40 protein-coding genes and 4 pseudogenes (1 of these 44 running past the window's edge) are annotated in these 57,671 nt (G+C 53.8%); 21 read left to right on the forward strand and 23 right to left on the reverse strand.

Annotation, left to right across the window (positions count from 1 at the left end; all coding sequences use genetic code 11):
- Positions 1–254 precede the first annotated feature (254 nt).
- The 3 genes from G7Y39_RS05340 to G7Y39_RS05350 all read left to right on the forward strand — a co-directional run bounded on the left by G7Y39_RS05340 (position 255) and on the right by G7Y39_RS05350 (position 3,299).
- Positions 255–1,043 carry a DUF6261 family protein gene (locus tag G7Y39_RS05340; RefSeq protein ID WP_165155797.1) on the forward strand — a complete coding sequence of 263 codons (789 nt, stop codon included), beginning with the start codon at positions 255–257 and terminating at the stop codon, positions 1,041–1,043.
- A 140-nt stretch (positions 1,044–1,183) separates the two neighbouring features.
- Positions 1,184–2,287 (forward strand): redox-regulated ATPase YchF, encoded by a 1,104-nt coding sequence (gene ychF / locus G7Y39_RS05345; protein ID WP_165155799.1) that lies wholly within the window; start codon positions 1,184–1,186, stop codon positions 2,285–2,287.
- 94 nt (positions 2,288–2,381) lie between these two features.
- Positions 2,382–3,299: a PD40 domain-containing protein gene (locus G7Y39_RS05350; RefSeq protein ID WP_165155801.1), complete on the forward strand. Its 918-nt coding sequence runs from the start codon at positions 2,382–2,384 to the stop codon at positions 3,297–3,299.
- 56 nt (positions 3,300–3,355) lie between these two features.
- Here G7Y39_RS05350 and mutS read toward each other — a convergent pair whose 3' ends face one another.
- Positions 3,356–5,968 (reverse strand): DNA mismatch repair protein MutS, encoded by a 2,613-nt coding sequence (mutS, locus tag G7Y39_RS05355; RefSeq protein WP_165155803.1) that lies wholly within the window; start codon positions 5,966–5,968, stop codon positions 3,356–3,358.
- Between the two features lie 76 nt (positions 5,969–6,044).
- Complete coding sequence (locus G7Y39_RS05360) at positions 6,045–7,322, reverse strand: DNA cytosine methyltransferase (protein WP_165155805.1); 1,278 nt, start codon at positions 7,320–7,322, stop codon at positions 6,045–6,047.
- A 120-nt stretch (positions 7,323–7,442) separates the two neighbouring features.
- Between G7Y39_RS05360 and rbr the strand changes: the two genes are divergently transcribed.
- A complete protein-coding gene (rbr, locus tag G7Y39_RS05365) occupies positions 7,443–8,021 on the forward strand; it encodes a rubrerythrin (protein WP_165155807.1) in 579 nt (192 codons plus the stop codon).
- Between the two features lie 44 nt (positions 8,022–8,065).
- On the opposite strand, the gene nadB is transcribed toward rbr, so the two are convergent.
- From nadB to G7Y39_RS05395, 6 genes are all read right to left on the reverse strand, one after another.
- Entirely contained in the window at positions 8,066–9,637 is a 1,572-nt protein-coding gene (gene nadB, locus G7Y39_RS05370; protein ID WP_165155809.1) for an L-aspartate oxidase, read from the reverse strand.
- A 264-nt stretch (positions 9,638–9,901) separates the two neighbouring features.
- Positions 9,902–10,264 (reverse strand): VOC family protein, encoded by a 363-nt coding sequence (locus G7Y39_RS05375; RefSeq protein ID WP_165155811.1) that lies wholly within the window; start codon positions 10,262–10,264, stop codon positions 9,902–9,904.
- Positions 10,265–10,414: 150 nt separating this feature from the next.
- Positions 10,415–10,846, reverse strand: a complete 432-nt coding sequence (gene ybeY, locus G7Y39_RS05380) for an rRNA maturation RNase YbeY (protein ID WP_165155813.1) — start codon at positions 10,844–10,846, stop codon at positions 10,415–10,417.
- Positions 10,847–10,902: 56 nt separating this feature from the next.
- Positions 10,903–12,132, reverse strand: coding sequence for a nucleoside recognition domain-containing protein (locus G7Y39_RS05385; protein WP_165155815.1), 1,230 nt, complete (start codon positions 12,130–12,132; stop codon positions 10,903–10,905).
- Between the two features lie 295 nt (positions 12,133–12,427).
- Entirely contained in the window at positions 12,428–13,276 is an 849-nt protein-coding gene (locus G7Y39_RS05390) for a helix-turn-helix transcriptional regulator (RefSeq protein WP_165155817.1), read from the reverse strand.
- A gap of 13 nt (positions 13,277–13,289) precedes the next feature.
- Positions 13,290–14,819, reverse strand: a complete 1,530-nt coding sequence (locus G7Y39_RS05395; protein WP_165155819.1) for a glycoside hydrolase family 10 protein — start codon at positions 14,817–14,819, stop codon at positions 13,290–13,292.
- 220 nt (positions 14,820–15,039) lie between these two features.
- Here G7Y39_RS05395 and uvrA point away from each other — a divergent pair, with 220 nt between their 5' ends.
- On the forward strand, positions 15,040–17,823 hold the full coding sequence (gene uvrA, locus G7Y39_RS05400; RefSeq protein WP_165155821.1) for an excinuclease ABC subunit UvrA: 2,784 nt from the start codon (positions 15,040–15,042) through the stop codon (positions 17,821–17,823).
- Between the two features lie 137 nt (positions 17,824–17,960).
- Positions 17,961–19,640 carry a SulP family inorganic anion transporter gene (locus G7Y39_RS05405; protein ID WP_165155824.1) on the forward strand — a complete coding sequence of 560 codons (1,680 nt, stop codon included), beginning with the start codon at positions 17,961–17,963 and terminating at the stop codon, positions 19,638–19,640.
- A 53-nt stretch (positions 19,641–19,693) separates the two neighbouring features.
- On the opposite strand, the gene G7Y39_RS05410 is transcribed toward G7Y39_RS05405, so the two are convergent.
- From G7Y39_RS05410 to G7Y39_RS05420, 3 genes are all read right to left on the reverse strand, one after another.
- On the reverse strand, positions 19,694–21,139 hold the full coding sequence (locus tag G7Y39_RS05410) for a PA14 domain-containing protein (protein ID WP_165155826.1): 1,446 nt from the start codon (positions 21,137–21,139) through the stop codon (positions 19,694–19,696).
- 271 nt (positions 21,140–21,410) lie between these two features.
- Positions 21,411–21,629 (reverse strand): hypothetical protein, encoded by a 219-nt coding sequence (locus G7Y39_RS05415; protein ID WP_165155828.1) that lies wholly within the window; start codon positions 21,627–21,629, stop codon positions 21,411–21,413.
- A gap of 49 nt (positions 21,630–21,678) precedes the next feature.
- The gene (locus G7Y39_RS05420; RefSeq protein ID WP_165155830.1) at positions 21,679–23,499 is read right to left on the reverse strand and encodes a T9SS type A sorting domain-containing protein; all 1,821 of its coding nucleotides are present in this window, start codon (positions 23,497–23,499) and stop codon (positions 21,679–21,681) included.
- Between the two features lie 74 nt (positions 23,500–23,573).
- Here G7Y39_RS05420 and hflX point away from each other — a divergent pair, with 74 nt between their 5' ends.
- Entirely contained in the window at positions 23,574–24,788 is a 1,215-nt protein-coding gene (gene hflX, locus G7Y39_RS05425) for a GTPase HflX (RefSeq protein WP_165155832.1), read from the forward strand.
- A 183-nt stretch (positions 24,789–24,971) separates the two neighbouring features.
- Here the strand turns inward: hflX and G7Y39_RS05430 are convergent, their stop codons facing one another.
- The 7 genes from G7Y39_RS05430 to G7Y39_RS05460 all read right to left on the reverse strand — a co-directional run bounded on the left by G7Y39_RS05430 (position 24,972) and on the right by G7Y39_RS05460 (position 34,280).
- Complete coding sequence (locus G7Y39_RS05430) at positions 24,972–28,469, reverse strand: cell envelope integrity protein TolA (protein WP_165155834.1); 3,498 nt, start codon at positions 28,467–28,469, stop codon at positions 24,972–24,974.
- Positions 28,470–28,476: 7 nt separating this feature from the next.
- Positions 28,477–29,280, reverse strand: coding sequence for a metal ABC transporter permease (locus G7Y39_RS05435; RefSeq protein ID WP_165155836.1), 804 nt, complete (start codon positions 29,278–29,280; stop codon positions 28,477–28,479).
- 16 nt (positions 29,281–29,296) lie between these two features.
- Positions 29,297–29,716: a phospholipase gene (locus G7Y39_RS05440; RefSeq protein WP_165155838.1), complete on the reverse strand. Its 420-nt coding sequence runs from the start codon at positions 29,714–29,716 to the stop codon at positions 29,297–29,299.
- Positions 29,717–29,720: 4 nt separating this feature from the next.
- Positions 29,721–30,980, reverse strand: a complete 1,260-nt coding sequence (locus G7Y39_RS05445) for a 3-phosphoshikimate 1-carboxyvinyltransferase (protein WP_165155840.1) — start codon at positions 30,978–30,980, stop codon at positions 29,721–29,723.
- A gap of 118 nt (positions 30,981–31,098) precedes the next feature.
- Entirely contained in the window at positions 31,099–31,923 is an 825-nt protein-coding gene (locus G7Y39_RS05450; protein WP_165155842.1) for an alpha/beta hydrolase family protein, read from the reverse strand.
- An 80-nt stretch (positions 31,924–32,003) separates the two neighbouring features.
- On the reverse strand, positions 32,004–33,065 hold the full coding sequence (locus G7Y39_RS05455; protein WP_241159966.1) for a CehA/McbA family metallohydrolase: 1,062 nt from the start codon (positions 33,063–33,065) through the stop codon (positions 32,004–32,006).
- 204 nt (positions 33,066–33,269) lie between these two features.
- Positions 33,270–34,280, reverse strand: a complete 1,011-nt coding sequence (locus tag G7Y39_RS05460; protein ID WP_165155844.1) for an aspartate-semialdehyde dehydrogenase — start codon at positions 34,278–34,280, stop codon at positions 33,270–33,272.
- A gap of 153 nt (positions 34,281–34,433) precedes the next feature.
- Here G7Y39_RS05460 and G7Y39_RS05465 point away from each other — a divergent pair, with 153 nt between their 5' ends.
- Entirely contained in the window at positions 34,434–36,542 is a 2,109-nt protein-coding gene (locus G7Y39_RS05465; protein ID WP_165155846.1) for a lamin tail domain-containing protein, read from the forward strand.
- Positions 36,543–36,556: 14 nt separating this feature from the next.
- Here G7Y39_RS05465 and G7Y39_RS05470 read toward each other — a convergent pair whose 3' ends face one another.
- Positions 36,557–37,714, reverse strand: coding sequence for a clostripain-related cysteine peptidase (locus G7Y39_RS05470; protein ID WP_165155848.1), 1,158 nt, complete (start codon positions 37,712–37,714; stop codon positions 36,557–36,559).
- A gap of 276 nt (positions 37,715–37,990) precedes the next feature.
- On the opposite strand from G7Y39_RS05470, the gene G7Y39_RS05475 reads away from it, so the two are divergent.
- The 8 genes and pseudogenes from G7Y39_RS05475 (at position 37,991) to G7Y39_RS05510 (ending at position 48,601) form a co-directional block, all read left to right on the forward strand.
- Complete coding sequence (locus tag G7Y39_RS05475) at positions 37,991–39,199, forward strand: ROK family transcriptional regulator (protein WP_165155850.1); 1,209 nt, start codon at positions 37,991–37,993, stop codon at positions 39,197–39,199.
- A gap of 141 nt (positions 39,200–39,340) precedes the next feature.
- Positions 39,341–40,257 (forward strand): annotated as a pseudogene (locus tag G7Y39_RS05480) (dihydrodipicolinate synthase family protein).
- Between the two features lie 3 nt (positions 40,258–40,260).
- Positions 40,261–41,464: pseudogene (locus tag G7Y39_RS05485) on the forward strand (AGE family epimerase/isomerase).
- Positions 41,465–41,564: 100 nt separating this feature from the next.
- Positions 41,565–42,767: an MFS transporter gene (locus G7Y39_RS05490; RefSeq protein ID WP_165155852.1), complete on the forward strand. Its 1,203-nt coding sequence runs from the start codon at positions 41,565–41,567 to the stop codon at positions 42,765–42,767.
- Positions 42,768–43,034: 267 nt separating this feature from the next.
- Positions 43,035–44,657, forward strand: a complete 1,623-nt coding sequence (locus tag G7Y39_RS05495) for a sialidase family protein (protein ID WP_165155854.1) — start codon at positions 43,035–43,037, stop codon at positions 44,655–44,657.
- Positions 44,658–44,941: 284 nt separating this feature from the next.
- Positions 44,942–45,145, forward strand: a pseudogene (locus tag G7Y39_RS13865) (beta-N-acetylhexosaminidase); the annotation flags it as partial.
- A 177-nt stretch (positions 45,146–45,322) separates the two neighbouring features.
- Positions 45,323–47,398, forward strand: coding sequence for a GDSL-type esterase/lipase family protein (locus tag G7Y39_RS05505; protein WP_165155856.1), 2,076 nt, complete (start codon positions 45,323–45,325; stop codon positions 47,396–47,398).
- A 3-nt stretch (positions 47,399–47,401) separates the two neighbouring features.
- Positions 47,402–48,601, forward strand: a complete 1,200-nt coding sequence (locus G7Y39_RS05510; RefSeq protein WP_165155858.1) for a cyclically-permuted mutarotase family protein — start codon at positions 47,402–47,404, stop codon at positions 48,599–48,601.
- Between the two features lie 14 nt (positions 48,602–48,615).
- Here the strand turns inward: G7Y39_RS05510 and G7Y39_RS05515 are convergent, their stop codons facing one another.
- The 4 genes and pseudogenes from G7Y39_RS05515 to G7Y39_RS05525 form a co-directional block, all read right to left on the reverse strand.
- A complete protein-coding gene (locus G7Y39_RS05515; RefSeq protein ID WP_165155860.1) occupies positions 48,616–49,449 on the reverse strand; it encodes an MBL fold metallo-hydrolase in 834 nt (277 codons plus the stop codon).
- Between the two features lie 42 nt (positions 49,450–49,491).
- Entirely contained in the window at positions 49,492–50,079 is a 588-nt protein-coding gene (locus G7Y39_RS13505; protein WP_241159967.1) for a TIGR00730 family Rossman fold protein, read from the reverse strand.
- Positions 50,080–50,781, reverse strand: a pseudogene (locus G7Y39_RS13640) (DNA alkylation repair protein); the annotation flags it as partial.
- Positions 50,778–51,737: a 2-hydroxyacid dehydrogenase family protein gene (locus G7Y39_RS05525; RefSeq protein ID WP_165155864.1), complete on the reverse strand. Its 960-nt coding sequence runs from the start codon at positions 51,735–51,737 to the stop codon at positions 50,778–50,780. The pseudogene G7Y39_RS13640 and the gene G7Y39_RS05525, both read right to left, overlap by 4 nt.
- 136 nt (positions 51,738–51,873) lie before the next feature.
- Here G7Y39_RS05525 and G7Y39_RS05530 point away from each other — a divergent pair, with 136 nt between their 5' ends.
- From G7Y39_RS05530 to G7Y39_RS05550, 5 genes are all read left to right on the forward strand, one after another.
- On the forward strand, positions 51,874–53,262 hold the full coding sequence (locus tag G7Y39_RS05530; RefSeq protein ID WP_165155866.1) for a S41 family peptidase: 1,389 nt from the start codon (positions 51,874–51,876) through the stop codon (positions 53,260–53,262).
- A 127-nt stretch (positions 53,263–53,389) separates the two neighbouring features.
- Positions 53,390–54,403 carry an AI-2E family transporter gene (locus G7Y39_RS05535; protein ID WP_165155868.1) on the forward strand — a complete coding sequence of 338 codons (1,014 nt, stop codon included), beginning with the start codon at positions 53,390–53,392 and terminating at the stop codon, positions 54,401–54,403.
- A 114-nt stretch (positions 54,404–54,517) separates the two neighbouring features.
- Entirely contained in the window at positions 54,518–55,543 is a 1,026-nt protein-coding gene (gene ruvB, locus G7Y39_RS05540; RefSeq protein ID WP_165155870.1) for a Holliday junction branch migration DNA helicase RuvB, read from the forward strand.
- Positions 55,544–55,554: 11 nt separating this feature from the next.
- A complete protein-coding gene (locus G7Y39_RS05545) occupies positions 55,555–57,015 on the forward strand; it encodes a lipopolysaccharide biosynthesis protein (RefSeq protein WP_165155872.1) in 1,461 nt (486 codons plus the stop codon).
- A 58-nt stretch (positions 57,016–57,073) separates the two neighbouring features.
- Positions 57,074–57,671, forward strand: partial view of a TIGR00341 family protein gene (locus G7Y39_RS05550; RefSeq protein WP_165155877.1) — the 5' portion only. It continues 761 nt past the right edge of the window; the window shows 598 of its 1,359 coding nt (coding positions 1–598); the start codon lies at positions 57,074–57,076; its stop codon lies beyond the right edge, outside the window.

Consider the following 57,671-nt stretch of genomic DNA (forward strand, 5'->3'; position numbering starts at 1 on the left):
CCTCAAGGCGATAGTAGGCTTTGCGTTCACCCTTGCTGTTGGTTTTATAGACTGTTCCTATGTGCATGGGACAAAGGTCGGCATTGTACCGACGACAGCCAAAAGTCTGGGGGTACTACAGAGGGGGTATGGAACCAAAATAACCTGATTTTAACACATAGACACAGCAAAAACCGCATAAAACCATCGAAATTAAAGATTGTTTAACCTTACGAAAGGTCTATTGTGGCAATGTGGGTTAAATCATTATTCGTATGGACAACACGATTGAGAACATCGGTCTATCCCAGCTTCCCAACGGAGCCCATTTCAACTACATGCAAGCCACCATCGAGCGGACGGAGGCCGACAGCGTGGCGAAAGCCAAAGTACCGAACGAGCTGCCCGCCCTCAAGAGCGCCTTCGCCGCCGAGGACGAATGCCTGAACGTATCGCGCAAAGACCCCCTCTCCGACCGGATCGGCGAGGCCGACACGCGGCGCGACAGCTATTACACGGGCTACAAGAACGCCGTGAAAGGCTTCCTGCACCTCCCCGAGGGCGATATGCTCGCGACCGCCCGGACGCTCTGGCAGCATATCGCGGATTATAAGATCGACACGAAAGACCAGCTGGACAAGGAGACCGGTATGCTGACCAACTTCATCGACGACCTGCAGGGCAAGTTCGCCTCGCAAGTGGCGGCCCTCGGGCTGAAACCCTTCGTCGACAACCTGAAGACGGCCAACGAGGAGACCCGCGAGCTGCTCATCCAGCGCGACACCGGCAACTCCTCCAAGACCGTAGGCGCCACCAAGGCCGCGCGGCAGGCCACCGACGAGGCCTACCGCAAGCTCATCGCGAAGATCAACGCCTACGCCACCCTCGACGAGACCGGCGAGCTGCGCCCCTTCGTCGACGCGATGAACGCCCAGATCCTCCGCTACAAGCGCAACGTGCTCGGACATCCCGCCACCCCCCCCGCCACCCCCGCCGAGCCGGGGCAACCCGCCGAGCCGGACCAGCCGACCGAGCCGGGCGACGATTCGCCCGACGAGATCTGACGACGCGGCCCCAACCGCCCCGTCCCACCGCGGGACGGCGGAAATAAAAACATCCCCGTTGAGGGGATGTTTTTTGCTACTGTCCCGTAAAATAAGTACTTTCGCGTCCTGAAGATTACATAAAAAAAGAGATCCTGATTATGGCATTACAATGTGGCATCGTAGGCCTCCCCAACGTAGGGAAGTCTACCCTTTTCAATTGCTTATCCAACGCGAAGGCGCAATCGGCGAACTTCCCGTTCTGTACGATCGAGCCGAACGTAGGCGTGATCACCGTGCCGGACGAGCGGCTGAGCAAACTGGCCGAGATCGAACATCCGCAGCGAGTGATCCCCGCCACCGTAGAGATCGTAGACATCGCCGGGCTGGTGAAAGGCGCCAGCAAAGGCGAGGGGCTGGGCAACAAGTTCCTGGCCAACATCCGCGAGACCGACGCGATCTTGCACGTGTTGCGCTGTTTCGACGACGACAATATCGTACACGTAGACGGGCGCGTAGACCCCGTACGCGACAAGGAGATCATCGACTACGAGCTCCAGATCAAGGACCTGGAGACGATCGACAGCCGCATCGCCAAGGTGCAGAAACAGGCGCAGACCGGAGGCGACAAGCAGGCCAAGGTCGTCTACGAGGTGCTTCGCAAGTACAAGGCGGCGCTGGAGCAGGGGAAAAGCGCGCGCACCGTCTCCCTCGACACGAAAGACGAGGCCAACGCCGCCCGCGACCTCTTCCTGCTGACGAACAAGCCCGTCCTGTACGTCTGCAACGTAGACGAGGCCAGCGCCGCCAGCGGCAACCACTACGTCGAGGCCGTACGCGAGGCGGTCAAGGAGGAAGAGGCCCGGATCCTGGTCGTCGCCGCCAAGATCGAGAGCGAGATCGCCGAGTTCGACACCTACGAGGAGCGCCAGATGTTCCTGCGGGAGATCGGCCTGGAGTCGTCCGGCGTAAGCCGCCTGATCCGATCGGCCTATAGCCTGTTGAACCTGCGAACCTTCCTGACCGCCGGGCCGGACGAATGCCGCGCCTGGACGTTCCGCGAAGGCTGGAAAGCGCCCCAATGCGCCGGCGTCATCCACACCGACTTCGAGAAGGGATTCATCCGCGCCGAGGTCATCAAGTACGACGACTATATCGCCTACGGCTCCGAGGCCGCGGTCAAGGAGGCCGGGAAGATGAGCGTAGAGGGGAAGGAATATGTCGTGCAAGACGGAGACATCATGCATTTCCGCTTCAATGTATAAGCAGTAAGCGAAATAAATCCTATCTTTGAGACCGGCTAAAGTGGCGTAAAGCCCTTTTACCCGGTTTCTTTATATCCTTTAAAATCCAATGTGTATGAAACGTTTTCTCAATTCCGTGCTTTGCGCGTGTATCGCCGCCTGCTGCGCGCAGGCCCAGCGAAGCGGTGTGACCAGCGTGCTGGAAGTGATGGACATCACGACCGGGCGGCGCACCGTCGTCAAAGAATTTCCCTACCGGATCGAGGCGCCCAACTGGACGCCGGACGGCCGTTGGCTCGTATACAACAGCGGCGGGAAGCTCTACAAGCTCTCCCCGGAATCCCCGGGCGAGCCGCGGCAGATCGACAGCGACTACGCGACCCGTTGCAACAACGACCACGTGATCTCCGCGGATGGCCGGCAAATCGCCATCAGCCACGCGACAAGGGAAGACCACCGGTCGCGCGTCTACACCCTGCCTCTCGAGGGAGGCGTCCCGCGGCTGATCACCCCGCTCGGCCCCAGCTACCTCCACGGATGGAGCCCCGACGGGAAACAACTCGCCTATTGCGCCGAGCGAGACGGCAACTTCGACGTCTACGTCATCCCGGCCCGGGGAGGCGAGGAAAAACGCCTCACCACCGCCGAGGGCTTGGACGACGGCCCCGAATACTCGCCGTGCGGGCAATACATCTGGTTCAACTCCGTGCGCACCGGGCTCATGCAGGTCTGGCGCATGAGAGCGGACGGTACCGAGCAAACCCAGATGACCTCTGACGAGACCCGCAACTCCTGGTTCCCCCACATCTCGCCGGACGGCAAGCACATCGTTTTCATCACCTACGCGAAAGGCGACCTGGAGCCCGGCCAGCACCTGGCCAATAAAAACGTGGAGCTGCGCCTCATGCCGGCCGAGGGCGGAGCGCCCAAGACCCTCGTCAAGCTATTCGGCGGGCAAGGTACGATAAACGTGAACTCCTGGGCACCCGACAGCAAGCGCTTCGCTTTCGTCAGCTACCGCCTGGCGGATTGACGCACGTCTCCCCTCCCCCCTTCCGGATCCCCCGTCTCCTCGTCGTGAGAGCCAAGCTATTTCCCCGTGATAATCCGCTTGATCTCGCTCAGTTTGTTCAGGGCTTCCAAGGGGGTGAGGTTATTCACGTCCAGGTGCTTGATCTCGTCCCGTACCCGGCCCAACACCGGGTCGTCCAGCTGGAAGAAACTCAGCTGATACCCCTCGGCGGCGGAGGCGATCGCCTTGACCGGCTTGCCCGCGATGCCCTCCTGGCGATTCTCGGACTCCAACTGCCGCAAGATCTCGCTCGAACGCCTCACGATGCTCTTGGGCATGCCGGCCATCTTCGCCACGTGGATGCCAAAGCTATGCTCGCTCCCCCCGGGGACCAGCTTGCGCAGGAAGATCACCTTATTCCCCACCTCCTTGACCGATACGTTGTAATTCTTGATCCGCTTGAAGCTACGCGCCATCTCGTTCAGCTCGTGGTAATGGGTGGCGAAGAGCGTCTTCGCCCTCGCGTCGGGGCGCTCATGAATATATTCCACGATCGCCCAAGCGATCGATATGCCGTCGTAGGTGCTGGTGCCCCGCCCCAACTCGTCGAAAAGCACCAGGCTCCGGGAGGTCATGTTATTCAATATGTCGGAGGCCTCGTTCATCTCGACCATAAAGGTAGACTCGCCCACCGAGATATTGTCCGAGGCGCCCACGCGGGTAAAAATCTTGTCCACGACGCCGATACGGGCGCTCTCGGCCGGGACGAAGCAACCGATTTGCGCCATGAGCGTGATCAAGGCCGTCTGGCGCAACAGGGCGGACTTGCCGGCCATATTCGGCCCCGTGATAATGATGATCTGCTGTTTCTCGTCGTCCAGGTAGACATCGTTGGCGATATACGGCTCTCCCAAGGGCAGTTGCCTCTCGATCACCGGGTGGCGGCCCCCCTTTATGTCGATCGCGTCGGAATCATCCACGACCGGACGGATATATCGGTTCGCCTCCGCGACCTTGGCGAAAGACAAAAGGCAGTCGATACGCCCGATCAAGCCCGCGTTCATCTGGATGGGCGGGATATACTCCGTCAAGGCCAATACCAGCTCGTTGAAAAGGCGAGTCTCCAGCGCGAGGATCTTTTCCTCCGCCCCCAATATCTTCTCCTCGTATTCCTTCAGCTCCTCGGTGATATAGCGCTCGGCGTTCACCAAGGTCTGCTTCCGGATCCAACTGGCCGGAACCTTGTCCTTATGGGCGTTCCGTACCTCTATGTAATAGCCGAAGACGTTGTTGAAGGCGATCTTCAAGCTCGGGATACCCGTCTGCTCGCTCTCGCGCCGCTGTACCTTCAGCAAATAATCCTTGCCGGAATAGGCGATGGCGCGCAAGTCGTCCAATTCCTCGTTGACTCCCTTCGCGATAATCCCTCCCCGGTTGACCAACGAGGGGGGATCGTCGTGAATCTCTTTCTCGATCCGGTCGCGGATCAAGGCGCAAGCGTTCAACTGCTCCCCGATCCGGCACAAGACAGGCTCCCCGCTCGCCATACAGGCCGCCTTGATCGGCTCGATCGCGCGAAGCGCGACCTTCAGCTGGACCACCTCGCGAGGAGATACGCGGCCGACAGCTACCTTGGAGATGATACGCTCCAAGTCGCCGATCTGCCCCAACCGCGTATCCAGCAACTCCTGGGTCTCCGGCTCGCGGAAGAGATAATCCACGACCGCCTGGCGCTCCTGGATCGGCTTTACATCCTTTAGCGGGAACAGTATCCACCGGCGAAGCATGCGGGAACCCATCGGCGAGATCGTCTTGTCGATCACGTCCAACAGGCTCGTTCCCTCGTCGCTCATCGGATCCACCAGCTCCAGGCTGCGTACCGTAAACTTATCCAGACGGACATATCGATCCTCCTCGATACGGGATAAAGCGGTGATATGGGAAATATGCGTGTGCTGGGTCTGGTCCAGATAATACAGAATCGCCCCGGAGGCGATAATGCCTAATTTCAGGTGTTGTACGCCAAAACCCTTCAAGTTCCTCGTCTCGAAATGCTTCAGCAGGCGATCCTCGGCGGCCGAGGTCGTAAAGATCCAGTCATCCAGCTCAAAGATAAAGAAACGAGGGCCGAAAGCCTCCTCGAAACGCTTCTTGTTTCCCCGCTCGATCAGCACTTCCTTCGGGGAAAAGTTATTGAGTAATTTGTCGATATAATCGATGGAGCCCTCCGCCGCCATGAACTCGCCGGTGGAGATATCCAAGAAGGAGATACCGCATACCTCCTTGGCGAAATGGATAGAGGCCAGGAAATTGTTCTCTTTATGATTCAGTATATTTTCATTGATGGAAACGCCGGGAGTCACCAATTCCGTAATTCCCCGCTTCACCAGTTTCTTCGTCAGCTTCGGGTCTTCCAGCTGGTCGCAGATAGCCACACGCTTACCGGCCCGCACCAACTTCGGCAGATAAGAATCCAAGGCATGATGTGGAAATCCCGCCATCTCGACATGTTGCGCCACGCCATTCGCGCGTTTGGTCTGTACGATACCCAATATCTCCGCGCCCATCACGGCGTCCTCGCCATACATCTCGTAAAAGTCTCCGACCCGGAATAAAAGGATAGCGTCCGGATGTTTCGCTTTTATATCGAAATACTGCTTCATCAAAGGGGTTTCCACAACTTTTGCCACGGTAGTAATCTTTTAAATTTATCCACGCGAAGGTAGCGTTTTAAAAAAATCTCGCCAATAGGCGAAGATTCAATTCCTATCTCTTTTTAAAATACAACGGCCATAAATCCTGTATGCGATTCGCTATGTGATACGCCAATACCGGAGGCACCGCGTTGCCGATCACCTTATAAGCACCCGAGACCGTCAGCTCAAAACGGGTATGCTCCTTCTTGCGCGACACAAAAGGATAATCCGGCGGAAACGTCTGTATCAAGGCACATTCCCGGGGAGTCAGGCGACGTTCCTGTAAACCGGCGTCTAATTCTTCCGTAATAACGCCCCCATGCTCCCGGGATAAACGACGGTATTCTATATTTCCATGATGCTCGGAACGAATCGTAGGGCCAATATGATCCAACGCGATCTCCTTTTGACCTTGACAATGAGCTCCCATATATTTCGCCTGTGAATAATACCGCTGGGATGGATCGTCTGTCCTATCCGGTTCCTCCAATCCTACAAAAACATCCCGACAAACCACCGGCGGCAATAGTCTCTTGTCTTCCACGGTGCAAGCATGTGTCGGGCTCGGATAAGGATCGTAAGCCTCGGGTATCTTCTCCCCTTGAAGCGCTCTTAAGGCCTTAGCCTTTAACGCGGACTTACGTATCCCGATAAAAATCACACGCTCTCTGGACTCCGGAACCCCATAGTTACCCGCATGTAAGACTTGAGGATCCAGAACAATATATCCATCCCCGGCCGCATGGGCGAAGTCTCTCTGAATGATACTTTTCACGTCTCCCAGATTCACCAGCCCCTTCACGTTCTCCGCGATAAACAGCTTGGGCCTCGTAATATCGATCACCTGCTTCATCCAGTAGTAAAGTTTACCCCTCGTCTCTTCCGAGGCCTCATCGTCCTCGCGCAATTTCCCGGTATGATCCTTATTCGACGCAAATCCCAGACGTTTGCCGGAGACACTGAAATCCTGGCAAGGAAACCCCCCCGTGACGACATCTATCCGCTCAGGGAAGACTTTTTTCCCCGCCCGGTGCTCTTTCACCAAGTCTACGATACTCTTTGTGTTATAAACGTTTTTATCGTGGCCGAATCGATCCATATATTGAAGCCAAGCGGTTTGTGCCTCTTTCAATATATCATTCGCGAAGACCGTCCGAAAACGATTCCTCCGTAAACGGACCCAATGCTCATCGATAACCTCTTGAACCCACGTACTTTGAGGAGATATAGATTTACGATGACATATAAAATCCCCCTCAAACCCTAAATCCATGCCCCCGCATCCGGAGAACAGAGACAAGACTCGTAAGCTATCCAACGATTCGATATCCTTTCCACCTCTTTTCATTTTTGGACCTTGTGCTATATACTGTTTTTATCAAAAGAGTCGCAAATCTACAAAAATCACGGGATTTGGTTAAACAATTTAGGAGGATTAGTTGTTGACTGATTAGATAAAATTAGTAGTATGGAAAAAAGTATTAAAGGTACACGTACCGAGCAGAATTTGTTGAAATCATTTGCCGGGGAATCTCAGGCAAGAAGTCGTTACACCTTTTTCGCCAGCGTAGCTAAAAAAGAGGGTTACGAGCAAATCGCGGGGGTTTTTATGGAGACAGCCGAGCAAGAGAAGGAACACGCCAAACGCTTCTTTAAGTTCCTGGAGGGGGGAATGGTTGAGATTACCGCTTCTTATCCCGCGGGCGTAATCGGAACAACCGCCGAGAACTTGGCCGCCGCGGCAGCCGGTGAGAATGAGGAGTGGTCCGAATTGTATCCCGAGTTCGCCAAGATCGCAGAGGAAGAAGGCTTTCCCGCTATCGCTTTGGCTTTCAAAATGATCGCGAAGGTAGAGGCTGAACACGAGAGTCGTTATCGTAAATTGTTGGCTAACGTAGAGGGAGGGAAAGTATTCGAGAAAGATGAAGCCATTTTCTGGCAATGCCGTAACTGCGGCTTTGTGATCGAGAGCAAGGAGGCTCCGGTTAATTGTCCGGCATGCGCTCATCCGCGCGCTTTCTTTGAACCGATGAAACAGAACTATTGATAAGTAGAGAATCGAGAATTGCTATGCCAATTCTCGATTCTCGATTATTTAACCGGTGGATAATCAATCGTATAATGTAATCCTCGGCTCTCTTTCCGCTCCATCGCTTGGCGAGTGATCAAATAGCCTACATTGATCATATTGCGCAACTCGCATAATTCCCGGGATGCCTTGCAACGCTTGAACAGGCTCTCTGTCTCCTCATACAGAATATCCAGACGGTTCCACGCACGGATCAAACGCGTGTTACTGCGAACGATACCTACATACGCCTCCATGATCTGGTTCACCTCTTTCATGCTCTGAGTGATCAATACACGCTCTTCATTGGTGATCGTTCCCTCATCGTTCCATTCCGGTACATCTTGGTTGAACTCATAGCGATCCAAAACGCTTAATGAGTGTTTCGCCGCGGCGTCGGCATATACAACCGCCTCGATCAATGAGTTTGAGGCCAGTCGGTTACCACCGTGCAAGCCGGTACAAGAACACTCTCCGATCGCATATAGGCGACGGATGCTGGATTGCCCATTCAAGTCTACCTTGATACCTCCGCATAGATAATGGGCGGCAGGGGCTACCGGGATGTAATCTTTCGTGATATCGATCCCTAGACTGAGGCATTTCTTATAGATATTGGGGAAATGTTTCTTCGTCTCTTCCGGATCTTTGTGGGTCACATCTAGATAGACATGGTCTTCACCCCGTTGTTTCATCTCGTTATCGATCGCACGGGCTACGATATCGCGAGGAGCCAAGGAAAGACGGGGATCATACTTATGCATGAACTCCTCGCCGCCAAGGTTTCTCAATACGGCTCCATAGCCGCGCATCGCTTCGGTGATGAGGAAAGAGGGACGGTCGCCCGGATGATACAAGGCAGTCGGGTGGAACTGGATGAACTCCATATCCTTTACGGAGCCTTTCGCACGGTAAACCATGGCGATACCGTCTCCGGTAGCTACCAGTGGGTTTGTCGTATTCCGGTAAACAGCCTCGCAACCGCCGGTTGCCATAACGGTTATCTTCGACAAGAAAGTATGTACCTCGCCCGTATCCTCGTTCAATACGTAGGCGCCGAAACACTTGATGCCGGGGGTATGGCGGGTGACGATAATACCCATATGATGCTGGGTGATAATCTCTACCGCATAATGATTCTCGAATACGGTGATGTTGGGATGATCGTTTACCGTTTTTATCAGGCTCGTCTGTATCTCGGCTCCCGTATTGTCGGCATGGTGCAGGATACGAAACTCGGAGTGTCCTCCTTCTTTATGCAGGTCGAACTCTCCGCTTTCTTTTTTATCGAAATTAACTCCCCATCGGATAAGCGCCTCGATCTGGGCAGGAGCCTCACGCACGACTTTCTCCACGGCTGCCCGGTCGCTGATCCGGTCGCCGGCGATCATCGTGTCTTCTATGTGCTTCTCGAAATTATCTACTTTCAAGTTGGTTACGGAAGCGATACCTCCTTGTGCGAAATATGTGTTGGCTTCTTCTTGTCCGGCTTTACAGATAAGTGCTACGCTCTTGCCCTCATTGGCTACCTTCAGCGCGAAGCTCATACCGGCGATTCCCGAGCCTATCACTAAGTAATCGAATCTCTGTACCATAATTGTCTACTGTTTAGGCTCACAAAGTTAGGGATTAACTGATTAGGTTGTTCCTTTTGCGCTTGCTTTTCGTTGAAAATAAATTACCGCACGGGCATCGTGTCTCTTCTTCCGCACGCCGTCGGAGGGAAGGATTTATTCCGGGATACAGTCTTTACGGTAAACAGGCAGGACTACTCGCAGGCGGAAGTGGAAGACCGGGGCATCCTGCATACACGGCAAGAGGCTGCACCTGTTCCGGCACAGCCTCGAGCAAAACCTCCGCTAATCGGCATAAAGCCCTATGCGGTTCCCTTCCGGGTCGGCAAACACGGCAAAAGAGCCTCTGCCCTCCACCTGAATCCGGGTGCGTGGAATCATGACCTTTCCGCCGCACTCTTTCACCCGCCCGAGCGTGGGATCCATATCGTCGCAATGAAAGTAGATCAATACGCCGTCTGCCGACGGTCGGAAACCGGGAGCATGGGAGAGCGCGCCCACCGCCTGCCCGTCTTGTACGAAGCACGCCATTTTCTCGTTACCGCAAGCCGACTGTGCCAGCTCCATGCCGAAGATGGATTGGTAGAAGTCCACCGCCCGGTCGAAATCTGTTGCCGGGATTTCAAAGAATGCAATTAAATTCTTCATCGTTTTTTTCTTTTTTATGGGTTCATACTGTGTCTTGCGCAAAGACACTGCAAATTTACAGGGACGGCGGCGGCCTCGATAGAAGAAAACGGACATCTTTGGGGGCAACTAAAGTTTCCCACCCTCAATAAAGTGGGTGGGAAATAAGTGTCATTCCCGGCATTCCTCCGGAAGTATGGCTAACGCCCTGTTCTCGTTCTCCTCCATGATCTCCCGCTCGCCGGGGCCTTTGTCGTTGATACCGCAAAGGTGTAGGATGCCGTGGATGATGGTACGGTGGAGTTCCTCGTTATAGTCCGTATGGAATGTATCGGCGTTTGTCCGGACCGTATCGAGGCTGATGAACAGGTCGCCCGAGATCTTGTCCCCTACCGTATAATCGAAGGTGATAATATCCGTGTAATAATCATGTTGGAGGTATTGGCGGTTTACCTCTAATATCTTCTCGTCCGAACAGAAGATATAGCTGATATCGCCCGTCTTCTTTCCATAGGCCTCGGCCACTGCCTTGATCCATCCGCTGACCGCTCTTTTCTTGATTGCCGGGAGTTGGATATCCTCGGCGTAATATGCTATTGCCATAAATTGTTGCTCTTGATGATTTGAAAATAGTATTGTCCGATTGGTTATACGGGCTGTTAAAAGAATAGATAAGCCATCGCTATCGCCGCTATCGCTCCGGCCAGATCCGCCAATAAGGCGCACTGTACCGTATAGCGGGTATTACGAATGCCGACGCTGCCGTAATAAAGAGCGACTACATAAAAGGTCGTATCGCAAGAGCCCTGTACGATGGATGACAGGCGGCCTACGAAAGAATCTGCCCCATAGGTATTCATCGCGTCCAACATCATGCCCCTAGCCCCGCTTCCGCTTAGCGGCTTCATGAGGATCGTAGGTAGCGCCCCTACAAACTCCGTATCAAGACCGATCGCTGCTACTCCCATACGAACCCCCTCGGTGATGAAATCCATCGCTCCCGAGGCCCGGAAAATTCCGATACCGACCAAGATCGCCACGAGATAAGGAATAATCGTTATGGCGGTATGGAAACCCTCTTTCGCCCCTTCGATAAAAGCGTCGTACACGTTGATCTTTTTCCGCGTACCGCTGATGATAAACCCGCAGATAATGGTGAAAAGCAGCGTATTGGCGAACAAGGTTGAATACAGGGAAACCTGCTCTTGCTCCATAGAATTGAACAACCAGACCAATCCTCCGATAAATAGTCCCAACCCGCCGAAAAACAATACGAGGTTCCGTTGCAAGACATTAATCTTTTGTCGTACGCAAACCGCCAAGATCGCTACCAAGGTAGACGTGAAAGTAGTCAGCATGATCGGCAGGAATACATCCGACGGATTTGCGGCTCCCATCTGTGCCCGGTACATCATGATGGTGATCGGGATCAAGGTCAGCCCCGAGGCGTTGATGCAAAGAAACATGACCATCGAGTTACTTGCGGACTCTTTCTCTGGATTTAACTCCTGCAATTGTTGCATCGCCCTCAGTCCCATCGGCGTGGCGGCATTATCCAGCCCCAACAAGTTCGCCGACAAGTTCATGAAGATCGATCCCGTCACTGGATGATCTTTCGGAATATCCGGGAATAGCTTACTGAATACCGGGGCGGCCAATCGTGCGAACGCTTGGATCACTCCTCCTTTCTCGCCAATCTTCATAATCCCCAGCCAAAGCGACAAGATCCCGGTAAGTCCCAATGAGATCTCGAACCCCGTCTTAGCCGAGGCGAAAGAAGCGTTGATAATCTCGGTAAAAACAGCGGTATCCCCGCCGATGACCAATTTACCTACGGCCACGAAGAAAGCGATCACGAAGAAAGCGATCCAAATGTAATTTAGTACCATAACAAAAATATATTGGTCGCGAATTTAGGAATTAATTGCCAATTCATCATATTTCATTCTCAAATCCGCAACCATTCAATGAAGCCCTTGTTGTGTCTGAATCAGAGAAGGCGCCGGGGAATATCCGCCTGGGATAGGACGGCTAAGTCACTGGAATCCGTCTTGCGTTCCATTGACTTGGCGCCGTGTCTCAATGGTTTTCGCCTTAATTTCGATTTGCGCGAGATACCGTGGCGTGTCGAAACGCCCCGGCTCGCGGAAGTAGGTGAAATCGTAGCCGTTCTTCTCAAGGTATTCAAGGTTCTTTTAAGGAACGGACAGAGCGGGGAGATTGGCCGAAATTAGCCTTGCAGAAGTGCGAGAAGTTAGAAAGCGACTCGAAGCCATACTTGTGACAAATCTCGGATATGGAAAGCTCGGTCATGATAAGGTCGTTATGAATGTCGTGGCATTTGCGTTTCAGCATCCATTGATAAGCGGGCTCTCCGAACGTGTACTTGAAGATACGGCGGAAAGTGGGTACGCTGTAGCCCCCCAATTGAGCGAAGGTCTCCACGTCTTTCGCCTTTTGGTAGTTCTGCATCACGAAATACTGGAAACTGTGGCTATACCGGTAAATCGGGGCGTAAAAGGCGGCTAGCTCCTTGATGGGATAGTAGCAGTTCAGCAAGTAGACCATCTCCGAGCGTTTGGCTTGCATCAGCCCGGAACATCTTAAATCATCGTTGAGGTAAAGCTTCATCCCCTCGATGAAGAGTTGTATCGGCGGAACCATCGTCATGACGATGGGCTGCTGGCACTCGTTCTCCACGATGGAGATGCCTTTGTTGAAACGGTTGTCGCATATGCTTTGCAGACGCTCGAAGAGATAGATGATACATTCGGCATGGTCGAGTACCTTGCACTCCACTTTCGAGCCGATTACTTGCAATACGAACTGTCCGCCCCGGAACGTAGTATCCGGGTGCTCCTCGCTGTTCAGCCAGATTTCTCCCTTGATCAGGAAGAATACCATGTTCTGCACGCATCTAGTCTGAGGGATCACGTATCCTTTCGGATAAATCCGATACTTGAATATATCCCTCTGGTAGAAGCTACAAGAGGGACAGTCGGTATATTTGGCGCAGCGATGGTCGGTTAACATGCCTTGAGTGTTGCTATAATTTCACTTTCTTTGTTCTGCCTCCGCTCTCGTTATGAAAACGGTCTACGGCGGTCACCACGTAATGATACTTGATCCTACCTTTCTCGTAAGGCATCAGGTAGCCGGTTTCCCGGGTGATAGCCACGATCTTTGAGGGATCGCTCGTGTCTATCGGCTCCTTGTCGTTAAAGCGATAGACGACGAAATAAGAAGCTAGCTCTGGATTCGTGGGGCTTCGCTCCGCTTGCCAATGTAACAAGAAGCCTTTAGGGGTCCATTCGGCCTTTAGCTTGCTTACGTCTTTTGGCGGACGGTTATGCATATGGGTATAGGCCGGGATAAGTGCTGGGTAACGGTGGTAGTTCCGTTTCAGGCTGTCGGCTACGCCCTTGTTATTCCATAGAATCTCGTTGGCGGGCCAGAAACAGTTGCCGCTCACGTGAGGCAAGGTGCGTTCGTAACGCATCTTGCGGGTTAATTGATCTGCTTTCATGGTGCGGGCCACGTCTTGCCCGATATACAGGTGTCCGCTGTTGGCGTTTTTGTCCCACCATTTGACAAGCGTGATGTAATCCGCCGCCGGGTGTCCGATCTCCCAATAGATCTGGGGGATGTTATAATCAATCCAGCCTTGCTGTACCCAATAGGTGATATCGGCGTAGAGGTCGTCGTAGTTTTGTAGGCCGTTGGTATTGCTACCTGATCCGTCCGCGGTACTTCTCTTGTTGCGGTAGATGCCGAAGGGACTGATACCGAAACGTACCCAAGGCTTGGTGAGCAAGATGGTACGTTTCAATTCCCGGATCAAGATATTTACGTTCTCCCGGCGCCAATCGTTCCTTTGTGCCTCGCTATAGCCTTTTCGCAAGCCGTATTTCCGGAAGCTGCTATCATCCGGGAAAGTCATACCCGCTATGGGATAGGGATAGAAATAATCGTCCATATGGATAGCGTCTACGTCGTAACGGCTGACGATATCACGCACCACCCGGCAGATGAACCGACGGCTCTCCGGTAATCCCGGGTCGAAAAGGATTTGTTTGTTATAGGTGACAAACCATTCGGGATGCTTATGATAGATGTGAGAATCGGCGAAACGAGTGTTTCCCGCCGTGCTTGCCCGGTAAGGATTTAACCAAGCGTGAAACTCCATGTTTCGTTTATGGCATTCTTGAACCAAGAAGGCCATCGGGTCGAACTCTCCTGTCGGGGCTAGACCCTGCTCTCCGGTGAAGAAGCGGCTCCACGGCTCAATATCGGATTTGTAGAAAGCATCCGCTTCGGGGCGCACCTGAAAGATGATGGCGTTGATGCCGCATGCTTGCAGGTAATTAAGCTTGCGGATGAAGTCTTTTCTCATCCGGGCGGGAGTCATATCCTTGTATTCGCCTTGAAAAGCAGTCTGTATCCATGCTCCCCTAAACTCTCGCTTGGTCTCTTTACCCGCATTCGTAACCAGACGGGGGGCCTTGCGAACGGTAGAACATGAGGTTATCGCACAAAAGAGAATCGCTATTAAGAAGCGGAAATAGTTAATGTACATGAGCGCCTTGCTGTATTTGTCTATGAAATTTCCAACAAATGTAGAAGATTCCCTGTAAATATGAAATATCTCACCCTTGTTATTTTACTTGGCAGTAGAGACGAGGCACACCCTGTCTGACATTTCCCTCCTCGGGCTTTATCTCCAGTTTTCTTATCTCACGGGCCTATAAATCGAGATTTATATCTAAATTTGCGTTAAAGAAAAAGATAGAGGTAATATGTCTGAGAGCAATTCGATTTTCATCAAGGGGGCGCGTGTCAACAACTTGAAAAATATAGATGTAGAGATTCCAAGGGACAAGCTGGTGGTGATAACCGGGCTGTCGGGGAGTGGAAAATCATCGTTGGCGTTCGATACCCTTTATGCGGAGGGGCAGCGCCGGTATGTAGAGAGTTTATCTGCTTACGCCCGCCAGTTCTTGGGGAGGATGAGTAAGCCGGAATGCGACTATATTAAGGGAATACCGCCCGCCATCGCTATCGAGCAGAAGGTGAATACCCGTAATCCGCGTTCCACGGTCGGTACATCTACCGAGATTTATGAGTATTTACGCTTGTTGTATGCTCGTGTCGGGAAGACGATATCGCCGGTTTCCGGTACCGAGGTGAAAAAACATCAGGTGAGCGATATTATCAAGGAGGTCATGCGATATCCCGAGGGGACTCGTTTTGCCGTATTCGCCCCAGTCGTTTTGCCGGAAGGCCGGGATATGAAGGAACAGCTGGAAATCTTACGGAAAGAAGGATATGCCCGTCTGTCGGTGAATGATACGGTATATCGTATCTCGGAGGTATTGGCGAGCGATGAGTTGCGGTCTTACCCGATCGAGTTGTTGGTAGACCGTCTGACGGTATCGGGCGATAAGACCTTGAAAAGCCGTTTGGCAGACTCGTCCGAGACCGCTTTCTTTGAGGGTCATGGTACCTGTTTGATCCGTATTTATACGGAGAAAGGGGTAGTCGTGAAGGAATTCTCGAAGAAGTTCGAGGCGGATGGCATGACATTCGAGGAGCCTACCGATCTGATGTTTAGCTTTAATAATCCGTTGGGCGCTTGTCCGGCCTGTGAGGGGTTCGGTAAGGTACTGGGCATCGATGAGAATCTGGTGGTGCCTGATAAAAGCTTGTCTGTTTATCAAGGGGCCGTGGTTTGCTGGAAAGGTGAGGTGATGGGTGAATGGCTGAAAGACTTTATCGTGAAGAGCGAGAAATATAACTTCCCGATACACCGCCCATATTATGACTTGACACAGGAAGAGAAGGATTTGTTGTGGCATGGGGCGAGAGGCATACACGGTATCGATGATTTCTTTAAGTTCGTGGAAGAAAATCTTTATAAGATACAATACCGGGTGATGCAAGCCCGCTATCGGGGAAAGACGACTTGCCCGGTTTGTAAGGGGAGCCGCTTGAGGCCGGAAGCGCTGTATGTGCAAGTGGGAGGTAAGAATATCGCTGAGCTGGTAGCGATGCCGGTTTCGGAGGCAAAGGTTTTCTTTGATCAACTGGAACTGGACGAGACGGATGCGGCGATCGCCAAACGTTTGCTCACGGAAATCAATAATCGCTTGCGATTCCTGTTGGATGTAGGGTTGGGTTATCTGACTTTAGATCGCCTCTCGGCCTCATTATCCGGAGGAGAGAGTCAACGTATCAATCTGGCTACTTCGTTGGGTAGCAGTCTGGTGGGTTCGTTGTATATTTTGGATGAGCCGAGTATCGGCCTGCATTCCCGGGATACGGATTTGTTGGTCAAGGTATTGCGGCAGTTGCGAGCCTTGGGAAATACCGTGGTCGTAGTGGAGCATGATGAGGAGATTATCCGTGCGGCGGATTATATCATCGATATCGGTCCGAAAGCGGGACGTTTGGGGGGAGAGGTCGTTTATCAAGGTGATGTAAACAACCTTCGGAAATGTAGCGATAGCCATACGGTACGTTATTTGACGGGAGAGGATCGGATCGAGATCCCGCCTTATCGCCGTCCGTGGAATAATTATATAGAGGTGATAGGAGCCCGGAAAAATAACTTAAAGGGCGTAGACGTGAAGTTCCCTTTGAACGTGATGACGGTGGTTACCGGCGTGAGCGGTTCGGGTAAAAGTTCCTTGGTCCGTGATGTTTTCTACGAGGGCGTGAAACGCCATTTGGATGATGCCGCTCGTCTGACCGTGGATTGCTCCGGTATCCGCGGAGATTTGAATAGGATTCAGGCGATCGAGTTTGTAGATCAGAACTCGATCGGAAAGAGTTCCCGCTCGAACCCCGTGACGTATATCGGCGCTTACGACGAGATCCGCAAACTATTTGGCGAGCAGCCTCTAGCGAAGCAGATGGGATATAACGCCGCCTATTTCTCCTTTAATAAGGAAGGAGGCCGCTGCGAGGAGTGCAAGGGAGAGGGCAAGATCACGGTGGAGATGCAGTTTATGGCGGATATCACCTTGGAATGCGAGGCCTGCCATGGCAAACGCTTCAAGCAGGATGTATTGGATGTAGAGTATCAAGGCACTAACATATATGATGTGTTGGAAATGACCGTGAATCAAGCGATCGAGTTCTTCGAGAAAGGTTCCGGCTCCCAAGAGAAGAAGATCGTGAAACGTCTGAGACCGTTGCAAGACGTGGGCTTAGGCTATATCAAGTTGGGACAGACTTCCTCCACTTTATCCGGTGGTGAGAACCAACGCGTAAAACTGGCTTATTACCTAGGCCAGGAGAAACAACAGCCTACCTTATTCGTTTTCGACGAGCCTACGACCGGTTTACACTTCCATGATATCAAGACTTTGTTGAAAGCTTTCAATGCCTTGATCGAGCAAGGCCACTCGGTGGTAATTATCGAGCATAATATGGATGTGATCAAGTGTGCGGACTACGTGATCGATCTCGGTCCGGAGGGTGGAAAGGCTGGCGGACAGTTGGTTTGTACCGGTACACCTGAGCAGATAGTGGCTTGCGAGGCATCCTATACCGGTAGGTTTTTAAGGGATAAGTTATAAAGAGACGACGATACAAAGTGCCAAAGTCAGGAAAGACGGCGCGGGGGGGGGAATATCCGTGGATAGCCTCCTGCGCCATTTTTTGCCTATTCTTATTTTGTTAACTTTGCACCCTCAAATCAACAGGTAAAAGAAATATGAGGAACAAATTTGATTTTCGGCCCAAACTCTTTACGGCACTGAAAAATTATTCCAAAGAGAGACTTATGACAGATCTCATGGCGGGTATAATTGTCGGCACAGTTGCCTTGCCGCTCGCCATCGCTTTTGGTATCTCCTCTGGGGTAAGTCCGGAGAAGGGGTTGATCACGGCTATTATCGGTGGATTCATTGTCTCCTTTTTAGGAGGCTGCGACGTACAGATCGGCGGACCTACCGGAGCGTTTATCGTGATCGTTTATGGCATTATACAGAACTTCGGTATCGAAGGGCTTGCCATCGCTACCATCATAGCGGGTATCATTCTGGTATTGATGGGCGTGTTGAAACTCGGTACCGTGATTAAGTTTATCCCCTACCCGATTGTCGTAGGTTTCACAAGTGGTATTGCGGTCACGATCTTCACGACACAAATGAAAGATTTATTCGGATTGACGATGGATAAAGTCCCGGCGGATTTCATCTCTAAATGGATCGCTTATTTCGGGGCGTTCGATACAGTCAACCCTTGGGCATTCGTTATCGGTATCATCAGTATCCTGGTCATTACGTTAAGCCCGAGGCTGACGAAGAAAATCCCGGGTTCCTTGATTGCCATCGTCATCATGACAATCGCTGTTTACATCATGCGTAATCAGTTAGGTATTACAGGCATCGAGACGATTGGAGACCGGTTCACGATCAACGCCTCCTTGCCAGCCCCGGCTCCGATCACGTTCAATATGGAAACAATCAACTTATTGCTTCCTTCCGCTTTTACGATCGCTATCCTTGGGGCTATCGAGTCTTTATTATCCGCTACCGTAGCGGATGGTGTGACAGGCGACAAGCATAATTCGAATACGGAACTAATCGCCCAAGGCGCAGCGAATATCATCGTTCCCATTTTTGGCGGTATTCCTGTGACAGGCGCCATCGCCCGCACAATGACCAATGTAAATAATGGTGGGCGAACCCCTGTTGCCGGTATTATTCACGCCATCGTGTTATTATTGATCTTGCTTTTCCTCGGACCGCTTACCAAACACATTCCAATGGCTTGTCTGGCCGGCGTATTGATCATCGTATCTTATAACATGAGTGAGTGGCGTACGTTCCGTTCCTTGATGAAAAACCCAAAAAGCGATGTATCCGTTTTGTTGGTGACTTTTTTCCTGACGGTTATCTTTGATATTACGATCGCTGTCGAGATCGGTCTTCTGATCGCCATGTTGTTCTTTATGCGCCGTGTGGCTGAGACTACGCATGTATCTGTCACCACGGATGAGATCGATCTTTCCGACGAGGGTGAGATTCATCATGACGAGGAAGTTCTCTCCTTGCCTAAAGGCGTAGAGGTTTACGAGATCGACGGCCCGTTCTTTTTCGGCGTGGCGAATAAGTTCGATGGCATCATGAAGAGTATAGGAGATAAACCGAAAGTCCGCATCATCCGTATGCGTAAGGTTTCGTTCATAGATTCTACCGGTCTGCATAACTTAGAAAGTCTTTTCCGTCTTTCACAAGCAGAGCATATCCATATGATACTTTCGGGTGTCAATGAACATGTACACCGTGTATTGACAAAATCTAGGTTCGATAAGAAGATCGGGGCGGAAAATATTTGCAGTAATATCAATGAGGCGGTAGCGAAAGCAAAAGCTGCCGTACAAACTTAAGATACAATCAGATAGGAGGAGACGGGGCATGCCCCGTCTCTACGAATGGGTATTTATTCTGGTAAATAGAGCCGATCATCCGGTAAAACAGACTCTTTGATTGTCCGGCTGGAAACTCCAACCTCTAAGGACTCACCCATATAATCCTCGAAATACAAAACACGTAACTCGTGGAAACCAGCGTCTAACGCTACCTTCCCTTTCGCCATACGAGCGTTATGAGATCCCTCATTATCAACAATAGCTTTACCGTCTATGAACAGCTTGGAACCATCATCCGAATACGTATAAAAGCGATATACACCTTTTTCAGGGATATTTATCAACGTACGGAATTCATAAGCGAAATGATCCTCGTCTGGAGCCTCCTGAATGGAGATGTTTTTCATCGTACCCTCTTTCACTTTCGTTCCGGAAGTGATCTGATCCGTGTGTTTAAACTTACCTTTATAGTAGGTATAAGCCACCCCGTGCTTTTTAGGTTTTACCGTTTTGGCGGGTAAGAATTCCATCGTTTCCTCATCTTTAGAGGTCAGGCCAGACGGATAATAATATGTATATTCCTTTCCAGACGGGGTACGAATCCATGAATCAAACTCAAACTTGCCCTCACGCAACTCAATGATACGGCCACCCCGCTCGAAATTTCCATAAGCGTCACATCCGGATACACGCCCGAAAGCCAGCCCCACGTTATACAACATCCCTATGTAATCGTTATCATGATCATGCCCGGCAAAAGTAGCCATCACATCTTTCATATCCACCAAGGAGGCAAAAAAACCTGTGTTGATCCTAGGAGAGGCGATTCCCTCTTCTTTCTGTCCTAATGTAGTCTCCGCCCCAACGATCTCATTATACTCTAGCAGAGGAATATGAAAAAAGGCCAAGGCAGGCAACGGCTCGCCGCCATTTTCCTTGGTATAGCGCATACTTTGCTCGCGATACCAATTGATCTGGTCGAAATGAATCCAATCATACGTGCCATAATCCTTTAGCGTAGGATAATCGTTGGAGTCGATACAATACAACAAGGCCGCTGATTTCTTTCCGTCCGAACTATAGACCGGTACCACATAGTTTCCGGCTCCATGTATATCACCCGGTCCCTTCTCGCCCATAAAATAAGGAGATTTACTAAGCATGGCATAAATCTCATCCTTGGGGACGATCTCCGCGTCGTGATTTCCCATCACGACCGTGAACGGCATCCGGGCCTCCTCAAAGATCCTGATCACCGACTTCCATCCTTCCAAACCAGGGCTGGCTGTCACCACGTCGCCCGTCAGTATCGCTACATCCGGATTCTCCGCCTTTAGTACGGATTGTATCGTGGCGACCGTCTTAGCGCATTTAGATGATTTCTGACCCCAATGAATGTCTGTAAATTGGACGATCTTGAATTTCCCATCCTTGAAAGAAAGCTGTTTTTGAGCGAATAAGCGCATCGGGGCGCAAAAGTACAACAAGACTATCGCTAATAAAAAAGTCTTTTTCATGTTCTTTGAATTAATAATTGGGGGCTAAGTTATAAAAAAATAGACATATCCACAAACCGGTTTTTTTTGTCAATGTCCATCTCTGAAAAAGGTTGACTCGGTCGGGAATCATTACGAACTTCACCTGTCCGGGAGTAAGCAACGGTATTCGTTATAGAACCACAAAGACAAATGTAAATAGCTCCTGCCCGGATATTCGGATAGGAGCTATCTCTTTGAAGAGGAATGGGAGTATCATTTGGATCTATACGGGATGCCGGGCTCCCTTTCTTTATCGCTTGGCGGGATCATCGTCTTTATTCCACTTATCCCGCATCCTCAGACGCTTGACCTGCAGATAGCGTAGCAGGATGATGATGACGAGCGTAGCACCGATCATCAGGAAATATCCGGTATAGCTGTTACCCGGGTTATTGCCGGGCCAGCCGATGATACTCATCGCAATTAGGTAGACAAGTAAGGCAATTGTGGTGATGTTGATCTTCTTCATATTCGTTTTATTCTAAAGACAGGGCAAAGATATAAGATTGCTTCGGGCTTTAGGGGGTTAAAACGCATTTGTATTGTGCCCGATAAGGTCCGGTTTGAATAATTAAGATATATAAACCTTGGGGGAGGGGAATCGGGAGGATAGGATTCCCTGCCCGTACCGCTTGCGTAAATACCAATATGCCTGCCGGAGTAAACAGCTCGACTTTACCGGAGGATGGAAGATTGTGAATGAATAAAGTTTTGTTCTTCAGATGATAGCTTAATCCCGGAAATGAAAAGGCCTGATTGGAAACAGGGGGGTCTTGTCGGGCTTGAGGTTCCGATGTCAGGGAAGATAGGGGTGCGCTCGTTGATAATAATTTATAATTGGCCGGTTGTTCGGATGTATTATGCACAGACAGGCTGGTGCTTTTATTCGCTTTGATAAAGAAGGCAGAGAGTGGAGGGATGGCGAAATCGCTGCCGATCGCGTAGGATTGGTAGGTGGAGCCGTCGTATACATAAATGTATCCGTCCAAAGCCGGGTTCGATTCTATCTGGTTGAGAGATAAAGGAGCCGGTAGGGGATTACCGCACAGATACCAGCCGTTGTGATCTTGGTTCTGGCTTTGGTTGTTGATGCTTACCGGAACAGAGGCTTGACCGTTCTTCCCGAAATCCACAGGGATATCACCTACCTCCGAGGAGAAACGAAGGTTCTGGCGATCGGCGGAGGCATCGATAGCGATCAGGTACCCCTTGTTCTTCTTGAAGATGGGCTGGGACGTATGGATTATGGTTTGGGGTATGGTTTCCCAGTTGTTGGAGAGGCTTTGCGAGTTGGCTCGCTTTTCTCCGTTGTAGGCCTGTACGTAAAAGTAATTACCGTTTGTATCGCTTTTGTTGTCACCTAGTTGGAAATCCGGGTCTATGCCGGAGGCAAATACATCGAAGGGGAAGGAGATAAAGTACCATTTGCCTTTTTGGGCGAAGGTCTTCTTGATCGTTATTTTCCCAGTGATGTTAATGGTTCCGGACGATCGCAGGGTGGAGGAAGACGCTAGGATACCATCATCGTGATAGATCGTAAGGTTGTGTGCGGATAGGTTCCCGGTTGGTAAGATACGGACGTTTCCATCGCCGATCAAGATATCCTTACAGCTGGTCGTTGTGTTTACGGAGATATTACCGTTGATCAAGGCGTTGCGATGGCGGTAGGCGGGTAGGTGGCTCCAGCGCTCCTCATCGTTCCAATTGCCGTCTCCGGTAAACAGAGAATAGGCAGGAATCCTTCCATGAGCGTAGACACTGTCTACGTAATAATAACCGTTCCGGGTATTGGCGGCGGGGGCGGGTGTGATGAGATCCAAGCCCGGAGGATTATTTCGTATATTCGTGGTTTTAAATGGATTGATGCCGCTCTCTCCTATGGCTATTACCAGGAGGGGATAACTTGTCTCACCTTGCCGATAGGTCCTGGCTCTCATGTTCTCGCCTTCTACCAGATGAGTGCCCCCTTTACGAACGCTGATGATTACGTCCTGATAGGTCGTCAAGGGGATATGCGCGAAGGCGACTCTCGTGTCCAGGGGCATTCGTAGGGCGTGAGTCCCGTGTCCCCCTCCCTGCACGTGGTCATCTGGAATCTCAGTATCCGATATATCTTCGATGGAAATATCTCCGGTCGTCGTGTAGTTCCAGTTATCGCAAGGCAATCCCGCGAAGGTCTGTACCCGAAACGTATCCCGGATGGATAAATTCGCGTCACTTCGCACAAAACGCTCCCATGCGGACGGATCTGAAACTTGTGACCGGATCAATTGTTGTACGAATAGGAATACCGTACAAACGACAACGCATCTGAATGGATGTTCAATTCTCTTTCTCATAGCTAAGTTGATTTACAGTTGTAATATATATGCGCGAATGTACGTAAATAATTGAAATCATATATCTTTGCGGCATGAAAGATTTTATTATATCTGAGGCAGAGACCGAAAGAGCCGTTTTGGTGGGTTTGGTTACCCCCGGGCAAAGTGAACGGAAAGTGAAGGAATATCTGGACGAGTTGGCTTTTTTGGCTGATACAGCGGGGGTGGAGGCGATGAAGCGTTTTACCCAGAAGATGGATTACCCGAATTCCGTTACTTTTGTCGGGACAGGTAAGTTGATGGAAATTAAGGAGTATGTGGTAGAAAACGAGATCGGCTTGGTGATCTTTGATGATGAGCTGAGCCCGAAGCAGCTCCGTAATATTGAGCAAGAGTTGCAGGTGAAAATCCTGGATCGCACGAGCCTGATCCTGGATATTTTTGCCAGTCGTGCGCAGACTGCCCACGCGAAGACACAGGTAGAGCTCGCGCAATACAAATACATGTTGCCCCGATTGACTCGTCTGTGGACACACTTGGAGCGCCAGCGAGGCGGGGTAGGTATGCGTGGTCCGGGTGAGACCCAGTTGGAGACCGATAGACGTATTATCTTGGATAAGATATCGCGGTTGAAGAAAGAGCTGGTGGAGATTGACAAGCAAAAAAGCGTACAACGGAAGAACCGGGGCAAGATGGTGCGTGTCGCGTTGGTCGGATATACGAACGTTGGCAAATCTACCCTGATGAACTTGTTGAGCAAGAGCGAGGTCTTCGCCGAGAATAAGTTGTTCGCTACGTTGGATACGACCGTGCGTAAGGTGATTATCGGGAACCTGCCTTTCTTGCTGTCCGATACGGTCGGATTTATCCGCAAGTTACCGACCGAGCTGGTGGAATCCTTCAAATCGACCTTGGATGAAGTGAGGGAGGCGGATTTGCTGGTACATATTGTGGATATCTCGCATCCTACCTTCGAGGAGCAAATAGAGGTCGTGAACCGTACGTTGGCGGAGATCGATAAGACCGAGAAACCGATGATCTTGGTTTTCAATAAGGTGGACGCATTCACATTTGTCCCGAAAGAGGAGGATGACCTGACCCCCCGTATGCGCGAGAATATCGATCTGGATGAGCTGAGACGTACGTGGATGGGCAAGTCGCGAGACAATTGCGTCTTTATCTCCGCCAAGGAACGTACAAACATAGAAGCGTTGAAGGAGATGTTGTACGAACGGGTCAAACAGATCCATATCACCCGTTTCCCCTACAATGACTTCCTCTTTCAGCCATACGACGAAGAAGAGTGATCACCGATCGTTTTTAACATTTATTACGCGGGATGGTATGCCCAACGGCAGGCAGTAGGGTGTGCTACGCTGGTGGAGGGTATTGCGTGCCTAACAGCGGGTAGCCCATGCTTCCTGTAGGGGGAGGCCAGGGCGGGCGTGTTATCCGAGATGCGTTTTTGGCCATGCGTCCGTCCCCTTGCGTCAGCGCCGCTTGTTTCTCTCCCTTGCCGCCTTCTCCTTTTCCCGTAAGGCCTCCTTGCGGGCTTTCTCTTTCGCTTTCAACTTCTGCTTGTACAGACGCTCTTTCTCCTTGCGCTCCTTTTCTTTCTGTTTCAGGCGTTGCTTATAGGCGCGCTCCTTCTCCTTGCGAAGTTCCTCGCGGGCTTTCAGTCTCGCCTTACGGTCGGCTTCCGCTTGTTTCAGCTGGGCTTTGCGGTCAGCTTTCTGCTGTTTCTCCCAGTCGGCTTTCGCCTTCAATAGGGTGCGTTCTTCCTCCGCTTGCTTCTTGAGAAGCTCTTCCTGTTCTTTTGCCTTCTGCTCACGTAATTCCTGATCCGCCTTTCGCTGGGCCTCGAAAGCCTTACGGGCTTCTTCCTCGGCGGCTTCCCGCTTACGGATCTCTTGGATCTCTTTCAAGGTCATGCCTTGATCCTCGGCCGCCGGCCGAACAGCGGGGACCGTGTCCCCGCGAAGGAGGGTATCGGCCGACTGGATTTCCGGTTTGTCAAACGTGTGGGCCTCAATCGTATCAGGGGGGGCGACCGGCATAGGCTGTATCCCGGGTTGTCGGACAGGTTCTTGCATCAGCTGCTCCTCCTCTGGCGCTTCGGCCTCTTCCTCCGCGATCGCCTCCTCTTCCGATGCCTCCTCTTCCTTGGCGGCCTCCATACGGGCCTTCCAGCGGGCCGCCAGATCCGGCAACTCCTCGCCGAAGCGCTCATCGAAGAAGGTGATGTATTCATCCAAGGTCTTGCCGCGCATCAGGGTCTCGTAATTGTCATCAGAGATCGGCAATACGGCGACCGCTTTGTCCAAGGCCGTCGCGTAGCCCGCCTTGCCGTATATCATCTTGTAATATTGGAGGGCCTCGTCGAGATTGACAAATTCTTTGATCGCCAGCATACTGATCGGGCCGGCCGGCTCCAGGGCCAAGTCAAACGCCTTCACCATGAAGTTCGCGAAGTTATAGGCGGCGACGGCGAATAGCAACTGATTTGGATCGACGCTACCCGTAGGATATACCAAGAGCATCTGATAGGGCGTGTTCCGCTCCGGGCTAAATACCCGGGTCGAGTCCTCGGCCGATAACACGCCATCCTCGCCCAGGCCGAATCGCAGGTTCCAACTCATCCCTTTCACGTCGCCCCGCACCAAGGCGCGTCCCCGGAGGACGCCCTTCAGCATCTCTCCGGCCAGTTCCGTCACATCCGCGTCCGGATACTTCTCGACCAGCGCTCTCAACGCATGCTTAAAGCCCTCCACGTCTCCGGCCTGTACATAGGATAGCGCGTCCAGGAACATGAATTTCGGCATCAACGTAGCCAACGGGTATTTCTCGCTCACGTAGCGGAAGCTCTCGCGGACATACGCCGTGTCGCTTGCCAGATAGCGGTCGTAGGTAGCCTGGTAGATCGAGTCTTGTACCACATCCATCATCCCGATGTTGTACGCGTAATCCGGGTCCGCTATCGCCACGGCGTAATTGCTTTCCGGGAAGGCGCTCGTCAGCTTATTCTTATACGCATCGGCCAAAGCCGTATCCCCGGTTCTCAGGGCCATCAAATAGACTTGATAATAGCTCTCCAGACGGTGCTCATGATCCGGGAAACGACGCTCCAGGTTCTCGAACGCCTCGACAGACAAGGGAATATCCTCCAACTTATCCTTATAGATCATCGCCATCTGGTAAAGGCCGTCTATGATAATGACGTTGGAAGCATCTATATCCTCTTGCGTGAAAGGCAGCTGCTGCAGGTAATACGCACGCGTATGCGGATCGTCGACGGCGACAGCCGGCAGCTCACCGCCGATCGAATCGGTCGGTAGCGGCTCACCGTCCGGCCCCGCCATCCGCGCGGAATCTCCCTCGGCCAGCATCTCCTCATCCGGATTCTCATCAAAGGTAGAGAGTTCCTTCTTACGGCGGCGCCAGTGATCTTCCAGCGGACGACGTCCCCATTTACGCTGGAACTGTGTCTTCCCTTGCGCTACGGTCTGAGGATTGTAGAAATAGAACGACGCCCCGCCGGCCGCGTTCGGCAAGACGACCGCATTGGTTTCCGTACCGGGGCGGTCGATCCCCGTGCCTTTCGCCTCCTGCTCGGCCAAATAAGCCTCCTGCTCGGCCAAGGCTTTCGCCTCCTCCTCCGCTTTCTTTACCTCCTCGATCTTCTTATCGATAATCGCCAATCGCTCCGCTTCCGGCAATTTAGCCAAGGCTTGCAAGCTGTCTTGAAGGTGGACCGCCTCTACATGCACGACCAGCTCATCCAGGATCGCCGACAATTTAGAGACCCGCTCGTAATCCTTGTATTCCTTCCGGATCCCGGCCAAGGCTCCGCTGAAGCAGGGTTGCGCCTTCACGTAATCCCGAGCCGTGAAGTAGATGTCTCCCAGCTTTATCTGGCAGATCGCCTTATCCATCCCATTCAACGTGCTCTTGTCGATGCCGAGCTGATAGTTCTTTATGGCATTCACCGTATCCTCCCGGCTGAGGTATACGTTTCCCAGGGCGTAGTATACTTGATCCAGATAGTCTTTATTCTTTTGGTTTTTCGCCATCCGCTCCAGCATCCTCACCACTTTCGAGTAGTTCGTGCCCGAGAATACTTCCGTCTGGCGGATACGCGAGGCAAATTCCAGCTCATACGGAGGATTCGAGCGGGCCACCTCGCCGAAGGTCTTGTAAGCCAAGCCATCCAATGCCTGATCCGCGTAGATTTGTCCTAAGAGGTATTTCATCCGGGTACGTTGTTTCCGGTTTTTCTCCGCCTTGATGGCGCTCTTCAGATACGGGATGGCCTCCTCGAGCCGCTCGTTCTTGATCAAATAATCGGCATACACCGCCGCGTATAGCTTCAAGGCAGCGGCCGGGATGCCGTTCTTGTTCATCTTGTCCAGGATATCCTCGGACTCATAGAACCAGCCCATCTCGGAATAACAGCGGGCTTGCCACAAGCGGGCCTCGGCCGCAACCTCCTCATCCCGCGCGTAATGACGGGCTATATAGGAAAAGGTAGCGGAGGCTTGCAGGAAATCGGCGTTGTAGAATTGCGCCTGCCCCAGGATCAGCCAGCTATTCTTCAAAAAAGGGTTATACTCCTCTTGTTCCTGGAAAGCGCGTTGCTTGGGATCGTTCCGCCAGCCTGGTTTCTTGGCCGGTTTCGCCTTTATGGAGTGTAGCTTGATGGCTTTGTTGCTTTTCTCGATCGTCCGGTCGAAGGGGCCGCCCGGCTCGGCTTTGTCTTTGGGCTGGGCACTGATCGGATACATGTGGATCCTTTCGGAATAGTTCTCCTTGTAGCCGTCCTGCTGGTTTTTCAATGCCTCGTCGAACGCTTGCTTCCCGTTGAAATAAATATTATAGCGAGTGGTAAAGGCATGATAAAGACGGCTCGCCTTCGTGTTCTTCTTCGTGCCGCACGACCCCAGCAAGAGTACCGTCAATAACGCCGCTATGTAACCAAGCCCCCTTTTCATCCCTTAATTAACGCCGGAACAACGGTTTTATTGCCTTCATGACCAAAAACAGGACCACCAGGAACAGGATGATAAACGCGCCGGAGGGCACGTTCAGGAAATAGGAAAGGACCAGTCCGGAGAGGCAGCCCAGGAAGCCGATCGCGATACTTCCCCCCATGATCTTCTTGAAGTCGGAGGTGAACAGGTTCACCGTTATTTGCGGCAGGGTCAGCAGGCTCATCAATAGCATGACCCCTACCAACCGGATCGAGAGAACGATGGTCAGGGCGATAAAGCCCATCATCGTATACTCGATCCATTTTACCGGCAGGCCTTGCGTGACGGCGAAGTCGCGGTCGAACGCCACGTAGACGATCTCGCGGAGAAAAAGGGAGAACAGGAGTATCAGCCCCGCGGCCAACCCGAAGATCCACAAGATATCGGCCGTCGCGATCGTCAATATGTTGCCAAACAGATATGCGGAGAGGTTCGGGGCGTATCCCGGGGTAAGGAAAATGAAGATCACGCCCAAAGCCATGCCCAGCGACCATACACCCGCAATGGCGGAATCCTCCCTTACGTTTTGCGTCCGGCTCGCCCACTCCACGCCGAAGGCGGAGAGGATCGCGAACAGCATCGCCGTCGCGATCGGGTTCGTTCCCAGGTAAAATCCCAAGCCCAGGCCGCCGAACGAGGCGTGCGTGATCCCTCCGCTGATAAATACCAACCGGCGGGCTACGATATAGGTCCCGACCATGCCGCAGGCGATGGCGGTCAGCAAGCTCCCGATCAAAGCGTTCTGAAAAAAGGTGTATTGCAATAGATCCATATGATTTGTCTCCCGATTAATGCGTACGGCGTTCGCCGATGATCAAGAAGGCCTCATCCTTCAAGGCGTCCGGCAATTGGATCCCTCGCAGTTGCAGGCTGCGAAGCCAACCGGCCACCTCCGTCTCCCGGAGGGTATAAAGCACCTCGCCGAACGCCTCGATGGCCTCCTCGTCGTAAGCGTCTGCCTCTATTCCTTGGAACTGATCCAGTTCCTCGTCGTTATAATATTCGATTTTCTGGCTGACGGCGGCCAGCAAGCTGTCCCGCTCGCAGGTCTCATATTGTCCGCAGCAAACCTCCGGGATCTCCCGCGCCTCGGGGATCTCCGGGATCTCTCCCCGTTCCAGCATCCTCCGGAGCTTCTTGTCCCGGAAATACCCAGCGATGGCGGCTACGACACCCAGGACGATAAGACTTATGACAATGTACCACATAATTTCATGGAATGTTGAGCGTTGAACATGAGAGAGCCGATTCCTTGATGGAGAAACCGGCGGCCTTCAGATCTTCCCAATAACGGGGATAACTCTTGCTGACCACCTGCGGGTGGGCGATCGCGATCCCCCCGGGACGTACCAAGGCGGCGGGGGCGAACGACAGGGCCATCCGATGGTCCTCGTAGGTGGCGATTACCGGACGCGGCTCCGGCTCCCCGCGCTCACCGTTCCATTCCAGGATACTGTCGTCGCGGTCTGTCAGCACATAACCCAGCTTGCGGAGCTCCCGCTTCAATGCCTCGATCCGATCCGTCTCCTTGATCCTCAACGATCGCAGTCCCGCGAAACGGAAGGGGATGTTCAATAGCGCACAAGTCACCGCGAAGGTTTGAGCCAGGTCCGGCTCGTTCACGAAGTCATGGACCAGCCGCTCGCAGACCGTCCCGGTATGCCTCAGCACGACCCCGCGGCTCGTATACGCGGTGCTCACGCCCAACCGGGCGAACAACCTCGCCCCGGCGGCGTCTCCCTGCAAGCTGTTCTCGCGCAAGCCCAGCAACTCGATCTCCGCCGTTCTCGATAACGCCAGGATCTCGTACCAATAAGAGGCGGCGCTCCAATCGGACTCCACGGTGAGACGAACCGGCTGGTAGGCCCCGGGGAGCACCCGGATCGTATGCCCCGTCCAGGAGGCGCTCGCTCCATACCGCTCCATCAATCGCAAGGTGATATGGATATAGGGCCTGGAGATGACGGTGCCCTCCAGGCGCAACGCAACCCCCTGTTCCGTCAGCGGGGCGATCATCAAGAGGGCGGATATGTATTGAGAGCTGACATTTCCCGGCAGCGAGATCTCCCCGCCCCGCAGGGCGCTCCCGAAAATACGCAAGGGGGGATAGCCCTCCCTCTCCAGGTACTCGATCCGGGCGCCCAGGGCGTTCAGCGCATCCACCAATACCTTGATCGGACGGTTCTTCATGCGCTCGCTCCCCGTGATCGTCCATTCGCCCGCCACCTTCGAGAGGAAAGCGGTCAGGAAACGCATCGTCGTGCCCGCCGCGCCTACGTCGAAATCCCGGTCGTTCGAGCTCAATGCCTTTACCATCAGGTTCGTGTCGTCGCAATCGGACAAGTTCTCCACGTCGTACGGGCTATCACTTAGCGCGTTCAAGATCAATGCCCGGTTGCTGATGCTTTTGGAAGCGGGAAGCTTTACGGTGGTCCGGATCGCTGAATCCGGAGCTTTTAGCTGATAATTCATTGCCTTCACATATTCAAGATTCGGGAGGCAAAAATACGAAAATTAGCGGAGATACGGCGTATGTCCCGGGAGGAAAGCGTACATTCCCCGCGCCGGCGCAGGGAGTGCACGGATGTGGTCAAGGCAGCGTACCCGTCTTCAGGAAATGCTTCCGGAAGAAGAGGATCTGGTAATCGATGGAATTGTTCCAATAGTGGGCGTCGTGGTTACCCGGGCGGGTGATAAAGTCGTGGTCGATACCCTGTCTCAATAACGCCTCGTGGTAGTTTTTGTTCACTTCCAGGAAGAAATCGCTCTCACCGCAATCGAAGATCAGGGCGGTCCGGCCTTTCCGCAAGGTGGGGACCAGGTGGATGACCGTGTGGGTCTCCCAATTCTCCGGATAGTCCGCCTTCGCACCTATCTGCAGGCTCATCTCCCAATTCTCGGGGAAGGGGCGGATATCCATGCCGCCGCTCGTGCTTCCCGCTGCGGAGAAGACATCGTCGTGACGGAGGGCGTTCCACATCGCGCCGTGCCCGCCCATGCTCAGGCCGGTGATCGCGCGTCCCTCGCGAGCGGACACGGTGTTGTACCGGGCGTCGATGGCTTCGACCAGCTCCTTCGAGATGAAGGTCTCGTAGCGTACGTCCGCGTGCAAGGGGCTGTCCCAGTACCACGAGTTCTCGCCGTCCGGGCATACGAAGAAGAGGCTCTTCTCGTCGGCGATCTCGGGCAGGTCCGGCTTGATGCCGAGCCATGTGCGGGCGTCGCCGCTGTAGCCATGCAGCAGATAGATCGCCGGGCAGGCTTTCGTCGCGGCCGCGTCCGGGCTTACCACGACTACCTCTATGGTTTTACGCATCGAGGGGCTTTGCACGCGCAACGTATCCACCCTCGCCGCCTGTACACCGAGCGGTAGCAAACCGGCCAACGCTACCGCCACCTTTTTTATCCAATTCATATCTGTAAACCGTTTGAGCCATCCCCCGAGGCCTTGTCCCCGAGGGGGCCGCGGGGGGATGAGCCGTGTTAAAGACAAGTTTATTCGGGGAAAGAGAGCGTCAGCTTCTTGTTACCCGTGAGGCAGTTCTCCACCGTGAAGGCCGTCGTTTTCGGCCTGTCGATCAAGACCACTTTCCGGGCGGGGAAGCGGTATAGGGCACCTCCGCCCGTCATCTCGAACGAGAGGTCTGACCGGTTGGTCACTTCCAGCCGGTTGTCTCCGATCGGGCGGACCGACAGGCAGGCTTTCAGTAATTTCTCGAGAAGCTCCGGGGATCCGGCCAGCTTCCCGTCAAAGTACGCGACGGTACGTCCTGCGGACAGCGCGTCGCGAATGCCTCGCTCGCTCCTCTCCGAGGCGAACACCAGGGTGAGCGGCCGCATCAGCTTGTCTCCCCAGCCGTATACGCTCGCGACCAGACCGTGCGCGTCCGTGTTCGCCATGTAGGCCTTCCCGTAGCGATCGCACCAATCCAGCGCCGCCGGATAATATTCCGCGTAGTTGAAGACCTCTATGCCGTCGATCTTGTCGGCCTTCAGCAGCTGCTCGTGAACCGGATACAGCGTAGACTTGTCGTCCGGCCAGCCGGGATGGTTCCACAGGATGAAAGCGCCTTGCCGTTTGGCCTCGTCGATCGCTTTCAGCGGGTCTTCCACGTCCATCGCCTCGGCATCCTGTATGAACAGGGCGTTCAAATGGCCCAGGGGCTTGCTGCGGGTGATCTCCGTCCCTTGGATGACGATGAAGCCCTTGGCGTCCGCCGCCTTCTTCGCGATTTTGTAGGATTCGTTCCTGTCGCCCTTCAGCACCTCTTTCCTCGGGCGGTACTCGATGTGGTCCGTGATCGCGATCGCGTCCAGTCCCTCCTGCCAGGCCTCCTGCACCCGCATATCCGGCCATACCAAGCCGTCGGAGAAGACCGTGTGGATGTGAAAATCGCACTTCAGGGTCTCGTAGTTGCCGAATCCCGGGATGTTGATCACGTTTCGTTCGTTCGATTTGTCCAGATGGGGCAATTCGTACACCTCCGTGTTCCGGATCTGCGCCTGGACGACGGACGTCCCGGCCAATAACAGGCATAAAGCAATCTGTTTCATCATTGTGTTTGATTTTATGTTTGTCGCTCGCGAATATACGCGTTTTTCAATTGCGCGCAAACCCCGGCGGACATGCCCGAGGCCTCGGGAGGTGTCGCTACGGCCGTGGCGGTCGTTTCCGAGGGTTTTCGGCCGGGAGCGCCCGTCGCCCTGCCGCGGCGCTCGCTTCCGCGCGCCGTGCGACGGGGGTATCGCGGCCGAGGTCTGTCAGCCGAGGTTGCCTACCTTGAGCAGGTACTCGGCGATCTGCACGGCGTTCAGGGCGGCGCCCTTGCGGATCTGGTCGCTCACGGCCCAGAATGTCAGGCCGTTCGGGTTGCTGAGGTCCTTCCGGATACGGCCTACGTATACCGGATCGTGGTCCGCCGCGAACAGCGGCATCGGATACGTCTTGCTCGCCGGGTCATCTCGCAACACCACGCCCTCGGCCCGGGCGAACGCCTGGCGCGCCTCTTCCACGCTGACCGGACGCGCGGTCTCTACCCAGATGGACTCGCTGTGCGCGCGCATGACCGGTACGCGCACGCAGGTCGCGCTCACCTCGACATCCGAGTGCATGATCTTGCGGGTCTCGTTATACATCTTCATCTCCTCTTTCGTGTAGCCGTTTTCCGTGAATACGTCTACGTGAGGGATCACGTTGTATGCCAGTTGGTAGGCGAATTTCTTTACCGTGGGCTCCTCGCCCTTCAGGAGTTGCTCATATTGTCTCACCAACTCGGCCATCGCGGTGGCGCCCGCCCCGCTGGCGGCTTGGTACGTGGATACGTGGACGCGCTTGATCGGCGACAGCTTCTCGATCGCCTTCAGCGCCACGACCATCTGGATCGTCGTGCAATTCGGGTTGGCGATCACGCCGCGCGGACGGTTCAAGGCATCCTCCGGGTTTACCTCCGGAACGACCAGGGGGACATCCTCGTCCATGCGGAACGCGCTGGAGTTGTCGATCATCACCGCGCCATGTCTCGTGATCGTCTTCTCGAACTCCCGGGAGGTATCCCCTCCGGCCGAGACAAAAGCGATATCGATCCCCTTGAAGTCGTCGTTATGCTTCAGCTCCTTGACGGTATACGGTTTGCCACGGAAGGTATAAACACGTCCGGCACTGCGAGCGGAACCGAAAAGTACCAGCTCGTCCATCGGGAAATCTCTCTGGTCGAGTACGCGCAGGAACTCCTGTCCCACGGCCCCGCTTACACCAACAATCGCTACTTTCATTTTGAGCATTGATTTCATTTGAGTCATATAAAATAGTTGTAACTTTGCCACGCGAAAGGGCTTCCGCTCGTAGGCCTTTCAGCCCCTTTCATTTACAATTGTATGTAGTCAGGGCGCAAAGATAGATAAATTTATAACGAAAACCAGATAGCTATGAAACATTTATTAGTAATGCTCGCACTTTTGCTTCCGCTTCGCGTTTATCCTCAGTTCAAAGAATCGTTTCAGGGGCCGGAGGTCGCGTCAGCCAATCCGTGGACGGGTGACCTGGATGGCTTCGCGGTCGGGGAGGGCTGGCTGCTCTCCCGCGCGGACGCGGCGCGGAATCGCGTCTCCATAGAGACGCCCCTCTTTTATTCCCCCACCATGGAGTGGGAATTCGAGGTCCGGATGGATTTCAAGCCAACCGATCCGAACCATATCCGGCTGCATGTCTATCTCGATGACCCGGGGACGCCGGGCGCGAGAACGGATTACTACGTCCAGGTCGGCAGTAACAAGCAAACGATCACGTTCCGGAGGCAGGCCGAAACGGAGAAGAGCCCGAGGATCTTGATCGAGGAGGCGCTCGCGGCCTTGTCGGGAGCCGTGAGCCTGAGGGTGAGACTTACGTTGGAGAATCGCGAGACCTGGAACTTGTATGTGCTGGAGGAGGATCGGTTCGTGTGGATAGGGAGTTGCGAGTCCGGAGTCTCCGCTTCCTGCGAAGGGGGGCCGCTCCGTCTGGAGTGCCGCTATACGAAAACGCGGGTGAATGGCTTCGCGTGCAACTACATCGTCGTGTCCGATACGATCTCGATCGAACCGGAGAGGCCGCACGCGCCCGAGGAGCCCGGAGCGCCGGATCTCCCCGCGGAGCCGGAAGAGCCCGAGGCGCCGGATGTCCCGGATCTCCCCGCAGAGCCGGAGGCGGCGGATACCCCCTCTCTCCCTGCCGGCGGTATCCGCATCAACGAGGTGATGGCGGATCCGAAAGGGCAACAGGCTTTCCCGGAGACGGAGTATGTGGAGCTGTACAACGCAACCGACAAGGCGGTCGCGTTGGCGGGCTGGTCGTTCGTATACGGTGGCAAGCCTACGGTATTGACCGCCTCGCTCCTGGACGCGGGCGGGTATGTCGTGCTCTACCGCTCCGGCAGGGAGCTGGCGATCGACGATCCGGGACAAGCCCTGCCCCTGGATAAATTCCCCGCGTCGTTGGCAAACGCGGGGAAGGAGCTGGCTCTCCTCGATCCTTCCGGTAGGGAGATCGACCGGGTTGCCTATGAGCCGGCGAGAGCCGGCATCGCCTGGGAACGCACGGGCGCCGGCTTCTACCTGTCGACGGATGAGCGAGGTGGCACGCCGGGCTCCGCGAACTCCTCCCCGGCGGCCGGGCCGGACGATCCGGATCGCCCGGGAGCCCCCGCGCACCCGGTCCTCCCCGCGCACCCGGCCGTTTTGCCCCGTGAGATCGTTTTCAATGAGTTGCTGCCGAATCCCTACCCGGAAGGGAGTGAGTATATCGAGCTGTACAATCGCTCGGACCGGGCGTTGCCCTTGGCCGGGCTCTCTATCGCTACCCGCAGGGCGGATGGGACATTGAGCGCGCGCTATCCGTTGTCTTCCATCACCTCTTCGCTGGAGCCGCGGGATTACGTGTTGTTGACGAAAAAGATAGAGGGCGTGAGCGGTTTTTATCTGATAGCCTCGCCCGGCGCCTTGCGGGAGTTGAAACTTCCGGTTCTGGCAAATACCTCCGCGACGCTGGTCCTGTTCCGTACGGGCGACGAGGCCGTGATCGACGAGGTTCGCTATACCGCCCAATGGCATGCGCCATCCGTGAGAAACGAGAAAGGGGTCGCCTTGGAGCGGATCCACCCGGATCGCGATACGCAGGACGAGGCGAACTGGACCTCGGCCTCGGCCCCGGCGGGATACGGTACGCCCGGCTACCGGAATTCCCAATACAGTACGCCGGATGAAGGCGAGGTCACGGGCATAGAACCGCCCGTTTACTCCGAGGCGACGAAAGAATATGCCATCCCCTACCGGCTGGATGAGGCCGGCTATACCTGCAGGGCTTGGATATTTGATACCTCCGGGAGGCGTATCTGCGAGGTGGTAAACCAGGACTTGCTGGGGACGGAAGGTGAGCTGACTTGGAACGGCCGTGCGGCGAACGGCTCCAAGGTGAGGACGGGCGTCTATATCTTCTACGCGGAGCTCGCTCATCCCCGCGGACAGGTAAAACGATATAAGGAGGTGTTTCTGGCGCGATAAGTTCACGCGCGGGATCAGGGCAACATCATGGGATATACATCCTTGTACCACTCAAGATCCTTGTACCATTCGTTCAGCTCGGGCAAGGCTTCTTGGGGGACGTATATGGATAGGCCACTGTAGGTGTGGATCGGCAGATAGCTCCCGCCCGGATACGGGTAGGCATAAATCGCCTTGGGTGTGGCCGCCTTGTAAATCACCGCCTTTTCCAGGCTCCGCTTGAACGCGTCGTAGGGCTCCCCCGCGGCCAGGCGGCTCACGTAATCGTCGAGATCGTATAAGGCATGATAATCCGGCGTCAAATACTCCATGATCTGCAGCTCGCCGGCGGGCACGGCGAACAGGTCGCGTTCCGTCTTGCCTTGGAATAGGGTACGGCAAGCCGCGACCAGTTCGTCCAACGCATCGCTTTTTATGACGGAGATCGTGGCGTATGGATAGTCGTCATCCTTGTAGTATTCGTAGAACTTTGTCGCCATCCCCACCACGTCCGCCTCTTTCTCGAACATATCCCCCATGATCGTCTGATAGGGGAAACCCTTAGCCTGTATCTCCGTGGGCGAGCCGATCATGTAATCCGTGCATCCCCGGAACGCGTAAGCGACCTCGGCGCACGACATATAACAAGCGTCGAACAAAAGAAAATCAAAATGGTACTTCGATAAAGCGGAGGACAGATCATTGATCTCCATGAAATTGTCCCTCCCGTCTTGCCCGAAGGAACGCAGATAGCGATAGACATCCGAAGGCAGCCAACCTGTCCCGTGGCTCCACAGCACCAACCCGTAGCCATCCGCCGGGTATTCCCCTTGTACCTTGTCGAGGATTCGCGTCAGCGTCTCGGTAGAGGCCGAGTTCTGGTCTGGGTCGTAGGTCTCGAGCACGATCTGCCGGACGGTATCCGCCTCCAGCTTTAACTGGAAAAGCCGAGGGACCTCGTTCTGCTCATCCGTATAGATCAACAAATTGCCGTCGTTCAGTCCCTCTCGCTCAATCCCTTCCTTTATCGCTCTCAGGTTTTGGCTCACGTATCCACTCAGGCTATTATCCCCCGCGATATAGACAAGGACCGTACGGGTGGTGGCGGCGGTAGGGATAACGACCTCCTCCTTGTCGCAAGCGACAAACGAGAGGAGCGACAGCAAGAACATTACGGTATGGTTAGCCTTCATAAGTGATATACTGGATTTACCCCGCGAAGGTATCACAATTCCTTGATATACGGAAGGACAAGGAAGATGATTTATCCTTATGCGCCGTGTCGTAAAGCGGCTGTATCCGTCCGGGCGCATAGTCGGTGCGCCGCGCGTCATTTTTCCGGCCTCCTCGTACCGGTGCGATAAGATCGCGCGTTGGCTTTCCCTTATGAAAAAGATTTATTTTATCACGCCTAGTTTTTGAAAAAACTTATCGTACCTTTGCCTGAATCACTCAATAAAGGTATCACCATGACAACTAAGTTCTTGCTCTCGTCCGATGACAATACTCGCGGTGGCCTTCTGAAAAAGAAGATCATACATTACTACATGGCCAATGGAGACGCTACGATAGCGGAGGTATGCAAAGAGATGAGTCTCAGTATCCCTACCGTCACGAAGCTAATTAGCGAATTGCAAGAGGACGGTTATATACTCGACTTTGGAAAACAAGAGACTAGCGGAGGGCGTAAGCCTAGTATTTACGGGCTCAATCCCGTATCCGGGTATTTTGTGGGCGTGGATATACTGAAAGACCAGCTGAATCTAGCCATATTGGATTTTAAAGGAGACAAGATCCGCATTGAGCAAAATGTGCCCTATACACTCGAAAACACACCGGCCGCCTTGGATCGTCTTTGCGAATGTATCCATGGATTTATCAACTCGTTGCCGATCCCGAGGGAAAAGATATTAAGCGTTGGCATTAATATATCCGGACGGGTAAATCCTTTCGCCGGATATAGCTACAGCATTTTTTACTTTGAGGAGAAGCCCTTGTCTCAAATCCTTGAGGAGAAACTACATATGAAGATCTATATAGAGAATGACACCCGTTCCATGACTTACGGCGAATATCTTCAAGGAGTCGTAAAAGGGGAAAAAAATATTCTGTTCATCAATATCTCGTGGGGATTGGGTATCGGTATCATCATAGACGGAAAGGTTTATTTCGGGAAATCAGGCTTCTCCGGAGAGTTTGGGCACTTCAGCTTCTTCGAGAATGAAATCCTTTGCCATTGCGGTAAAAAAGGATGCCTCGAGACCGGGGCTTCCGGCTCCGCCCTATACCGGATTCTCCTTGAGCGGTATAAAGAGGGTAGCAACACCATACTGGCCCGTAAAATCGATGCCGGGGAATACATCGGGCTCTCCGATTTGATCGATGCCATCCGCAAAGAGGATATGTTATCCATTGAGATTTTGGAGGAGATCGGTTTTAATCTGGGTAAAGGAATAGCTGGATTGATGAACATTTTCAATCCGGAACTGGTCGTATTGGGTGGGCCCTTGTCGCAAACGGGAGAATATCTAAGTCTGCCGATTAAAAGTGCCGTTAGGAAATACTCTTTAAACTTGGTAACCCGTGATACCCAGATCAAAGTATCCAAATTAGGTGAAAGAGCCGGTGTATTGGGGGCCTGCCTGTTATCTCGATCTAAAATTCTAGGCATGATTTAATAAGTATTTCAAAGGATTTGAATAAAATCCGATAATTAGTTCATTTTCTTGATAAAGTATCGATTTATTATTAAAACATTTTTATTTATATTTGCGTCGTAATTAAAACCGGAGATTAAAACTCATAAAAACAACGCAGGTATGGATAAAATTAAAGGACTGATCGATGCTCCCTTTACTCCGTTCCATGAGAACGGGGAGGTTAATTATGAGCCGATCAAGCTTATGCGAAACTTCTTGTGAAAAACGGGCTGAAAGGCGTATTCATCAATGGCTCTTCCGGAGAAGGTTACATGCTGACAGAGGAAGAACGCATGAAACTGGCCGAGAGATGGATGGAAGCAGCTCCGGAAGGCTTTAAGGTAATCGTGCACGTAGGTAGCACATGCGTTAAGTCTAGCCGTAATTTAGCGGAACATGCCCAGCAGATCGGCGCTTGGGGTATCGGCGCTATGGCTACCCCTTTCCCTCGTATCGGCCGAATCGAGGAATTGGTAAAGTATTGCGAGGAGATCGCTTGCGGCGCCCCGGCCTTGCCATTTTACTACTATCATATCCCTGCGTTCAACAATGCCTTCCTCCCCATGCTGGATCTCTTAAAAGCAGTGGACGGACGTATCCCTAATTTCGCCGGTATCAAATATACATACGAGAGCCTATACGAATACAATCAGTGTCGTTTGTACAAAAACGGCAAGTTCGATATGTTGCACGGGCAGGATGAGACGATTCTTCCTTGCCTTGCGATGGGCGGAGCGCAAGGAGGTATCGGTGGTACCACGAACTATAACGGAAAAGAGTTAACCGGCATCTTGGAGGCTTGGGCCGTCGGTGACCTAGAGACAGCTCGCGAGAAACAAAACTTCTCTCAAGAGGTTATTAACGTTATCTGTAATTACCGCGGCAATATCGTCGGAGGGAAACGCATCATGAAATTGATCGGATTAGATCTTGGCAAGAACCGTACCCCGTTCCAGAATATGACGGACGAAGAAGAGGCCGCTATGAAAGCGGAATTAGAGGCTATCAATTTCTTTGAAAGATGTAATAAATTCTGAGATATGGCAGCGTTTGACAACTTATCTAATCCATCGGAATACCTGGCTTATTGGGGCAAGACCTATCGGAATGAGCTGCTTACCAATATTCTTCCATTTTGGATGAAATACGGACTGGACAAAGAGAACGGCGGTTACTTTACCTGCTTAGACCGGGATGGTACTCTGATGGACTCCACTAAATCCGTTTGGTTCCAGGGACGCTTCGCCTTTATCCTGGCAGATGCCTATAATCGCGTCGAGAAGAACGAAGAATGGCTGAAGGCCTGTAAAAACGGCATCGATTTCATCGAGAAACACTGTTCTGATACGGACGGACGCATGTTCTTCGAGGTGACAGCGACGGGTATTCCTGTACGTAAACGCCGTTACGTATTCTCCGAGACTTTCGCAGCGATCGCCATGGCTCACTATTCATTGGCATCAGGCGATAAAAGCTATGCCGAGAAAGCCGTACATTTGTTCAAGCAAGTGTTACACTATAAGAATACCCCGGGATTATTGGAGTCTAAATTTCGTGAAGGTCTCGTGACGAAAGGCCATTCTTTCTGCATGATATTGATCGATACGGCGGCACGCATCCGCGAGGCTGTAAACGATCCCATACTCACACAACAAATCGATGATTCCATAGCCGAGCTACGCCGTGATTTCATACATCCCGAGTTCAAGGCTATCTTGGAGACAGTAGGACCCAACGGTGAGTTTATCGACTCTATCGCCGGACGTACCATCAATCCCGGCCATTCCATCGAGACCGCATGGTTTATCTTGGAAGAGGCCAAATACCGAGGATGGGATTCCCAACTGAAAGAGATGGGCTTACAAATCCTCAACTGGTCTTGGGACTGGGGCTGGGATAAGACGTACGGCGGAATCAACTATTTCAAGGATTGCAAAAACTTCCCCCCCCCAAGAGTATTGGCACGATATGAAGTTTTGGTGGCCACAATGCGAGGCGGTTATCGCTACGCTTTACGCCTACCAAGCGACTGGCGACGCCAAATATCTCGAAATGCACAAACTAATAAACGATTACACGTTTAATCATCTTCCCGACAAAGAATATGGGGAATGGTATGGCTACCTACACTTCGATGGTAGTCTCTCTCAATCTGCCAAAGGCAATCTATTCAAGGGTCCGTTCCACATTCCTAGAATGCTTCTGAAATGTAGTTTACTCTGTGATGAAATTCTTTCTAAATAACTTTATCTAAAACACTGAAATTGGTCAATTGACATCAGGAGTCCCGATCGTGGCTCTTGATGTTCTGAGGCTTTGTTTTCCTTTTTATTTCCTCAATCAAATGAAAAATAAGAAATTATATCCTTGGGTCGTAGTCGGTCTACTATGGATCGTCGCCTTACTGAACTATATGGATCGCCAGATGCTATCCACCATGAAATCAGCCATGATGGTAGATATCGTGGAACTCGAGTCTGCCGCGAACTTCGGACGTTTGATGGCAGTCTTCCTTTGGATCTACGGATTCATGAGCCCTGTAGCAGGTATGGTAGCGGATAGGGTAAACAGGAAGTGGTTAATCGTGGGTAGCTTGTTCGTCTGGTCCTTCGTTACCTTGATGATGGGGTATTGCACGGATTTCAACCAGATCTATTACCTACGTGCCTTGATGGGCGTCAGTGAGGCCTTGTATATTCCCGCCGGATTATCGCTTATCACAGACTATCACCAAGAGAAAACACGCTCATTAGCCGTAGGCATCCATATGACGGGTCTATACGTGGGCCAAGCCTTGGGAGGATTCGGAGCTACGGTGGCCAGCGCCTATACGTGGGAAACGACGTTCCATTGGTTTGGTATCATCGGCATCGCTTATAGCTTGGTCTTGATTATCTTCTTACACGATAAAACAGATCATGCGGCACGAGCCGTAAAATTGGAGAATCATCCGAAAGAGAATCCGATTTCCGGTGCGATCAAAGGGATGGGAATGTTGTTCGCGAATATCGCTTTTTGGATCATCCTTCTCTATTTCGCCACGCCAAGTTTACCGGGTTGGGCAACAAAGAACTGGCTTCCTACCCTATTCGCGGAGAATCTCTCGTTGGATATGTCTGAAGCTGGTCCGTTATCGACATTCACGATCGCTATCTCTTCCTTTATAGGGGTAATCGCCGGAGGCATTTTATCCGATAAATGGATCCAGCGGAATGTTCGGGGACGTGTTTACACAGGCGCCATCGGTTTGGCTTTAACGATACCCTCTCTCCTATTACTAGGATTTGGGCATAACTTCCCGATGATTATCGGCGGTGGCCTTTGCTCCGGTATCGGTTATGGTATATTCGACGCCAACAATATGCCTATCCTTTGCCAATTCATCTCCCCCCGTTACCGGGCTACAGCTTATGGGATTATGAATATGACCGGTGTATTCGCCGGAGCTGCCATCACGGATATATTAGGAAAATCTACCGACGCCGGTAACCTTGGCCACGACTTCGCCATGCTAGCCGGATTGGTACTCATCGCACTTCTGATCTAGGTGATCTTCTTACGTCCGAAAGTCGCTAACATGACCGACGAACGCTAATCAATCTCATCCAATAAACGAAACACTCTCGTTCCCCGGATTTATGGAAGGTAGTCCCGCCAGCGATGTCGGTCCGGCTGATGGGGACCCGCGGTATTATCGGTTGGATATAACTCGGTTTTTGGCAAGAATTCCAAAGGTGCTTTGTTCATATGGATAAATATCATTACCTTTGAAACTCACATATCTATTAATTTCAACCTACAAACAAAAAGCGTCATGAAAAAAACTTTCTTGTATTTCTGCCTTCTCCTCATCGTACAAACGGCTTTTGCGGCAGACAGTCTTTATGTGCGAGAGCGACAAATCCCTATCTTGATAGACCGGATCGATAACGTACTTTATGAGATACGGATACCGGCCCAAAAAGGGGATGTATTGAACGAGATCGCGATACAGATTGGAGACAATGTCAACCTGTCGGACATCCAAGCGATACGCCTATTCTATAGCGGAGTGGAAGCTCCCTCCCGTAAAGGAGAGCATTTCAGCCCCGTTACGTACATATCCAGCCATATACCGGGGAATACCCGTAAGGCTCTTGAATCGTATTCCGTACGACAAGATGAGGTGGGCGCCCCCTTGTCGCGCACCGTAAAACTGACCTCCAAGCAACCGATGCTTAAAGGCATCAATTATTTCTGGATAAGTATCCAGATGAAGCCTGAGACTTCCATATTGGCAAAAGTAGCGACTACGATACCTAACGCCCGGATCAACAACAAGCCGATCGACATCACTTGGAAAGGAAAGGTAGACGAACGCCGTGTGGGTATCGGCGTACGCCAAGCTGGGGATGATGGATCGGCGGCCTTCCGTATCCCGGGATTAGTGACGACGAATAACGGAACCTTGCTCGGAGTCTACGATATTCGCTATAACAGCAGCGTGGACTTGCAAGAGAAAATCGATATCGGAGTAAGCCGCAGTACCGATAAGGGACAAACCTGGGAGCCGATGCGAGTGGCCATGACTTTCAAACAAACAGATGGCCTGCCTCACGGACAAAACGGCGTGGGAGACCCATCGATCTTGGTAGACGAAAAGACCAATACGATCTGGGTAGTAGCCGCGTGGACGCATGGAATGGGTAACGAACGGGCTTGGTGGAACTCCATGCCGGGAATGACACCGGACGAGACCGCCCAACTTATGCTCGTGAAAAGCGAGGACGACGGCAAGACGTGGAGCGAACCGATCAATCTCACGCCTCAAGTGAAAGACCCCTCCTGGTATTTCTTATTGCAAGGCCCGGGACGAGGCATCACGATGCAAGACGGTACCTTGGTCTTCCCCATCCAGTTTATCGACGCTACCCGTGTGCCCAATGCCGGTATCATGTATAGTAAAGACCGCGGGAAAACATGGCATCTACACAACTTGGCTCGCACGAATACCACCGAGGCGCAAGTTGCCGAGGTAGAGCCGGGCGTATTGATGCTAAATATGCGCGATAACCGAGGCGGTAGCCGTGCCGTGTCCACTACAAAGGATTTAGGCAAGACATGGACGGAGCATCCTTCTAGCCGCAGCGCCTTGCAGGAACCCGTTTGTATGGCCAGTTTGATCAAGGTAAACGCCAAGGACAACATCACCGGCAAAGACCTTTTACTCTTCTCCAACCCGAACACGGCAAAAGGGCGTAATCATATCACGATCAAGGCGAGTCTGGACGGCGGACTTACTTGGCCTACGGAGCATCAAGTTTTATTAGACGAGGCCGAGGGCTGGGGATATTCCTGTCTCTCCATGATCGATAAGGAAACAGTTGGAATCTTTTACGAGTCAAGCGTGGCGCATATGACCTTCCAAGCCGTTAAGCTAACGGATCTCATCCCTTAGAGAAACAATCTATGAGGTTACTGAATTTTATCTTTATTGCATATGTAAGCATTTCCGGGTCTTTACAGGCCCGGAATCCTGTTTTATTGCCCTTGCCCCAAAAATACGTCCGGACAAACGCCTCGTTCCATCCGAAGGAAATCGCGGTTTCTTCCGAAGGGAAGCTCCGTTCCATCCTGATGGAATTTCCGGAGGAGCTGCCGGTAAGCGTCCAACCGGACAGCCGATACAAGATAGAGATTTCCTTGGTTGACAAATTGGACGGAGTCCCCCTCAATTCCGAGGAGGTCCCTTACTTACATATCGGGGCCGACGAGGTAAAGTTTACCAATCCAAGGTTCGTACCCGAGATGGTCGCTTACATCCGTGCGAAAGGGAAACAAGTGATCTCTTGGAACCCGGGATGGAAGTACAAACCGGGTGAGATCGACACGGTGCAGCTGTGGAGTTACCGGGGCAAAATGCAATCGGGCATTCCCGCGATCGATCCGGAGAACGAGGTATTGATGAAGCTTCCGGTCGGCGTGTTCAATACCCCCGAAGTCCGTTTGGTAAAATGGATGTTTACGTTCGTTTGCGTCACGCCCGATGGAGAGAACGCAGTGGAAGGATTGGTCTACTCGGCAGATAAACAACTTAAATAACCTCTAATTCGATTGAATGCGATGAGAAAAATAACAGGAATCTTATCGATCTTCCTCGCTTTTGCTCTCATGGGGCAGGCGCAAAAGATCAAGGTGGCTTGCGTAGGTAATAGCATAACCTATGGTTACGGAATCGAGAACCGGGAGGCCAACTGCTACCCGGCCCAATTGCAACGGATGCTTGGCGATACCTACGAGGTGGAGAACTTCGGGCATAGCGGGGCTACGCTATTAAACAAGGGATATCGTCCCTATACCCAACAAGAGGCGTATCAAAAGGCATTGAAGTTTGCCGGGGATTACGTGATCATCCATCTGGGATTGAATGATACGGATCCTCGGGCATGGCCGAATTACCGGGATGAATTTGTTCGGGATTACCTTTCCTTGATCGAATCCTTCCGGAAAGCCAATCCGGGATGCAAGGTGTGGGTTTGCCGCATGACACCGATATCTCACCGCCATCATCGTTTCAAATCCGGTACAAGAGACTGGTATTGGATGGAGCAAGCGCTTATCGAAGAAATTGCCCGGATAGCCGGCGCGACCTTGGTCGATTTGCAGGAGGGCTTATACGATCGTCCGGATCTATTGCCCGACGCATTGCATCCCAACACGGAAGGTGCCGGTATCTTGGCCCGCACCGTTTATGGGGCGCTAACCGGAGATTACGGAGGATTACAGCTTCCCGCCATCTATTCGGACCGGATGGTCTTGCAACGGGATCAACCGCTTCCTATATCCGGTATCGCCAACCAAGGGGAGAAGGTAACCGTTACCATCGCCGGACAAAAGAAGGAGACCTCAGCAGGCGCGAACGGGAAATGGACGGTCACGCTCGATCCCTTGCGGGTAAGCGGGAAATCCTATACCTTAACGGTTTCTACCCCCGGCCGCACGCTGAACTACCGGGATGTAGTAGCCGGGGAAGTCTGGCTATGCTCCGGGCAATCCAATATGGCGTTCCGGGTAAACGAGAGCGTAAAAGAAGAACAGCAGCAACAACTGGATTATGCGAGACAACACCCGCAAATCCGTTTATTCGACCTAAAGCCCCGCTGGGAGACTTACGCCGTGGAATGGGACGCTTCCGTATTGGATTCATTGAACCGCCTGCAATATTATCACGACGCCCAATGGGAGGTATGCGACACCCGGAATACCGCACGCTTCTCGGCCATCGGATTTGCCTTCGGGCGCATGTTGGCCGATAGCTTGCAAGTACCCGTAGGATTACTATTGAACGCTGTTGGCGGCTCGCCTACGGAGGCATGGATCGACCGGAAAACGCTGGAGTTCGAGTTCCCGGATATCTTACAGGATTGGACGAAGAACGACTTTATCCAAGATTGGGTACGTGAACGGGCGGCCCTAAACATCAAGCAAGCATCCAACCCGCTCCAACGCCATCCGTATGAGCCTTGCTATCTGTTCGAGGCGGGTATCCAACCCCTCCATCGATATCCCGTCAAAGGGATCATCTGGTACCAAGGGGAATCGAACGCTCATAACATGGAAGCGCACGAGCGGCTATTCCCGCTATTGGTGAACAGTTGGCGCCGGTATTGGAACTCCGATCTGCCTTTCTACTATGTTCAGCTATCTGGCATGGACCGACCGAGCTGGACTTGGTTCAGGGACAGCCAACGCCGCCTGATGCAAACCGTATCGAATACGGGTATGGCCGTGAGTAGCGATCGCGGGGATTCTTTAAACGTCCATCCGACCCAAAAGAAAGAGATTGGCGAACGACTGGCCTGTTGGGCCTTGAACAAGACCTACGGACATAACGTAATCCCATCCGGCCCATTGTTCCGCGACGCGACGTTTACCGATGACGCCGCCTATATCACTTTCGATTACGCGAATGGCTTGAGAACTTCCGACGGGGCACCCATCCGCACGTTCGAGATCGCTGGGCAGGAGGGGCTTTTCCATCCGGCGCGAGCCCTGGTAGAGAACGGGAAAGTAAAGGTGTGGAGCGACCGGGTGACCCACCCGAAGCTGGTACGCTACGGCTGGCAACCCTTCACGAGCGCGAATCTTGTAAACGAGGCGGGTATGCCGGCCTCTACATTCCGGGCTGTAAAAGAATAGGCTATGTATAATAAACAACAAATCACCGGTTGGTTGTTCCTCCTGCTACTCTGCGTGGCGGGATGCGGCCAGCCTGTATCTAAAAAAGAGGACACCATGATAAACTGGACAAAATTACCGGATCTGCCGGGAGCGGCCGATACGGTTTCCCTTGGCGTTTCCGCCCCATTTGCCGGCGTCCATAACGAGACATTGATCGTCGCCGGAGGTTGCAATTTCCCGGACAAGCCCGTCACCGAGGGAGGAGCCAAGCGCTATTATAGCGAGATATTTGCCCTTCTTCCCGACGGCTGGAAAGAGATCGGCCGATTGCCGCGTCCCGCCGCCTACGGCGCCACGGTTTCCACCCCGGAAGGTATCGTTTGCATCGGAGGAAACAACAGTGATTCTTCCTGGGGCGATGTTTGCCGTATCTCCTATAACCCCGCGAAAGGGGAGGTAACGGTTTGCGCCTTACCCTCCTTGCCGTCTCCAATGGATAACCTCTCGGCGGCCTTTACCGGACAGGAAATTTACGTAGCAGGGGGAAATGAGAACGGACAACCCTGCCACACCTTCTTACGCCTTACCCTCGCACGGCTCGAGAAGGGATGGGAACAACTGCCGGACTTCCCGGGAGCGGCCCGTGTACAACCGGTATTAGCGGCCGGAGAAAGCCCCCAGGGTACATGCGTCTATCTGGCCGGGGGCTTCCAGCCCATCCGAAACGAAGAGGAACCCATTGTCCCGACGGATGTATTGGCATTCGACCCGGCAACTTCCACGTGGCGACAGGAGACCCTCCTTCCCCCGTTTAAGGACGGCGCGAACCGTACCCTGACAGGTGGCTGTGCCGTGACTTTCCAAACGGATAAAATCTTATTTATGGGAGGTGTGAACTACGATTGCTTCCTAGCCGCCATCGCCCGCCCGATCCATTTAGCGAAGGCAGAGGCCGCTCAAGATCCGGCGGCCGTTACCCGCCTGCGAGCGGAAGCCGAGGCCTATATGCACCACCCGGTGGAATGGTACCGGTTCAATACCGCCTTGCTGCAATACGACCTGTCCGCGAAAGCATGGAGCGATCTGGGCGAATACGAGCAGCTGGCCCGTGCCGGGGCGGGAGCGGTTATCCAAGGCAACCGGTTGACCATCATCAACGGGGAATTGAAACCGGGCATCCGGACTCCGCAGGTCAATCAAGCGATCCTGCCCCAGAAGTGAATACCCGGGCTCTATTATCTCAGGCTCTCCTTCTTGTAATTTATACGAACGCCATACTTCGTATATACCCGGTCCAACCCCAGCATCCCTTTCGGATTAGGCTCGCCTTGCGCTTTACCGGACAAGATCTCCTCGCTCATCGTGATCATGTCTTTTACGCGTTGAGGCGTCTCCTTGTTCATTCCGAAATAATGTCCGGGGTAGAGGTATTTGATACCGTATTTCTCGATCACCGTACTCATCTTCTCGCAAGCGGAGATAAGCGTGGAGAAGTCAACTCCCAGCAATAGGTTACCCGAGCCGAAAGAGTCGCCGCTAAAGCCGTAAGCGGCATCTTTGTCCACAAACGTGGTCGAGCCAGGAGTATGCCCGGGAGTAAAGACTACCTCCAGGGTACGCCCACCCAGATCCAGTATCTCGCCGTCTTTAAGGAAACAAACTTTACCTTTATAATCCGGCATAAATTCCGGTATGCCTATCGTATCTGCCGGATTGATATAAATCTCCGGGAAATAATCGATGGCCGAGCCTGTATGGTCCGGATGCACGTGTGTAGCGACCAGCGTGACCGGCTTGTCCGTGATGGAAGCTGCGAGCTTATCCAAGTCCTTGATCTTTGTCCCGGCGTCAATCAAGATCGCCCTCGTTTCTCCCTCAATCAGATACAGGCTCTCGTTCGCCATCAGATTCCCGGTCCCCAACCAGGTATGCTCATCGATCTGCCGGAAAATCACATCTTCACTCCGAAGCACTTCCTTTTCCACGATACCCGCCGCCGTCTGTGGCTGGCCGAACAAAGCGATCCTTGACAGGATCAACCCCACCATTACTAAACCTAACTTTTTCATGATCATATTCATTTTAATTCTCTGTATGTATATATCTGCTTGTCAAATCGCCGCGATCTTCCGGAGGCTCGCGTCCCATCTCGGCTCGGTGTGGATGAGGCGGATGGCCTCTTCCGGCGTGTCGGCTACCGCCCACAGCCCGACGTGCTGGGGGCGCATGAAATTCTCGTTCATGGCGTTCCTCAAAAGCTCGAACAAGGGATCATAATAATGATTGACGTTGAGGATCACGATCGGGTTGAGGTAGAGGCCGAGTTGTTTCCAGGTGATGATCTCCAGGAGTTCCTCCAACGTGCCGCACCCGCCGGGAAGGGCGATCACCGCGTCCGAGCGGTTTGCCATGAGCTGTTTGCGCTCGTGCATCGTCTCGACCTCGATCAGCTCCGTCAAGCCTTTGTGGTACCAATCCTGCTCCACCATGAAACGGGGGATAACGCCCGTTACCGTCCCGCCGGCCGCTAATGCGGCGTCGGAGACGGCGCGCATCAAGCCGATATTGCCGGCGCCATTGATCACCCGTATTTTCCGCTTGCCCAAAAGACGCCCCAATTCCTCGGCGGCGTTAAAATAGATCGGGGCGATCTTCGTGCTGGATGCGCAATACACGCACACCGACGAGATGTCGTGGATCTTCTTCAGGAAATAGCGCCGCTCGGGTTCCGGATAATGCTCGATCGCGTAGCGGAGCGCCGTACGGGGAAGGCGGGTCGCGTAGCGTTCCAGGAAATCGGTAAGCGTCTGCCGGTCCTTCTTGCCGACCTCGCGCAGCATCCACCCGACCGCCTTATGTATCAGATCATGCTTATGGCCCATCAATCGCTCGGACAGCCTCAAGGTGTCCGCGAAATCATACCGGCGGATGAACGCCCACGTGGAGACGATCGAGATCCGTTGTTCCCACAGGTTCTCGCTCTCGGCCAAACGGTAGAGGGGGGCACGGTCCTTGTCCACCAGGTACTCGCCGACGATGTCCCGGCAGCTCAAGTCTACCAGATCCCAGTTATCGCAACGCCGTGCGTTCTTCAGGTAGAACCGGAAGATGGCTTCCCGCTCTCGCGGCGTCGCTTTCCGGGAGCGGAAGCGATAGACCAAGATCAGCAGGGCGCACAGACGCGCCTCGTGCCACGGGCTGTCCAGCAGCAGCTGTAGCTCGTCGAGAGGGGTCGCCTGGTTGGCCTTCGCTATGCTGCGGGTCAGCGGGACGACCACCCCGAGGAACCGATCTCCCTCGCCGTATTGACCGGGACCGGTCTTGAAAAAGCGGCTCAGGTGAGCCGCCTTCTCGGGCGTGCCGACCGACCGTAGCTCGGATAGGATAAACGCCGCTGTCATGGCCGGAGTACGCGTGATACGGGACGGTCGCCCTCCAAGAACCCGATCACGTTGTCGCATACCGCGCGCACCATGACGATACGGGTCTCCGTCGTCTGGGTGCCGATATGAGGGGTTAATACGACGTTGTCCATTTCCAGCAGCTCGGGGAGGGGATAGTCTCCAAACTCGAACACATCCAGGCCGGCGCCCCGGATCGTGCCCTCCCGCAGGGCCTTTACCAAGGCATGCTCGTCCACCAGCGTGCCGCGGGCCGTGTTGATCAGGATGGCGGAAGGTTTCATCCGCTTGAGCTCCTCCTCGCCGATGATGTGATGGGTCTCGGGGGTATAAGGGGCGTTCAGGGATACGAAATCGGCCGTCGCCAAAAGCGCCTCCTTGGAGGCATAGGTGACATTCCGTCTCGTCTCCTCCTCGATGTGCAGCTGATGCCGGTTGTGGTAGATCACCTCCATGCCCAACGCATTCGCCCGCTTGGCCAGGGCCTTGCCGATACGCCCCATGCCGATGATGCCGAGGGTCTGCCCGGTAACCGGCATGCCGAGGTTCTCCAGCACGCCCACCTTCATGCCCGTTCGCAGCGTGCGCAGCTTACGATCGCACTCCGTGATTCGCCGGGCGGTATCCAGCATCAGGCCGAGCGCGAGATTGGCGGTGGGAGCCGTGACCGGGTCCGGCGTATTCGCCACGGTCAGCCCCTTCCCGACCGCGTAGGCCACGTCGATGTTGTTGTAGCCGACGGCGTAATTGGCGATCAGCCGCAACCTCGGTGCGTGGTCGATCAACGCTTTGTCTACCGGGAAGTCGAACATGGAGCAGAGCACATCGTACTCGGGTATCCTCTCGAAAACCTCCTCATACGTAAAATCTCTTCCCGCGGGGAAGGTAACCTCGTACCTCCTCTCCAACTCGGCGAATCCCTCGCGGAACATGTCGTATGTCACTAGTATCTTCATCTTTGGGTGCTATTTGTAATTCGAGAGACAAAAATACAAATCAGTTGGCAATTATTTCCTAAATTTGTCCCTGATAATATCCGGCAGCCCTTTTCCGTCGCGAGGGAAGGGCTGTTTTTAATTAGATATACGCACCATGAATCATACCTGTTACACGATCGCCCTCCTGAGCCTCTTGGCCTGCTCCGCCTGCGAGAAGGAGGAGGTGGTCATCCCGGAGACCGACAACGCGGTGAATCAATGGATCGAGCAGACGATGCGGGCGAATTACCTGTGGTATTCCGAGTGCCCCGATCAAAGCGCCTTGGATTTTGGCCTGGATCCGGAGGCGTTCTTTAAAAGCCTGCTGTCCGATAAAGACGGGAAGGCGCTTCCCGAGGGTCATCATTACTTCTCGCGGCTGGAGAAGGCATCCGCGACGAAGAGCATCCGCGACGCGAGCGACTCCTACGGGTTCGATTTCGCGATCTCCAGCCTCACGGAGGGGGGCCGTACCTATAACCTGGCCCTCGTCCTCTACGTGCTGGAGGACTCGCCCGCCGAGGAGGCCGGGTTGAGGCGGGGAGACTGGATACTGGGCGTGAACGGCTCGTGGGGGACGATCCAGGACTATGACCGGTTGAGGAGCGGCGGCCGCGTATCCCTCCAGCTGGGGGCGGTCGTGGAGAATGGCAAGGGCCTGGCCCCGACGCGGGTGGTCACCCTGGAGGCCTCCCGGGCGGTCGAGGATACCCCCTTCTTGAAGGATTCCGTGTACACGTACGGCGATCGGCGGATCGGCTATTTGATGTACAACCGTTTCGCCGCCGGGCCGGACGAATACGATTACAGCGACACCCGGTATAATCTTCGCCTGCGGCAGCTCTTCGAGCGGTTCAAGAGCCGCGGCGTCAACGAGCTCGTGCTCGATTTGCGCTACAACGGGGGCGGGCTTGTCAATTGCGCCCAGCTGCTGGCCTCGTTGCTGGCCCGCGAGAGCGCCCTGGGCGAGCCTTTGTGCATCCTGGCGTACAACGACAAGAACAGCCGTAAGAACGAGACCTTGCCGCTGCTCAAGACGACCGAGGTGCTGGCCGGCAACCTGGACCTACGGCGGCTGTTCGTCTTGACCGGCTCCACCACGGCCTCCGCCTCCGAGCTGATCATAAACGCGCTCCGCCCCTACCTGGAGGTACGGGTGATCGGCAAGCAGACGCTGGGCAAGACGGTCGGCATGACCATCTACGACGAGTCCGAGCGATATGGCTGGATCCTCTCCCCCGTCACCTTCCGCATTTACAACAAGAACCGGGAGGCCGATTACGAGGAGGGCTTCCCGCCCGACGTGGCGATCGATGAGTTCAGGTGGGACCTGGTGCCGTTCGGGGATCTGGGCGATCCCCTGCTGGGACAGGCCCTCTACGAGATCACCGGCCGGTCGCCGCGCTTGCGATCCGCCACCCCGGGCGTCGACCGGGAGATCCGGTACGATCCGCCATCCTCCCCGAAGGATCGCTTCGCGTGGGTTCCTTACCGCCCCGAGTGATCCGGACGAGGGGGATGCGGTGAGAAAAGGCCTCCCGAGGCCTCGGGAGGCATCCCGATGGGCGTGGCGGCCATTTCCGATAAACAATGACCCCTCCGATCTTGTTCTCAGGGAAACAAGGACACGCATGTATATGGGAAACGTAAAAGAACAGTACTGGAAATACGCGCTGATCACCATCCTGTTAGGGCTCGGGGTCCTTTTATTCTTCAAGATCATCCCCTTCCTTGGCGGCATACTGGGAGCCATCACCCTCTACCTGTTGCTGCGCGGGCAGCTGCGCTACCTGACGGAGAGGCGGAGGATGAGACCGCTCTTTGCCGCGCTGCTGCTGCTCGGCGAGACGGTCGTATGCTTCTTGGTCCCGTTCACGTTGTCGGTCTGGCTGGTCGTCAGCAAGATCCAGGACATCCGTGTGGATCCGGCCCTGCTGCTGGACGCCGGCCAGCGTATGGCGGACCTGGTCCGGGAGAAGACCGGCTTTGACGCGCTGGGCAGCGAGAACCTGGCGAGAGCGGCCGCCATGCTCCCGCGGATCGGGCAATTCCTGGTGGGCAGCCTGGGCCGTTTCGCCGTGAATGTCATCGTGTTGATCTTCATCCTCTACTTCATGCTGATGGGTGGGAGGAGGATGGAAAACTACCTGTATACCCTGTTCCCGTTCAATGACCCGAACAAGGACGAGGTGCTCAACGAGATCCGCACGATCGTAAAGTCGAACGCCATAGGCATCCCGCTCCTGGCGGTGATACAGGGGGTCGTGGCGATGGCCGGCTACTTCATCTTCCGCGCCCCCGACCCGCTGCTGTTCGGGTTCCTCACCTGTATCGCCACGGTCATCCCCCTCGTGGGGACCGCCCTGGTCTGGGTCCCGCTGGCCGCCTACCTGGCCCTGACCGGCGATTGGGTGCATGCCGCGGGGCTGACCCTCTACGCCCTGCTCGTGATCACGAACGCCGATAACCTGATCCGCTTCATCCTGCAAAAGAGGCTGGCCGACATACACCCGCTGGTCACCGTCATCGGGGTCGTGATCGGGTTGTCCCTGTTCGGGTTCATGGGGATTATTTTCGGGCCGTTGTTGGTCTCCCTGTTCCTGCTTTGCCTGGATATCTTCAAGAAGCGCTACCTCGACCCGTAGGCCCTCCCCCTCCCCTCCGGCGGGCCCCCGCGGCGCCGTCCGGGAATATTTTATCCCGTCCTGTTCGTGAATCTGTCGTTTATGGGTTATCTTTGCGCGTCAAAGAACACGCGTATGAAAGAGGATTTTGATATAAGAGACGCCCGGGCGCCGGAGAGCGAGCGAGAGTACGAGAACGTGCTCCGGCCGCTCTCGTTTCGCGACTTCAGCGGACAGGCGAAGGTGGTGGAGAACCTGAGGGTCTTCGTCATGGCGGCCCGCATGCGTAAGGAGGCGCTGGATCACGTGCTCCTGCACGGGCCTCCCGGGTTGGGAAAGACTACGTTGTCGAATATCATAGCGAACGAGCTGGGGGTCGGTTTCAAGGTCACGTCGGGGCCGGTGCTGGATAAGCCGGGCGACCTGGCCGGGGTGCTGACCTCGCTGGAGAAGAACGACGTGCTCTTCATCGACGAGATCCACCGGTTGAGCCCGGTCGTGGAGGAATACCTCTATTCCGCCATGGAGGACTACCGGATCGACATCGTGATCGACAAGGGGCCGAGCGCCCGCTCGATACAGATCGACCTGGCCCCCTTTACCCTGATCGGCGCCACGACCCGCAGCGGCTTGCTGACCAGCCCGCTGCGCGCCCGTTTCGGCATCAACATGCACTTGGAGTATTACGACGTGGAGACGCTGACGAAGATCGTGCTTCGCAGCGCCGATATCCTGCGCGTGAGATGCGACTCGAGCGCCGCCCGGGAGATCGCCTCCCGCAGCCGGGGCACGCCCCGTATCGCCAACGCCCTGTTGCGCCGCGTGCGCGATTTCGCCCAGGTGAAGGGGAACGGGGACATCGACCGGGCGATCGCCTGCTTCTCGCTGGAGGCGTTGAACATAGACCGGTATGGGCTAGACCAGATCGATAACAAGCTGCTGACGACGATCATCGATAAATTCAAGGGCGGCCCGGTCGGGCTGACGACCATCGCCACGGCCCTGGGTGAGGACCCCGGGACGCTCGAGGAGGTGTACGAGCCTTTCCTGATCAAGGAGGGCTTCATCAAGCGCACGCCCCGCGGCCGCGAGGTCACCGATCTGGCGTATACCCACCTGGGGCGCGCCCGGGCGGGCGGGCAAGGCGCTTTATTTGATTAGACAGATACGATATGGCAGGAGGAATGAAGCGGCTCGCTAAAGAGACGGCTGTTTATGGATTGAGTAGCATCGTGGGACGTTTCCTGAATTGGATGCTGGTGCCGGTGTACACGCGCGTGCTGGACGGGACGGGTGCGTACGGGATCGTGACGAACTTATACGGCTGGACGGCCCTGCTGCTGGTCTTGCTCACCTATGGCATGGAGACGGGGTTTTTCCGCTTCATCAACAAGAAAGAGGAGCAAGAGCCGACGCGGGTCTACGCCTCCGTGCTGTATTGCTTGCTGGGGAGCTCGGCGCTGTTCGGCGTGGCGGTCTTCGCCTTGTTGCCGGCCATCAGCGCCGGCTTGGGGTATGGCGACCATCCGGAGTATGTCGGGATGATGGCGGGGATCGTGGCGGTAGACGCCTTCTGCTGCATCCCGTTCGCCTACCTCCGGTATCAGGGGAGAGCCTGGCGTTTCGCCGGGATTAAGCTGCTGGGCATTTTCTTGAATATTCTCTTGAACCTGTTCTTCTTGATCGCCTGCCCGTGGTTGCATACGCGCCATCCGGAGGCGGTGAGTTGGTTCTATCGCCCGGATTATGGGGTGGGCTACGTGTTCGTGGCGAACGTGTTCACCACACTGACGACCCTGCTGCTCCTGCTCCCGGACATCCTGCCGGGCCTGCGGGCGAGAGCCGACGCGGCGCTCCTGCGGCAGATCCTGCGCTATTCCTTCCCGATCCTGATACTCGGCATCGCCGGTATCTTTAACCAGACGGCGGATAAGATCCTGTTCCCCTTCTTGTTCGAGGACAAGGCGTACGCGAGCGAGCAGTTGGGCATATACGGCGCGTGCTTCAAGATCGCCGTGGTGATGGTCATGTTCACGCAGGCTTTCCGGTATGCCTACGAGCCCTTCATTTTCGCCAAGGACAAGCGCGACGGCAGCAAGAGCGCCTACGCGGAAGCGATGAGGTATTTCATCCTGTTCGCCCTGTTCATCTTCCTCGCGGTGATGTTCTATCTCGATATCCTGAAGTACTTTGTCGGGCCGGCCTACTATCCCGGACTGCGGGTGGTGCCGATCGTGATGCTGGGCGAGTTGTTCTTTGGTATTTATTTCAACCTCTCCCTCTGGTACAAGCTGACCGACCAGACGCGCTGGGGTGCCTATTTCTCCGCGATCGGGTGCGTGGCCACGGTCTCGATCATCTGGCTGTTCGGCCCCTCGCGGGGGTATATGGCTTGCGCGTGGGCATCGTTCTTTTGCAATTTACTGATGATGCTGCTCTCCTATCTCGTGGGGCAAAAGAAATTTCCGATCGAGTACGACCTGAGGTCCGCGTTCCTTTACCTCGGAGTGGCGGCCGCGCTATACGTGGCAGGCATGGCGTTTCCGATACGGCCCGAGTGGCTCCGGCTGGGATACCGCACGATCTTATTGGGCCTATTCGTCCTATTTATGGTTAAAAGGGATTTTAAATAGCTCGAGAAACAAACAATTGGAATATCTTTGCATAAACATGGAACAAGACGAACAGCGCATGGAAAAAGGATTGCTATACAAACAGATCAGGGATTTCTTCGTCCGCAATTTCGATGTCCGGCAAGAGAAAGAGGACGAATTGGACACGATAGAATCCATCAAGAGGGGCGTCGAATTTAAGGGGACCAATTTATGGGTCCTTATCTTCGCCACCTTCGTGGCCTCTCTCGGGTTGAATACGAATTCTACGGCCGTGATTATCGGCGCTATGTTGATCTCGCCGTTGATGGGGCCGATCATGGGATTCGGCCTGGGGCTGGGAATCTCCGATTTCGAGTTGATCAAGCGCTCGTTCCGCAATTTCGCCACCGCCACGGTTTTTAGCGTAATTACCTCCACCTTATATTTCTTGGTTTCCCCGATCAGCGAGGCGCAAAGCGAGTTGCTCGCCCGTACGCAACCTACGGTATACGATGTATTGATCGCCTTCTTCGGCGGTTTGGCCGGAATCGTGGCGAGCTCGACAAAGAGCAAGGGCAACGTGATCCCGGGCGTGGCGATCGCCACGGCCTTGATGCCTCCGCTTTGTACGGCCGGATTCGGATTGGCGAGCGGCAATTTGTATTACTTTTTCGGCGCTTTCTACCTGTATTTTA

It is taken from the genome of Parabacteroides sp. ZJ-118, from assembly GCF_011038785.1.
Taxonomy (GTDB): Bacteria; Bacteroidota; Bacteroidia; order Bacteroidales; family Tannerellaceae; genus Parabacteroides.

Bases quoted from the DNA above. Each gene is read 5' to 3' on its own strand.
- G7Y39_RS05515 (WP_165155860.1), bottom strand. From the start codon at position 49,449: ATGAAAAAGTTAGGTTTAGTAATGGTGGGGTTGATCCTGTCAAGGATC.
- G7Y39_RS05405 (WP_165155824.1), top strand. From the start codon at position 17,961: ATGAGGAACAAATTTGATTTTCGGCCCAAACTCTTTACGGCACTGAAA.
- G7Y39_RS05360 (WP_165155805.1), bottom strand. From the start codon at position 7,322: ATGAAAAGAGGTGGAAAGGATATCGAATCGTTGGATAGCTTACGAGTC.
- G7Y39_RS05455 (WP_241159966.1), bottom strand. From the start codon at position 33,065: ATGATGAAACAGATTGCTTTATGCCTGTTATTGGCCGGGACGTCCGTC.
- ybeY (WP_165155813.1), bottom strand. From the start codon at position 10,846: ATGGCAATAGCATATTACGCCGAGGATATCCAACTCCCGGCAATCAAG.
- G7Y39_RS05450 (WP_165155842.1), bottom strand. From the start codon at position 31,923: ATGAATTGGATAAAAAAGGTGGCGGTAGCGTTGGCCGGTTTGCTACCG.
- ychF (WP_165155799.1), top strand. From the start codon at position 1,184: ATGGCATTACAATGTGGCATCGTAGGCCTCCCCAACGTAGGGAAGTCT.
- G7Y39_RS05460 (WP_165155844.1), bottom strand. From the start codon at position 34,280: ATGAAAGTAGCGATTGTTGGTGTAAGCGGGGCCGTGGGACAGGAGTTC.
- G7Y39_RS05510 (WP_165155858.1), top strand. From the start codon at position 47,402: ATGTATAATAAACAACAAATCACCGGTTGGTTGTTCCTCCTGCTACTC.
- G7Y39_RS05465 (WP_165155846.1), top strand. From the start codon at position 34,434: ATGAAACATTTATTAGTAATGCTCGCACTTTTGCTTCCGCTTCGCGTT.
- G7Y39_RS05475 (WP_165155850.1), top strand. From the start codon at position 37,991: ATGACAACTAAGTTCTTGCTCTCGTCCGATGACAATACTCGCGGTGGC.
- G7Y39_RS05490 (WP_165155852.1), top strand. From the start codon at position 41,565: ATGAAAAATAAGAAATTATATCCTTGGGTCGTAGTCGGTCTACTATGG.
- G7Y39_RS05435 (WP_165155836.1), bottom strand. From the start codon at position 29,280: ATGGATCTATTGCAATACACCTTTTTTCAGAACGCTTTGATCGGGAGC.
- G7Y39_RS05445 (WP_165155840.1), bottom strand. From the start codon at position 30,980: ATGAATTATCAGCTAAAAGCTCCGGATTCAGCGATCCGGACCACCGTA.
- G7Y39_RS05440 (WP_165155838.1), bottom strand. From the start codon at position 29,716: ATGTGGTACATTGTCATAAGTCTTATCGTCCTGGGTGTCGTAGCCGCC.
- G7Y39_RS05410 (WP_165155826.1), bottom strand. From the start codon at position 21,139: ATGAAAAAGACTTTTTTATTAGCGATAGTCTTGTTGTACTTTTGCGCC.
- G7Y39_RS05340 (WP_165155797.1), top strand. From the start codon at position 255: ATGGACAACACGATTGAGAACATCGGTCTATCCCAGCTTCCCAACGGA.
- G7Y39_RS05415 (WP_165155828.1), bottom strand. From the start codon at position 21,629: ATGAAGAAGATCAACATCACCACAATTGCCTTACTTGTCTACCTAATT.
- ruvB (WP_165155870.1), top strand. From the start codon at position 54,518: ATGAAAGAGGATTTTGATATAAGAGACGCCCGGGCGCCGGAGAGCGAG.
- rbr (WP_165155807.1), top strand. From the start codon at position 7,443: ATGGAAAAAAGTATTAAAGGTACACGTACCGAGCAGAATTTGTTGAAA.
- G7Y39_RS05375 (WP_165155811.1), bottom strand. From the start codon at position 10,264: ATGAAGAATTTAATTGCATTCTTTGAAATCCCGGCAACAGATTTCGAC.
- G7Y39_RS05495 (WP_165155854.1), top strand. From the start codon at position 43,035: ATGAAAAAAACTTTCTTGTATTTCTGCCTTCTCCTCATCGTACAAACG.
- G7Y39_RS05350 (WP_165155801.1), top strand. From the start codon at position 2,382: ATGAAACGTTTTCTCAATTCCGTGCTTTGCGCGTGTATCGCCGCCTGC.
- G7Y39_RS05530 (WP_165155866.1), top strand. From the start codon at position 51,874: ATGAATCATACCTGTTACACGATCGCCCTCCTGAGCCTCTTGGCCTGC.
- G7Y39_RS05385 (WP_165155815.1), bottom strand. From the start codon at position 12,132: ATGGTACTAAATTACATTTGGATCGCTTTCTTCGTGATCGCTTTCTTC.
- G7Y39_RS05470 (WP_165155848.1), bottom strand. From the start codon at position 37,714: ATGAAGGCTAACCATACCGTAATGTTCTTGCTGTCGCTCCTCTCGTTT.
- G7Y39_RS05535 (WP_165155868.1), top strand. From the start codon at position 53,390: ATGTATATGGGAAACGTAAAAGAACAGTACTGGAAATACGCGCTGATC.
- G7Y39_RS05420 (WP_165155830.1), bottom strand. From the start codon at position 23,499: ATGAGAAAGAGAATTGAACATCCATTCAGATGCGTTGTCGTTTGTACG.
- G7Y39_RS05390 (WP_165155817.1), bottom strand. From the start codon at position 13,276: ATGTTAACCGACCATCGCTGCGCCAAATATACCGACTGTCCCTCTTGT.
- nadB (WP_165155809.1), bottom strand. From the start codon at position 9,637: ATGGTACAGAGATTCGATTACTTAGTGATAGGCTCGGGAATCGCCGGT.
- G7Y39_RS05525 (WP_165155864.1), bottom strand. From the start codon at position 51,737: ATGAAGATACTAGTGACATACGACATGTTCCGCGAGGGATTCGCCGAG.
- G7Y39_RS05395 (WP_165155819.1), bottom strand. From the start codon at position 14,819: ATGTACATTAACTATTTCCGCTTCTTAATAGCGATTCTCTTTTGTGCG.
- uvrA (WP_165155821.1), top strand. From the start codon at position 15,040: ATGTCTGAGAGCAATTCGATTTTCATCAAGGGGGCGCGTGTCAACAAC.
- G7Y39_RS05430 (WP_165155834.1), bottom strand. From the start codon at position 28,469: ATGAAAAGGGGGCTTGGTTACATAGCGGCGTTATTGACGGTACTCTTG.
- G7Y39_RS05545 (WP_165155872.1), top strand. From the start codon at position 55,555: ATGGCAGGAGGAATGAAGCGGCTCGCTAAAGAGACGGCTGTTTATGGA.
- hflX (WP_165155832.1), top strand. From the start codon at position 23,574: ATGAAAGATTTTATTATATCTGAGGCAGAGACCGAAAGAGCCGTTTTG.
- G7Y39_RS05505 (WP_165155856.1), top strand. From the start codon at position 45,323: ATGAGAAAAATAACAGGAATCTTATCGATCTTCCTCGCTTTTGCTCTC.